Annotated in this window: 38 protein-coding genes, 1 tRNA gene, 3 rRNA genes and 2 pseudogenes (2 of these 44 only partly in view); 11 read left to right on the top strand and 33 right to left on the bottom strand. The window is 69.1% G+C overall.

Annotated elements, in window-relative coordinates; all coding sequences use genetic code 11:
• Window positions 1-184 carry the 3' portion of a rhodanese-like domain-containing protein gene (locus AC3CH1_RS21290; RefSeq protein ID WP_488464344.1) on the top strand. Its footprint begins 263 nt before the window's first position, so the window shows 184 of its 447 coding nt (coding positions 264-447); its start codon lies off the left edge, out of view; the stop codon is at window positions 182-184.
• 289 nt (window positions 185-473) lie between these two features.
• Window positions 474-1,148, top strand: a complete 675-nt coding sequence (locus tag AC3CH1_RS21285; RefSeq protein WP_488464343.1) for a DUF6197 family protein — start codon at window positions 474-476, stop codon at window positions 1,146-1,148.
• A 212-nt stretch (window positions 1,149-1,360) separates the two neighbouring features.
• Here the strand turns inward: AC3CH1_RS21285 and recX are convergent, their stop codons facing one another.
• Window positions 1,361-2,089: a recombination regulator RecX gene (gene recX, locus AC3CH1_RS21280; RefSeq protein ID WP_488464342.1), complete on the bottom strand. Its 729-nt coding sequence runs from the start codon at window positions 2,087-2,089 to the stop codon at window positions 1,361-1,363.
• Window positions 2,090-2,092: 3 nt separating this feature from the next.
• Window positions 2,093-3,232 carry a recombinase RecA gene (gene recA / locus AC3CH1_RS21275; RefSeq protein WP_488464341.1) on the bottom strand — a complete coding sequence of 380 codons (1,140 nt, stop codon included), beginning with the start codon at window positions 3,230-3,232 and terminating at the stop codon, window positions 2,093-2,095.
• Between the two features lie 395 nt (window positions 3,233-3,627).
• On the opposite strand from recA, the gene AC3CH1_RS21270 reads away from it, so the two are divergent.
• Window positions 3,628-4,512: an SDR family oxidoreductase gene (locus tag AC3CH1_RS21270; protein ID WP_488464340.1), complete on the top strand. Its 885-nt coding sequence runs from the start codon at window positions 3,628-3,630 to the stop codon at window positions 4,510-4,512.
• A gap of 22 nt (window positions 4,513-4,534) precedes the next feature.
• On the opposite strand, the gene AC3CH1_RS21265 is transcribed toward AC3CH1_RS21270, so the two are convergent.
• Together AC3CH1_RS21265 and AC3CH1_RS21260 are read right to left on the bottom strand one after the other, a co-directional pair.
• Complete coding sequence (locus tag AC3CH1_RS21265) at window positions 4,535-5,650, bottom strand: AI-2E family transporter (RefSeq protein WP_488464459.1); 1,116 nt, start codon at window positions 5,648-5,650, stop codon at window positions 4,535-4,537.
• A 247-nt stretch (window positions 5,651-5,897) separates the two neighbouring features.
• Window positions 5,898-6,092 carry a DUF3046 domain-containing protein gene (locus AC3CH1_RS21260; protein ID WP_003965827.1) on the bottom strand — a complete coding sequence of 65 codons (195 nt, stop codon included), beginning with the start codon at window positions 6,090-6,092 and terminating at the stop codon, window positions 5,898-5,900.
• A 79-nt stretch (window positions 6,093-6,171) separates the two neighbouring features.
• Between AC3CH1_RS21260 and AC3CH1_RS21255 the strand changes: the two genes are divergently transcribed.
• Window positions 6,172-7,086 carry a hypothetical protein gene (locus AC3CH1_RS21255; RefSeq protein WP_488464339.1) on the top strand — a complete coding sequence of 305 codons (915 nt, stop codon included), beginning with the start codon at window positions 6,172-6,174 and terminating at the stop codon, window positions 7,084-7,086.
• Window positions 7,087-7,146: 60 nt separating this feature from the next.
• On the opposite strand, the gene AC3CH1_RS21250 is transcribed toward AC3CH1_RS21255, so the two are convergent.
• From AC3CH1_RS21250 to AC3CH1_RS21240, 3 genes are all read right to left on the bottom strand, one after another.
• Complete coding sequence (locus AC3CH1_RS21250) at window positions 7,147-7,452, bottom strand: AzlD domain-containing protein (protein ID WP_030703520.1); 306 nt, start codon at window positions 7,450-7,452, stop codon at window positions 7,147-7,149.
• Window positions 7,449-8,303, bottom strand: coding sequence for an AzlC family ABC transporter permease (locus AC3CH1_RS21245; protein WP_488464338.1), 855 nt, complete (start codon window positions 8,301-8,303; stop codon window positions 7,449-7,451). Before AC3CH1_RS21245 ends, AC3CH1_RS21250 begins: the two co-directional genes overlap by 4 nt.
• A gap of 159 nt (window positions 8,304-8,462) precedes the next feature.
• Window positions 8,463-9,311: an AraC family transcriptional regulator gene (locus AC3CH1_RS21240; RefSeq protein WP_488464337.1), complete on the bottom strand. Its 849-nt coding sequence runs from the start codon at window positions 9,309-9,311 to the stop codon at window positions 8,463-8,465.
• A 102-nt stretch (window positions 9,312-9,413) separates the two neighbouring features.
• Here AC3CH1_RS21240 and AC3CH1_RS21235 point away from each other — a divergent pair.
• From AC3CH1_RS21235 to AC3CH1_RS21225, 3 genes and pseudogenes are all read left to right on the top strand, one after another.
• Window positions 9,414-14,100: pseudogene (locus tag AC3CH1_RS21235) on the top strand (Lhr family ATP-dependent helicase).
• 201 nt (window positions 14,101-14,301) lie between these two features.
• Window positions 14,302-15,204 (top strand): Fpg/Nei family DNA glycosylase, encoded by a 903-nt coding sequence (locus AC3CH1_RS21230; RefSeq protein ID WP_488464336.1) that lies wholly within the window; start codon window positions 14,302-14,304, stop codon window positions 15,202-15,204.
• A 173-nt stretch (window positions 15,205-15,377) separates the two neighbouring features.
• A pseudogene (locus AC3CH1_RS21225) lies at window positions 15,378-15,896 on the top strand (SDR family NAD(P)-dependent oxidoreductase); the annotation flags it as partial.
• 59 nt (window positions 15,897-15,955) lie between these two features.
• Here the strand turns inward: AC3CH1_RS21225 and AC3CH1_RS21220 are convergent.
• The 11 genes from AC3CH1_RS21220 to AC3CH1_RS21170 all read right to left on the bottom strand — a co-directional run bounded on the left by AC3CH1_RS21220 (window position 15,956) and on the right by AC3CH1_RS21170 (window position 31,285).
• Window positions 15,956-16,258: a hypothetical protein gene (locus tag AC3CH1_RS21220; RefSeq protein ID WP_488464335.1), complete on the bottom strand. Its 303-nt coding sequence runs from the start codon at window positions 16,256-16,258 to the stop codon at window positions 15,956-15,958.
• 158 nt (window positions 16,259-16,416) lie between these two features.
• Window positions 16,417-16,608: a CsbD family protein gene (locus AC3CH1_RS21215; RefSeq protein WP_403917469.1), complete on the bottom strand. Its 192-nt coding sequence runs from the start codon at window positions 16,606-16,608 to the stop codon at window positions 16,417-16,419.
• 52 nt (window positions 16,609-16,660) lie between these two features.
• Entirely contained in the window at window positions 16,661-17,131 is a 471-nt protein-coding gene (locus AC3CH1_RS21210) for a Dps family protein (RefSeq protein WP_488464334.1), read from the bottom strand.
• 255 nt (window positions 17,132-17,386) lie between these two features.
• Window positions 17,387-17,770: a helix-turn-helix domain-containing protein gene (locus AC3CH1_RS21205; RefSeq protein WP_003965837.1), complete on the bottom strand. Its 384-nt coding sequence runs from the start codon at window positions 17,768-17,770 to the stop codon at window positions 17,387-17,389.
• A 109-nt stretch (window positions 17,771-17,879) separates the two neighbouring features.
• Window positions 17,880-18,389 carry a CinA family protein gene (locus AC3CH1_RS21200; protein WP_488464333.1) on the bottom strand — a complete coding sequence of 170 codons (510 nt, stop codon included), beginning with the start codon at window positions 18,387-18,389 and terminating at the stop codon, window positions 17,880-17,882.
• A complete protein-coding gene (pgsA, locus tag AC3CH1_RS21195; RefSeq protein WP_488464332.1) occupies window positions 18,386-19,189 on the bottom strand; it encodes a CDP-diacylglycerol--glycerol-3-phosphate 3-phosphatidyltransferase in 804 nt (267 codons plus the stop codon). The genes AC3CH1_RS21200 and pgsA overlap by 4 nt, the downstream gene beginning before the upstream one ends.
• Window positions 19,186-20,667: a 30S ribosomal protein S12 methylthiotransferase RimO gene (rimO, locus tag AC3CH1_RS21190; protein ID WP_073742943.1), complete on the bottom strand. Its 1,482-nt coding sequence runs from the start codon at window positions 20,665-20,667 to the stop codon at window positions 19,186-19,188. The genes pgsA and rimO overlap by 4 nt, the downstream gene beginning before the upstream one ends.
• Before the next feature lie 164 nt (window positions 20,668-20,831).
• Entirely contained in the window at window positions 20,832-21,632 is an 801-nt protein-coding gene (locus AC3CH1_RS21185; RefSeq protein ID WP_228927698.1) for a helix-turn-helix domain-containing protein, read from the bottom strand.
• A gap of 303 nt (window positions 21,633-21,935) precedes the next feature.
• The gene (locus AC3CH1_RS21180; protein WP_488464331.1) at window positions 21,936-24,752 is read right to left on the bottom strand and encodes a DNA translocase FtsK; all 2,817 of its coding nucleotides are present in this window, start codon (window positions 24,750-24,752) and stop codon (window positions 21,936-21,938) included.
• A 140-nt stretch (window positions 24,753-24,892) separates the two neighbouring features.
• The gene (locus tag AC3CH1_RS21175) at window positions 24,893-25,576 is read right to left on the bottom strand and encodes a response regulator (protein WP_488464330.1); all 684 of its coding nucleotides are present in this window, start codon (window positions 25,574-25,576) and stop codon (window positions 24,893-24,895) included.
• Window positions 25,577-25,819: 243 nt separating this feature from the next.
• The gene (locus tag AC3CH1_RS21170; protein WP_488464329.1) at window positions 25,820-31,285 is read right to left on the bottom strand and encodes a HAMP domain-containing protein; all 5,466 of its coding nucleotides are present in this window, start codon (window positions 31,283-31,285) and stop codon (window positions 25,820-25,822) included.
• 400 nt (window positions 31,286-31,685) lie between these two features.
• Here AC3CH1_RS21170 and AC3CH1_RS21165 point away from each other — a divergent pair, with 400 nt between their 5' ends.
• Window positions 31,686-34,313 (top strand): SpoIIE family protein phosphatase, encoded by a 2,628-nt coding sequence (locus tag AC3CH1_RS21165; RefSeq protein WP_488464328.1) that lies wholly within the window; start codon window positions 31,686-31,688, stop codon window positions 34,311-34,313.
• A 52-nt stretch (window positions 34,314-34,365) separates the two neighbouring features.
• On the opposite strand, the gene AC3CH1_RS21160 is transcribed toward AC3CH1_RS21165, so the two are convergent.
• From AC3CH1_RS21160 to thyX, 7 genes are all read right to left on the bottom strand, one after another.
• A tRNA-Thr gene (locus tag AC3CH1_RS21160) sits at window positions 34,366-34,438 on the bottom strand.
• 227 nt (window positions 34,439-34,665) lie between these two features.
• Window positions 34,666-34,782, bottom strand: a 5S ribosomal RNA gene (gene rrf, locus AC3CH1_RS21155).
• A 79-nt stretch (window positions 34,783-34,861) separates the two neighbouring features.
• Window positions 34,862-37,987, bottom strand: a 23S ribosomal RNA gene (locus AC3CH1_RS21150).
• Window positions 37,988-38,296: 309 nt separating this feature from the next.
• Window positions 38,297-39,822: ribosomal RNA gene (locus tag AC3CH1_RS21145) — 16S ribosomal RNA — on the bottom strand.
• The 16S, 23S and 5S rRNA genes sit together here with 1 tRNA gene alongside, the layout of an rRNA operon.
• A 648-nt stretch (window positions 39,823-40,470) precedes the next feature.
• A complete protein-coding gene (locus AC3CH1_RS21140) occupies window positions 40,471-42,156 on the bottom strand; it encodes a ribonuclease J (RefSeq protein WP_210936229.1) in 1,686 nt (561 codons plus the stop codon).
• A 146-nt stretch (window positions 42,157-42,302) separates the two neighbouring features.
• A complete protein-coding gene (gene dapA, locus AC3CH1_RS21135; RefSeq protein ID WP_488464327.1) occupies window positions 42,303-43,202 on the bottom strand; it encodes a 4-hydroxy-tetrahydrodipicolinate synthase in 900 nt (299 codons plus the stop codon).
• Window positions 43,203-43,354: 152 nt separating this feature from the next.
• Window positions 43,355-44,092: an FAD-dependent thymidylate synthase gene (gene thyX, locus AC3CH1_RS21130; RefSeq protein WP_488464326.1), complete on the bottom strand. Its 738-nt coding sequence runs from the start codon at window positions 44,090-44,092 to the stop codon at window positions 43,355-43,357.
• Between the two features lie 194 nt (window positions 44,093-44,286).
• Between thyX and AC3CH1_RS21125 the strand changes: the two genes are divergently transcribed.
• Window positions 44,287-44,526, top strand: a complete 240-nt coding sequence (locus tag AC3CH1_RS21125) for a hypothetical protein (RefSeq protein ID WP_488464325.1) — start codon at window positions 44,287-44,289, stop codon at window positions 44,524-44,526.
• A gap of 94 nt (window positions 44,527-44,620) precedes the next feature.
• Entirely contained in the window at window positions 44,621-45,172 is a 552-nt protein-coding gene (locus tag AC3CH1_RS21120; RefSeq protein ID WP_007453247.1) for a hypothetical protein, read from the top strand.
• A gap of 78 nt (window positions 45,173-45,250) precedes the next feature.
• On the opposite strand, the gene AC3CH1_RS21115 is transcribed toward AC3CH1_RS21120, so the two are convergent.
• The 6 genes from AC3CH1_RS21115 to eccD all read right to left on the bottom strand — a co-directional run bounded on the left by AC3CH1_RS21115 (window position 45,251) and on the right by eccD (window position 52,610).
• On the bottom strand, window positions 45,251-45,793 hold the full coding sequence (locus AC3CH1_RS21115) for a hypothetical protein (protein WP_488464324.1): 543 nt from the start codon (window positions 45,791-45,793) through the stop codon (window positions 45,251-45,253).
• Between the two features lie 11 nt (window positions 45,794-45,804).
• The gene (gene dapB, locus AC3CH1_RS21110; RefSeq protein WP_488464323.1) at window positions 45,805-46,557 is read right to left on the bottom strand and encodes a 4-hydroxy-tetrahydrodipicolinate reductase; all 753 of its coding nucleotides are present in this window, start codon (window positions 46,555-46,557) and stop codon (window positions 45,805-45,807) included.
• A 17-nt stretch (window positions 46,558-46,574) separates the two neighbouring features.
• Window positions 46,575-47,954: a M16 family metallopeptidase gene (locus AC3CH1_RS21105; RefSeq protein WP_488464322.1), complete on the bottom strand. Its 1,380-nt coding sequence runs from the start codon at window positions 47,952-47,954 to the stop codon at window positions 46,575-46,577.
• Window positions 47,951-50,164: a polyribonucleotide nucleotidyltransferase gene (locus AC3CH1_RS21100; RefSeq protein WP_488464458.1), complete on the bottom strand. Its 2,214-nt coding sequence runs from the start codon at window positions 50,162-50,164 to the stop codon at window positions 47,951-47,953. Before AC3CH1_RS21100 ends, AC3CH1_RS21105 begins: the two co-directional genes overlap by 4 nt.
• Before the next feature lie 337 nt (window positions 50,165-50,501).
• Window positions 50,502-50,792: a 30S ribosomal protein S15 gene (rpsO, locus tag AC3CH1_RS21095; protein WP_003965855.1), complete on the bottom strand. Its 291-nt coding sequence runs from the start codon at window positions 50,790-50,792 to the stop codon at window positions 50,502-50,504.
• Between the two features lie 315 nt (window positions 50,793-51,107).
• Window positions 51,108-52,610 carry a type VII secretion integral membrane protein EccD gene (gene eccD / locus AC3CH1_RS21090; protein ID WP_488464457.1) on the bottom strand — a complete coding sequence of 501 codons (1,503 nt, stop codon included), beginning with the start codon at window positions 52,608-52,610 and terminating at the stop codon, window positions 51,108-51,110.
• A gap of 506 nt (window positions 52,611-53,116) precedes the next feature.
• On the opposite strand from eccD, the gene eccCa reads away from it, so the two are divergent.
• Entirely contained in the window at window positions 53,117-57,085 is a 3,969-nt protein-coding gene (gene eccCa, locus AC3CH1_RS21085) for a type VII secretion protein EccCa (RefSeq protein ID WP_488464321.1), read from the top strand.
• Window positions 57,086-57,315: 230 nt separating this feature from the next.
• Here the strand turns inward: eccCa and AC3CH1_RS21080 are convergent, their stop codons facing one another.
• Entirely contained in the window at window positions 57,316-57,612 is a 297-nt protein-coding gene (locus AC3CH1_RS21080; RefSeq protein WP_018960649.1) for a WXG100 family type VII secretion target, read from the bottom strand.
• Window positions 57,613-57,648: 36 nt separating this feature from the next.
• A protein-coding gene (locus tag AC3CH1_RS21075) for a WXG100 family type VII secretion target (RefSeq protein WP_265598987.1) crosses the window boundary here: on the bottom strand, window positions 57,649-57,671 show its final stretch. It continues 331 nt past the right edge of the window; 23 of the gene's 354 nt are visible here — the last part of the coding sequence; the start codon falls outside the window, past its right edge; the stop codon is at window positions 57,649-57,651.

Here is a 57,671-nt window from a genome sequence, read left to right as displayed (position 1 = left end):
CGCCGCCGAAGCGGTCGGCCACGACCTCCGGATCGTCGTCATCTGCAATGAGGGATACGCCTCCAGCCTCGCGGTCGCCTCCCTGCGCCAACTGGGCCTGCACCGCGCCACCGACCTGATCGGCGGCTTCCAGGCGTGGCGCGGCGCGGGCCTTCCGGTCGTCTCCGCCACCACCTCCACCTGACACCCGGGAGCTGATGCCCGGGAGCTGGCGCCCGGGCGTCAGTTGCCGGGCGTGCCCCCGGGATCTGCCCTCTGACGCCCGCCACCTAGCTCAGGTGGCGGGCGTCAGGCATCAGGGGGACAGCGGATAGGGGGCAGACGTCAGGGAACAGGCGTCAGGGGACAGGTGTCAGGCATCCGATCCGTTCGGATGTCACACACCCGAACGCCACGTTCCACTGGAGCAATCGCCGCGCGTGACCGACATTCGCCTCACACAGAGGACCGAAATGTACGGAGATGACGCATTCATGGCGACCGCTCTCCTCACCCCCGCCCAGCTCGACGGCCAGGCTTCCCGGCTGCACGACACCCAGGCGTGGCAGCAGATCGTCACGGGCTGGGAGCGCACGGTTCCCGAGCCCCCCGAGGCCCTGCTCACTCGGGCGGAGCCGACGTCCGCACGGCCCCTGGAACCCACGAAACCCGCGCAACCGGCGCCCGCAGAGCCCTTCGACTGGCGGACCCTGCTGTCCGTGCCGGTGGACCGGCTCGTCGACGACACCCTGCGGACACTGCCCGCCGCGCCCCCGCACGAGCGCCCGTTGCCCGGGAGGCTGGGTGCGGTGCTGCCCGACCGCGTCCACCTCTGGCGGCGGGTCGGGCAGAGCGACCTTCGCCCGTCGACCCATCTCGGCTACGCACGGCAGATCCTGGCCGAGTGGGGCTGGCAGAACACCCCGTACCGGCTGCGGAACACCCGTGGCGCACGCTGCGTCTGCGGCTCCCTCATCTCGGCGCACCGCCTCGGCTACGGCTCCCTCGACACCGTGGACCGGGCGGGTGCCTGGCTGATCACGGAGCTGCGCGCGCAGGGGTGGCCCGGAATGATCGGCCCCTGGAACCGCCATCCCGGCCGCACCGCGGCGGACGCCCTGGCACTCGTGGACGCCGCCATCCGCCGCGCGTCCTTGGCGGGACAGTGACCGTGGGCGGCTGACCACCGGACGCGTGCCGTCGGGGGGCGCTAACCGCTGGCTGCCGATGGCGGCCGCCGGGCGCTGCTGACCACTGGTCGCTGGCCTCTGGCCAGTGGTCGCCGGCCACTGGTCGCTGGCCGTCGGATTGCGGATGGCGGTCGCCGCTCCCCTGGCCGACTCTCATCCCCTGGCCGCGAACATCTCCGGGTCCCCCGTATTCAGAAAGGCTCGTCCAGGCCTTCCGTGTCCTCGCCCTCCTCCTCCAGCGCCTGGCGTACCACCCGCAGGGCCATGCCTTCCCCGTATCCCTTGCGTGCGAGCATCCCCGCCAGGCGACGCAGCCGCTTGTCCCGGTCCAGACCTCGCGTGGAGCGGAGTTTGCGGGCCACGAGCTCCCGGGCCGTCTCCTCCTCCTGATCCGGGTCGAGCCGACCGACCGCCTCGTCGATCACGGTGGAGTCCACGCCCTTCGTCCGCAGCTCACGGACGAGGGCACGACGCGCGAGTCCCCGACCGTGGTGCCGGGACTCCACCCATGCCCCGGCGAACGCCGCATCGTCGATCAGCCCGACGTCCTCGAAGCGCGCGAGCACTTCCTCGGCCGCCTCATCCGGGATCTCCCGCTTGCGCAGGGCGTCCGCGAGCTGTTTGCGCGTTCGCGGCGTCCCGGTGAGCAGCCGCAGGCAGATGTTGCGCGCCTGCTCGACCGGGTCACGCGGCTCCCCCTTCTCGGCCCTCGACGAGGAAGGGGAGCCGCTGCTCCTGGTGCCGGAGCGGGCACGGCGGCCCGCCCCCTCGCCGAATCCGCTCCCGGCGCCCGCTCCCCCGCGTGAACGGCGCCCGGATCGCGCCCCGGTGCCCGCCTCCGGTTCGACGGGCCCGGAGTCGGATTCGGGGTCGCCGCCGGGCTCGGCGGGGCCGCCCGGCCACTCCGTACGTCGTGTCACGGCCTAGCTCTTGGCCGCCGCGGTCTTGGCCGGCTTGGCCTTGGCGGCCGCGGTGGTCGCCGGCTTCGCCGCCGCTTCGGCCGCCGGCGCTCCAGCCGCCGTCGCAGCGGCGTCCGCGGCAGGCTCGCCCGCATCGGCGTCCGGGCGGACACCGATCCCCAGCTTCTCCAGGATCTTCCTCTCGATCTCGTTCGCGAGGTCGGGGTTGTCCTTGAGGAAGTTGCGGGCGTTCTCCTTGCCCTGGCCGAGCTGATCGCCCTCGTAGGTGTACCAGGCGCCGGCCTTGCGGACGAAGCCGTGGTCCACGCCCATGTCGATCAGACCGCCCTCGCGGCTGATCCCCTGGCCGTAGAGGATGTCGAACTCCGCCTGCTTGAACGGCGGGGCGACCTTGTTCTTGACGACCTTGACGCGGGTGCGGTTGCCGACGGCGTCGGTGCCGTCCTTGAGCGTCTCGATCCGGCGGATGTCCAGGCGCACCGAGGCATAGAACTTCAGCGCCCGGCCACCGGTGGTGGTCTCCGGGGAGCCGAACATCACACCGATCTTCTCGCGGAGCTGGTTGATGAAGATCGCGGTGGTCTTGGACTGGTTGAGCGCACTGGTGATCTTGCGGAGGGCCTGGCTCATCAGACGCGCCTGGAGACCCACGTGCGAGTCGCCCATCTCGCCCTCGATCTCCGCACGGGGCACCAGGGCCGCCACGGAGTCGATGACGATCAGGTCCAGGGCGCCGGAGCGCACCAGCATGTCGACGATCTCCAGCGCCTGCTCACCGTTGTCCGGCTGGGACAGGATCAGGTTGTCGATGTCGACGCCGAGCTTCTTCGCGTACTCCGGGTCCAGCGCGTGCTCGGCGTCGATGAACGCCACCGAACCGCCGAGCTTCTGCGCGTTCGCCACCGCGTGCAGCGTCAGCGTCGTCTTGCCGGAGGACTCCGGCCCGTACACCTCCACCACACGGCCGCGCGGCAGACCGCCGACGCCGAGAGCGACGTCCAGCGCGGTCGATCCCGTGGGGATGACCTCGATGGGCTCGTTCGGCCGCTCACCCAGGCGCATCACCGCGCCCTTGCCGAATTGCCGTTCAATCTGTGCGAGTGCGGCGTCCAGCGCCTTCTCGCGGTCGTTGCCTGCTGCCATGGGTTCCACCCGATTTGCTTGAGTCGATCGCTTCACGTCTCAGACGCTAACCCCTGCCACTGACAACGGGCCTCGACGTCCTCCCGGCCTGTGGACAACTCCGCGGCCGGACCCGGGAAAACCCGGCCGGAAATCCCATCAGAATGGATGTTCGATTTCCGTGTCAAGCGCACCACGCGGCACCCCGGTCGCCCCGGTCGCCCCTAGACCGGAGTCCTTGACCGAAGCCCGTGACCGAAGCCCTTGACCGAAGCCCTCGGCCAAAGCCTCCGACCGAGCGCAGCCGAGCCTGCACACCTGAGCATATCGCCCTATATTCGATCGGTATGGGAGCGATTGCGGACCCCCGAGTACCCGACGGAGGACAAGCCCCCGGATCCGATCTGGCCGGCCGCGTGGCACTCGTCGCCGGAGGCACCCGCGGGGCCGGGAGGGGCATCGCCGTCCAGCTCGGCGCCGCCGGGGCGATCGTGTACGTGACCGGCCGCACGAGCGGGTCCGAGCGGTCCGAGATGGGCCGGCCCGAAACGATCGAGGAGACCGCGGCCCTGGTCGACGCGGCGGGCGGGCGGGGCATCGCCGTCCAGGTCGATCATCTGGTTCCCTCCCGGGTCAGGGCTCTGGTGGCCCGCATCGCGAGCGAGCAGGGCGCCCTGCACATTCTGGTGAACGACATCTGGGGGGCCGAGATCGAGTGGGACAGACGGGTGTGGGAGTCGTCGCTCGACACCGGGCTGCACACCCTGCGGCTGGCCGTCGACACCCACGCCATCACCAGTCACTTCGCGCTGCCGCTGCTGATCGAGACACCGGGCGGCCTGGTCGTCGGGATGACCGACGGGACGGACGAGTACAACGCGTCCCACTACCGCGTCTCGTTCTTCTACGACCTGGCCAAGGCCGCGGTGAACCGGATGGCCTTCACCCTCGGCCATGAGCTCGCACCGCACCACGCGACGGCCGTGGCGCTCACCCCCGGCTGGCTGCGGTCGGAGGCCATGCTCCAGGCCCACGGGGTGACCGAGACCACCTGGCGGGACGCCGTCGCGCACGCGCCCCACTTCGCGATCTCCGAGTCCCCCGCGTACGTCGGCCGCGCTGTGGCCGCCCTCGCCGGCGACCCCGAGGTGGCCCGCTGGAACGGCAGGTCGCTCTCCAGCGGGCAGCTCGCCCAGGTGTACGGCTTCACCGATGTGGACGGGAGCCGGCCCGACGCCTGGCGGTATCTGACCGAGGTCCAGGACCCCGGCCTGCCGGCCGATGTGACGGGTTACCGCTGAGGCGGCCCGCCCCGGCCGGCTGCTACCGCCGAGGCCACACCGGACGGCGTTTCCGGGACGGCAACGGCCTCCCGGGCGCGCGGCTGCTGCCCCCTTGCACGCGTGGGTCGTCGGTGACGTCGTACCGCTTCACATAGGCGCCGAGGAACGCCTGGAGCGTGGCGATGGCGGGAATGGCGACCAGCGCTCCGACCGCGCCGAGCAGGGCCGTGCCGGCGATGACCGACCCGAAGGCGACCGCGGGGTGGATGTCGACGGTCTTGGCGGTCAGCTTCGGCTGGAGCACGTAGTTCTCGAACTGCTGGTAGACCACGACGAACCCGAGCACGTACAGCGCGTACCAGGGGTCGACCGTGAAGGCGATCAGCATGGGCAGGGCGCCCGCGAGATACGTGCCGATGGTGGGGATGAACTGCGAGACGAGTCCGACCCAGACGGCGAGTGCCGGAGCGTAGGGCACGCCGAGGATCACCAGCAGGACGTAGTGCGCCACGCCGGAGATCAACGCCATCAGACCGCGCGAGTAGATGTATCCGCCGGTCTTGTCGACCGCGATCTCCCAGGCGCGCAGCACCTCGGTCTGCCGGGCCGGCGGCAGGACGGAGCACAGGGTGCGGCGGAGCCGGGGCCCGTCGGCCGCGAAGTAGAAGGAGAACAGGAAGATCGTCAGCAGCCGGAACAGTCCGCCGAGGACCGTGGTAGAGATGTCGAGCACTCCGGTGGCGCTGTTCTGGACGTACTTCTGCAGCCAGTCGGAGTGCAGCAGGCTGTCCTGGACCTCGACCCGGGAGAGTTCGGTGCGGAAGGTCTGGTTGACCCAGTTGATCACCGAGTCGATGTACTTGGGGAACTCGTCGACCATGTCGACGATCTGGCCCGCGAGCATCGACCCCAACAGCACCACGAATCCGACGCCGAAGATCGTCACCGCGAGGAAGACGAGGAACGTGGCCAGCCCGCGGCGCATGCCGCGACCCGCCATCCGACCGACCGCGGGCTCGATGGCGAGCGCGAGGAAGAACGCGATCAGCACGTTCGTCAGCAACCCGATGAGCTGGTAGAACGCCCAACTGCCGAGCTGGAAGCAGGCGTAGAGCGCCAGGGCCAGCACCATCGCACGCGGCAGCCAGCCGGGCATACGGATCCCGTCTGCGCCGGAGGGCGGCGCAGGCGGTGCGGCCGGCGGGGCGGGCGGGGATGCGGACGGCTGGGCCGGGTCGGTCTCGTCTGTCGATGACACGGGACAAGTCTGGCCTATGCGGACGGCCACCGGTCCCCCGCCCCGAGCCGACCGTTCCCCTCCGTCCAGGTTCCGTTACCGCCCCGAACCGGTCAGCGCCCGCCCGGAACGGGTCGGCGCCCGCCCGCCGGAACGCACACGGGCTTCAGCGCCTGTCGGCCGGAACGTCCATGGCCGTACAGACCCCGCGCCAGACGTCCTTGGCGTCCCAGCCCGCGTCCAGCGCCTGGTGCACCGTGCGGCCGCCGAGTTCGGCCATCACGTGGTCACGGGCGAAGGAGTCCGCGTACGCCGCACCGAAGTGGTCGGCCATCCGCTCCCAGAAAATCGTCAACCGCATGCCACCAGTATCCCGCTCCTGAGAGTGCAGCCGGTCCGCCTGGCATGTGCCGGACGCCTTTCCCCTCTACGGTCGGTCCATGGCTGGAACCGGAGCAAGCACCCTCGCGCGAGCCGAACAGTTCATCTGGCTCACGGCCCGTGTCCTCGAACAGCGGAGGTTCGCCCATGGCTTCCTGGACGGAGATCCCGACGCCGTCGAAACGGCCCTCTCCGCCTATCAGAACGAGGACGGCGGCTACGGTCACGCGCTGGAACCCGACCTCCGGGGTCCGGTCAGCCAACCGCTGCACACCGCCCATGCGCTGAGCGTTCTTGATTCGATCGATCGCTGCGCCGGACAGCGCGTCGAACGGATCTGCCGTTTTCTGACCGATGTGTCAACCAAAGAAGGCGCACTTCCCGCGCTGCTTCCCACACAGCGCGGGTATCCGGCGGCCCCGTTCATCCCCATCGTGGACGACCCTCCGGCAGAGCTGCTCGCGACCGGCCCGGTCGTCGGGCTGCTCCACGGCAATCAGGTGTGGCACGCCTGGCTGTTCCGGGCGACGGACTTCTGCTGGAGTGCCGTAGAGGCTCTGCAGCAGTCCCATCCTTACGAGATCGAGGCCGCGGTCGCCTTTCTGGACTGCGCCCCGGACCGGGCACGCGCCGAGGTGGCGGCCGACCGGCTCGGCCGCCTGGTGCGCGAACAACGGCTCGCGGTGCTCGATCCCTCCCGGCGGGCGGAGTACCCGGTGCCGACGGGCTACGCGCCGGGCGAGCACCACTTCCCGCACGACTACGCCCGTACGCCCGGGTCCCTGGCCCGGCGCTGGTTCACGGACGAGGAGCTGGAACGCTCGCTCGACCACCTGGTCGCCGAGCAGCAGGACGACGGCGGATGGCCGGTGACCTGGCGTCAGTGGGCCCCGGGAACCGCACTGGAAGGCCGCCCCCTGGTGACGCTCAGGGCCTTGGGGACGCTCCGCTCGTACGGTCGTCCGCTCGGCTGACCGCGTCTCCGGTGCGGCGGACGGATCGCTCCGCGTTCGGTTCTCGGGCGTTCCGCTCGCTCAGGCCAGTGCCCGGACTCCGGCCGTGACCAGGACTCCCGCGCCGACGACGACCAGGAAGGGAGCGCGGAGGACCAGGGCGAGTGCCGCTGCCCCGAGACCGGCGGCACGGGCGTCGAGGACGAGTTGTTGACCGTCGCCGAAGGACTGCTGGGCGGTGAGAGCCGCCAGCAGCGCCACGGGCAGCAGGGCGGCCATCCGCTGGACCAGAGGTCGCTCCAGCACGCCCGCGGGCACCAGCAGGCCCAGGAGCTTGGCGAGGTAGCAGCCCGCCACGGTCAGTCCGATGGCGATCCAGACGTTCATGGGTGCCGCTCCTCCTTCTCCTGCTGGGCCGTCTTCTGCTGTGCCGTCTTCTGCTGCCGGGTCGCCGCGCGATCCTCCGGGCCCTCGGGGTCCGGTCCCCGTTTCGTCCGTCCCATGACAAAGAGGACGACGGGCGCCGCGAGCGCCGACAGCAGAACGGGCACGCCCGCCGGCAGCACGGGCAGCAGCGTCAGGGCCAGCAGGACGGCCAGCCCCGCCGTGACGCGTTCGATGGTGCTCTTGAGCATCGGCGCGAGCAGCGCGAGGAACACCGCGGGGCTCGCCGCGTCCAGGCCCCACGCGTCGGTGTCGCCCAGTGCCTCGGCGCCCAGGGCGCCCACCAGGGTGGTGAGGTTCCACAGCACGTACAGGGTGAGTCCGGTGACCGTGAAGCCGATGCGCGCGGCCCGCCGGGTGGGTTGGGGCAGGGTGACCGCGGTCGTCTCGTCGATGACCCAGTGGGCGGCGAAGGGCCGTACCGCGCGGGGGAGCGCGAGCAGTTGCGAGAGCCGCAGACCGTAGAACGCGTTACGGACGCCCAGGAAGAACGCCCCGGCCGCCGCGGTGTAGGGGTTGCCGCCGGCTGCCAGCGCACCGACCAGGGCGAACTGCGAGGCGCCGGTGAAGACGAGAAGACTCAGCACGCAGGTCTGGAGGAGGCTGAGGCCGGAACCCGCGGAGGTGACGCCGAAGGCGAAGCCGGAGAGCCCGACGGCGATGCCGACGCCCAGCGCGTCACGGACGACGGCCGCGTCCGGCTTGTCCGGAAGGGCCTCGGCCGGCCGGCCGGGCGGACCAAGCATGGCACCGGGCGCGCCGGTGCTTCCTGGGGGTGCTGTCTGTTCTGCCACGCCCGGAACGCTACGGGGATCGCCGGGGCCCGGTCTTGTACGTTCTTGCCCACCAGTCGGCACTTTCCGCACACGGAGAGATGCAAACTGCACACCCGCTGACATGTTTTGCGCCATCACCGATATGTTCAACGCCATCACCAGTACGTTCTTGCGCCCTCACCTGCCGGGCCGCAGCGCTCCGCGCTCACGCTGGTAGGCGCCGGGCGGCACACCCACGATCCGGGTGAAGTGGCGATTGAGGTGTGGCTGATCCGTGAAGCCGACGGCGGTCGCGGCCTCGGCGGGCGCGACACCGGCGTCGAGCATGCGGCGGGCCCTGCGCACCCTGGCGTCGGTCAGCCACGTGTGGGGCGGCATCCCGTACTCCTTCTTGAAGGCTCTCAGCAGTGCGAACGGACCGATGCCCAGCTCGCCGGCGAGCGCCTCCAGCGTGGGCGGGGCGGCCATGCGCTCCTCCAGCGCGGCGCGGGCGCGCACGGCGTTCCGCGCACCCCCGGCGCGCGCGGCCAGTCCGGGCAAGGGGCTGCCGTGCCGACTGAGGAGCCGGGTGACCAGGACCCGCAGCAGACTGTCGGCCGCCAGCGCGTTGCCCTCCTCCGCCGCCCGGTGCACCTCGGTGATCAGGCGGGAGGCATGGGGGTCGGTCACCCGGGTCTCGGCGAAACCGACCGTGCCGCGCAGGGACGTCACCTCGGCCGCGATGTCGTTGACGACCTGGGCCGACGGGTAGAGCGTGGCGTACGCCCACCCCTCGGGGGCCCCGGAGCGGGCGGTGTGCGGCACCTCCGGGTTGATCATGACGACGGTTCCGGGGACCGCGTGGACCGTGCCGCCCGGCAGCCCCACGTCCTCCACCCCGCCGGTGACGGCGCCGAAGACATAGCCCTCGTGGCTGTGCCGGGGGAAGGTGTGGCGGACGTACCGGGCGCGCAGCAGATCGAGGTCGGGCAGCGCGGCGTACTGCCAGTGCCGTGCCCACTCCTCCGTGCCGTCCGCTCCCGTCATGGCGCCATTCTCGCAGGTCCCGACCGTGGACCACCGGCTGAGCGGGCCATCGCAGGTGGTGTCACCGGCTCGTTGTCAGTGCCGGGGTGCACGATGGGGAGCATGACCGGATCCGCGCTCGACGCGTTCTCGCCCGCGACCCGCAGTTGGTTCGGCGGGGCTTTCAGCGCGCCCACCGCGGCGCAGGAGGGCGCCTGGCGGGCCATCGGCGAGGGCAGCGACGTCCTGGTCGTCGCGCCGACCGGTTCCGGTAAGACACTGGCCGCGTTCCTCGCCTCGCTGGACCGACTGGCGGCCGAGCCGCCGCCCGCCGATGCGAAGAAGCGCTGCCGGGTGCTGTACGTGTCCCCGCTCAAGGCCCTCGCGGTCGACGTCGAGCGCAATCTCCGCTCGCCGCTGACCGGCATCCGCCAGGAGTCGGTGCGCCTGGGTCTGCCGGAGCCGGAGGTGCGGGTCGGCATCCGGTCCGGAGACACCCCGCCCGCCGAGCGCCGCTCCATGGTGACGAGGCCTCCGGACATCCTGATCACCACGCCCGAGTCGCTGTTCCTGATGCTGACGTCCTCCGCCCGGGACGCGCTGGCCGGCGTCGAGACGGTGATCCTCGACGAGGTGCACGCGGTCGCCGGCACGAAGCGCGGCGCCCATCTCGCCCTGTCCCTGGAGCGTCTCGACGAGCTGCTGCCGCGTCCCGCCCGCCGTATCGGCCTGTCCGCGACGGTCCGGCCGGTCGACGAGGTGGCCCGCTTCCTGTCGCCGCAGCGCAAGGTGGAGATCGTCCAGCCCCGATCCACCAAGGAGTTCGACCTCTCGGTCGTGGTCCCGGTCCAGGATCTGGGCGAGCTGGGCGGCTCCCCCGCCACCGGCGGTGACGCCGGCCAGGCGGACAAGCCCTCGATCTGGCCGCATGTCGAGGAGCGCATCGCCGATCTCGTGCAGTCGCACCGCTCCACCATCGTCTTCGCCAACTCCCGGCGGCTGGCGGAGCGCCTGTGCAACCGGCTGAACGAGATCGCGTACGAGCGGGCCACCGGCACCGCGTTCGACCCCGACGACCCGGCCCCCGTCCTCCCGGAGGCGCACGCCCCCGCCGAGATCATGGCCCAGTCCGGTGCGGGCAGGGGCGCTCCCGCCCTGCTGGCCCGCGCCCACCACGGCTCGGTCTCCAAGGAGCAGCGGGCCCAGGTCGAGGAGGACCTCAAGGCGGGCCGGCTGCCCGCCGTGGTGGCCACCTCCAGCCTGGAGCTGGGCATCGACATGGGCGCGGTCGACCTGGTGATCCAGGTGGAGTCCCCGCCCTCCGTCGCCTCCGGCCTCCAGCGGGTGGGCCGGGCCGGACACCAGGTGGGAGCGGTCTCCACCGGGGTGGTCTTCCCGAAGTACCGCGGCGATCTGGTGCAGGCCGCAGTCGTCACCGAGCGGATGAGGACAGGGGCGATCGAGGCGCTGCGCATCCCGTCCAACCCGCTGGACGTCCTCGCCCAGCAACTGGTCGCCATGGTGGCTCTGGACAGCTGGCAGGCGGACGACCTGCTGGCCCTGGTCCGCCGGGCGGCCCCGTTCGCCTCGCTTCCCGAGTCGGCGTTCACCGCCGTGCTCGACATGCTCGCCGGACGCTATCCCTCCGACGCCTTCGCGGAGCTGCGCCCCCGGGTCGTGTGGGACCGCGTCGGGGGCACGGTCACGGGCCGCCCCGGGGCGCAGCGGCTCGCCGTCACCTCGGGCGGCACCATTCCCGACCGAGGGCTCTTCGGAGTCTTCCTCGCCGGGGCCGACCCGAAGAAGGGCGGCGGCCGGGTCGGCGAGCTGGACGAGGAGATGGTCTACGAGTCCCGTGTGGGCGACGTCTTCACCCTGGGCACCACGTCCTGGCGGATCGAGGACATCACCCGGGACCGGGTCCTGCGTCTCGCCGGCCCCGGGTGTTCCGGGCCGGCTGCCGTTCTGGAAGGGCGACCAGCTGGGCCGTCCGCTGGAGCTCGGGCGTGCGCTGGGAGCGTTCCTCCGTGAGATCGGCGGACTGTCAGAGGAGGACGCCCGGCTGCGCCTGCTGGCCGCCGGCCTCGACGCCTGGGCGGCGGACAACATCCTGGCCTATCTGGACGAGCAGCGCCGGGCCTGCGGCCACGTCCCGGACGACCGGACGATCCTGGTCGAGCGGTTCCGGGACGAGCTGGGCGACTGGCGGGTCGTCGTGCACTCCCCCTTCGGCGCCCAGGTGCACGCCCCCTGGGCGCTCGCGCTCTCGGCCCGCCTCGGCGAGCGCTACGGGATGGACGCCCAGGTGATGCACGCCGACGACGGGATCGTGCTGCGGCTGCCCGACGCGGACATGATGGGCCTGGACCTGCTCGATTTCGACGCCCCGGGGCCCCCGGACACTGGGAACGGCGGACCCGCGCCGGGAGCCGTGGCGTACGACAGCGACCAGCCACCGGTGGCGGCCGCCGACGTCGTCTTCGAGCAGGGCGAGGTCCAGAGAATCGTCACCGACCAGGTGGGCGGATCGGCCCTGTTCGCCGCCCGGTTCCGGGAGTGCGCCGCGCGCGCCCTGCTGCTGCCCCGGCGCTCCCCCGGCAAGCGCACCCCGCTCTGGCAGCAGCGCCAGCGGGCTTCCCAGCTGCTCCAGGTCGCCTCGGAGTTCGGCTCGTTCCCGATCGTTCTGGAGGCTGTCCGCGAATGCCTCCAGGACGTGTTCGACGTCCCCGGGCTCACGGAACTGATGGGCGACCTGGAGGCACGCCGGGTCCGGCTGGTCGAGGTGACCACCCAGGAGCCCTCGCCGTTCGCCCGCTCGCTCCTCTTCGGTTACGTGGCGCAGTTCCTGTACGAGGGCGACTCGCCCCTCGCCGAACGGCGCGCGGCCGCCCTCTCCCTGGACTCCCATCTCCTCGCCGAACTGCTGGGCCAGGCGGAGCTGCGCGAACTGCTCGACCCGGAGGTCCTCACCGAGCTGGAGCGGGAGCTGCAGTGGCTCACCGAGGACCGGCGGATCAAGGATGTCGAGGGGGTCGCCGACCTGCTGCGCGTGCTAGGTCCGCTCACCGACGCCGAGCTCGCCGAGCGGGGCGCCGAGCCGTCCTGGGCACCGGAGCTGGCGTCGGCCCGCCGGGCGATCCAGGTCCGGATCGCCGGGGCCGATCACTGGGCGGCGATCGAGGACGCCGGCCGGCTCCGCGACGCCCTGGGCACCGCGCTCCCGGTCGGCGTTCCCGAGGCGTTCACCGAGCCGGTGAAGGACCCGCTCGGCGACCTCCTCGCCCGCTTCGCCCGTACGCACGGCCCGTTCACCGCCGCCAGGGCCGCCGAGCGCTTCGGGCTGGGCACCGCCGTCACCGACGGGGCGCTGCAACGGCTGTCGGCCTCCGGCAGGACCGTCCAGGGGGAGTTCCACCCAGCGGGCATCGGCCAGGAATGGTGCGACGCCACGGTGCTGCGCCGGCTCCGCCGCCGTTCGCTGGCGGCGCTCCGCCAGGAGCTGGAGCCGGTGCCGCCCGGGGCCCTCGCCTCCTTCCTCCCCCAGTGGCAGCACTTCGGCTCCAACGGTCTCCGGGGCATCGACGGGCTGGCCCGCGCCGTCGAGCAGCTTCAGGGCGCTCCCGTCCCCGCATCGGCGCTGGAGAAGCTGATCCTGCCGAGCCGGGTCATGGGCTACGCCCCGGCGATGCTCGACGAGCTGACGACCACGGGCGAGGTCGTCTGGGCCGGGGCGGGAGCCCTGCCCGGCAAGGACGGCTGGGTCTCCCTCTACCTCGCCGACAACGCGCCCCTGCTCCTGCCTCCGCCGCACCCGCTGGAGCTGTCGGCGCTCCACGAGTCCGTGCTCACCACGCTCTCCGGCGGATACGGCCTCTTCTTCCGGCAGATCGCCGACCAGGTCCGGGCCACGACCCACCCGGACTGCACGGACCAGCAGCTGGCCGATGCGCTGTGGGACCTGGCCTGGTCCGGGCGGCTCACCAACGACACCCTGGCCCCGCTGCGTTCGCTCCTGGGCTCGGGGCGGACGGCGGGCTCCACCGCCCACCGCTCCCGGCGCAGCGTCCCGCGCGGGCGCTACGGCTCGCTCACCGCCGCCGCCCGCCCCGCGTCCCGGACCGGCCCGCCGACCGTATCGGGCCGCTGGGCCCTGCTGCCCCCGGCCGAGCCGGAACCGACCCACCGCGCCCACGCCCTCGCCCGGTCCCTCCTCGACCGGCACGGGGTGGTGACCCGGGGTGCGGTGCAGGCCGAAGGGGTGGAGGGCGGCTTCTCCGCGACGTACCGCGTCCTGGCCGCCTTCGAGGACAACGGGCAGGCGCGGCGCGGCTATGTGGTCGAGGGGCTCGGGGCCGCCCAGTTCGCGATGGACGGCGCGGTGGACCGTCTGCGCGCGGCCTCCACGGCCCGCGACCGTCGGGACCCGGACTCCGCACCCCAGGCTCTGGTGCTGGCCGCGGCCGACCCGGCCAACGCGTACGGCGCCGCCCTGCCGTGGCCCGAGTCCCCCGACGGCGCCGGACACAAGCCGGGCCGCAAGGCGGGGGCGCTGGTGGTCCTCGTCAACGGCGAGCTGACGCTGTACATGGAGCGGGGCGGGAAGACCCTCCTGGCCTGGCCGTCCGACCCCGAGGCCCCGGCCCTGCGGGCGGCGGCCGAGGCCCTGGCCGCCTCGGCCCGCGCCGGCGCCCTGGGCACGGTGACGGTGGAGCGGACGAACGGCGTCTCCTCCCTCACCTCGCCGTTGGGCCGGACGCTGGAGTCCGCCGGGTTCCTCGCCACTCCGAGAGGCCTGCGCCTGCGCGCCTGATCCGAGCCACCGACGGTCCGAAGCGCCACCCCCACACGTCCCGGGCCCGGCATGGCGGCGGACAGCACCTCGGCGGGACGGCACCTCGACGGACGGCACCGGCCCCGTCGGCGACGCCACCGACCCGCGGCCGGACGCCACCCGACCCGACGGTGGGCCGGACCATGGCACGAACGCCCCGGCGCGGCCCATCATGGAGGCATGCCCGAAGGAGACACCGTCCTCCAGACCGCCACCCGGCTCCACGAGGCGCTGGCCGGGAAGGTGCTGACCCGGTCGGACCTGCGCGTCCCCCGTTTCGCCACCGCCGACCTCTCCGGCCGGACCGTCCTGGACGTCACCGCCCGCGGCAAGCACCTGCTGACCCGCGTCGAGGGCGGCCTGACCCTGCACAGCCACCTCCGGATGGACGGCGCCTGGCGGGTGTACACCCCGGACGAACGCTGGCGGGGCGGTCCGGGGCACCAGATCCGCGCGATCCTCGCCAACGCGGAGTACACCGCGGTCGGCTACCGGCTCCCGGTCCTGGAGCTGCTGCGCACCAGCGAGGAGGACCGGGCCGTGGGCCATCTGGGCCCTGACCTGCTGGGCCCCGACTGGGATCCCGGCCTGGCCCTGGACCGGCTGCTCGCCGCGCCGCAGCGCCCCCTCGGCGAGGCACTCCTGGACCAGCGCAATCTGGCGGGCATCGGCAACGTCTACAAGTGCGAGCTGTGCTTTCTGGCCCGCGTCACGCCTTGGCTCCCCGTGGGCGCCCTCCCCGACGGCGTGCTCCTCCGACTCGTCACGCTCGCCGAGCGACTGCTGCACGCCAACCGCGATCGCCCCACCCGCACCACGACGATCACCTCCGAACTGCGCACGCCACCGGCCCTCCCGAGCCCGCCCGCCACAGCGCCCCCACCGAGCCCCCCGGCCACCCCACCGACCCCGGCCCCCGCCCGCCCACGCGCCCGGCCCCCCGTTCGCGTACAGGAGCGGCTGTACGTCTACGGGCGGGCCCGTCGCCCCTGTCTGCGCTGCGGAACCCCGATCCGCCTCACCGACCAGGACGACCGCCCCACCTACTGGTGTCCCGGTTGCCAATCGGGACCGACCCCCTAATTGACGGCCCGTCAGATGCGGTCCTACGGTCCCGTCATGCCTCTCTCCGCGTACGGCCTGACGGGCCGCGCCGCGTTCATCACCGGCGCGGCGAGCGGCATCAGGTGGGCGAGCGCCCTGCTGCTCGCGGAGGCCGGGGCGACGGTGCACTGTGCGGATCGTGACGAGACGGGCTGCGCCGGACGTACGACCTGGTCACCGAAGCGGGCGGCAGCGCCCGGACCCTCCCTCTCGACGTCACCGACCGCGACCAGGTCCGTGCGGCCGTCGGCGCGACCGGGCAGCTCGACGTCGTGGTCGCCTCGGCCGGGATCATGCACACCAGCAGCGTGCTGGAGACGGCGGACGAGGATCTGGACCGCGTACCGGCCGTCAATCTCCGAAGGGTGCTGTACGCCTGCCAGGAAGTGGCCCGCTCCATGACGGCCCGCTCCACCCCCGGCTCGCTGATCACGATGGCGTCCGGCGCGGTGGACTCCGCGAACGCGGGCCTGCTCTGCTACAGCGTCGCGAAGGCCGCCGTGGTGCAGCTCACCAAGACGCTCGCCACGGAGCTGGGGCCTCACGCCATACGAATGAACGCCGTCGCACCCGGCTGGATCCGTACGCCCATGACCGACCGGCACGACGCCTCGGGTCAGCACCGGGCGGAGGCGACGAGGACCCGGATCTCCCCGCTGGGCCGGGTCGGCGAACCGCAGGACGTCGCCCATACCGTGCTGCACCCGGCCTCGGACGCCTCGACCTTCATTTACCGGTCAGATTCTCCGGCCGAACGGCGGCGTCGCCATGCCTTGGTAGACCACCGCCGCGTCAATGAACCCAACGAGCCCCACGGCCCGAGCAGACCCGACCCCCCTGACCGCCCCGACGGGCTCACCGGGCCCCCCGCCCCCACCATCGCGACATGGACCGGCAACAGACTCAACCCCCAGCCCCCCGCCGCCACCGCCCCCTCCACCAGCCCCGCCTGTTCCGGACGCAGCACCAGCCGGAGCACCGCCCACCACCACAGTCCGCCGAGAACCAGCGCCGGCACCCATCGCCGTATCATCGCTACCTCCCGCGGCCGACGTCCTTTCCGGCAGTTTCCCCTGGCAGCGGCCGTGGTGCATCCAGAACGCCCGGCCGAGAGGTCACCCACAGGGAAGTGCCCCCGCCGAAACGGCGGGGGCACTCGGACCTCGGGGCAGTGGCTCCGAAAGCTCAGGACTACTTGTCGTCGTCCCGGCGGAGGGAGTCCTTGACGCCCTTGGCGCGGTCGCCGACTCCGCCCGCCGCGTCCTTGGCTCCGCCCTTGGCCTGATCGGCCTTGCCCTCGGCTTCCTTGCGGCGGTCGCCGGTCAGCTTGCCGACAGCCTCCTTGCCCTTGCCCTTCATCTTGTCCATGGCTCCGTCACTCATGATGTCGCTCCTTCTGCTCGGGACGTATCGCGGTCGTCGATCGGGCGTCGGTTCAGGCGCTCTCAGCCTGGAACATCCAGGCATGCTTCTCGAGCTCCGCCGTCAGCCCGATCAGCAGGTCCTGGGTGATCGGATCCGGTGCGTCGGTCTCCTCGATGCGCTCCCGCATCCGGCCGATGACCACGCCCAGCGCGTCCACCAGGATCCGCACGGCGTCGGTGTCCTTGATCCAGCCCTCGGGCACGGACGCGATGGCGGTCTCCTTGGCGACCGTGCCGGAGCGCCCGTCCGGGTTGACCCCGACCGCCGAGGCGCGCTCGGCGACCGTGTCGGAGTGCTGCCGGGCCGTGACGACGACGTCGTCGAGCTGAAGGTGCACGGAACGGAAGCGTGGACCGACCACGTTCCAATGGACCTGCTTGGCCACCAGGGAGAGGTCGACGAGGTCGACCAGAGCGCCCTGCAGCGCCGTTCCCACGACCTTGAGGTCGCCCTCGGACAACGTGCTCTTGACCACAGACATGTGCGCTACTCCCATCCGTCAGCCGCTTCGCTGACCGTCTCGGTGCATCACCCACGATGGCACATATAAAGCAAAACGGTCATGCGAGCCTTGTTCTCCGTCTGCCCACCCACCGAGGACTCACACCCATATGAGGCGCGCGATCCGCAGGCCGCACGGAGGACCCGGCGGTCATGTGGACGGCGAACGCGAAAGTCCCGGCCGACCCCGGTAGGGGCCGACCGGGACTCCGGTCGAGCAACTGCGCCGCGTGGATCAGGCGGCGACGACGTCCACCGCTTCCGCGGGCGCCTTGATGGTCACCCGGCCCGACGGCACACCTGCGACCGACGAGACGGAGACGGAGTTGAGCATGGGACGAACCGGTACTGGGACCGGATCACTGGCAGCTGCCGACTCGGCCAGCTCAGCGAGCGAGAGCTCGTCGCTCACTTCACGCATGAGCTCGGACATCCGTACGTCAAGCGCGTCGCAAATCGCGGAGAGCAGCTCGGAGGATGCCTCCTTCTGCCCCCGCTCCACCTCGGAGAGATAACCGAGCGAGACCCGGGCGGACGAGGAGACTTCGCGCAGAGTACGGCCTTGGCGCTGGCGCTGCCGACGCAGCACGTCACCCAGCAGGCGACGGAGCAGAATCATCGGTGGCTCCCTCCTCGGACCGCGTAGCCGCATCCTTCACGCCCTACCGTACCGCCTTGTGCTGCGGCCGTGCGGGGAGCGATGACGTGTTCACTCAGGGCTGCAAACATCATTTCCCCCCGATCTGTTCCGTATCCTGTGCCCGCGCATTCTCACCGAGTTCGCTTGCGAGCAGTCGGAGGGCGCCTCGCACACTCTCACTACGGATATCCGCCCTCTCACCATTCAACCGCAGAGCCGTCACTTTCTCGATGCCCAAGGGCCCGGCCACGGCGACGTACACCGTGCCGACCGGCTGCCCGTCCTGTGGTTCCGGTCCCGCGACCCCCGTGGTGGAGACGCCCCAGTCCGCGTCGAGGACCCGGCGCACGCCGACCGCCATCTGCAGCGCGACCTCGGGGTCCACCGCTCCGCGTTCCGCCAGCAGGCCCCCGTCGACGCCCAGGACGTCCCGCTTCAGAGGGGTGGCGTAAGCCGTCACCGATCCGCGGAAGGACCGGGAGGCGCCGGGTACGGAGGTCAGGTCGGCGGCGAGCAGGCCGCCCGTCAGCGATTCGGCGACGGCGAGCGTCTCGCCCCGCGCTCCGAGGAGCCGGAGCACCCGGGCAGCGGCTGTCACCGCTCGGCCTCCGCGGCGTCGCGCGCCTCGGCAGTAGCGCGTACGTCCTTCGCGCCGGCCACGGCCTCGGCGGCCGGACCGGCGCCGGCGGCGGTTGCAGCGGTGCCGACAGTGCCCTGAAGGGCCTCCGCGGCCCGCTCGGCGGCGGCGGCGGCGCGCTCGGCGGCGAGGCCCTGGCGACGCAGGACGACGGCCTGACGTACGTAATCGAGTCCGGTGACGACCGTCAGCACGACGGCGACCATCATCACCCAGAAGCGCAAGGTGGCCAGGGGCCCGGTGAGCACCAGGACGTACATCCCGGCCGCCGTCCCCTGCGCGAGCGTCTTGAGTTTGCCGCCTCTGCTGGCCGGGATCACCGCATGCCGGATGACCCAGAACCGCATCAGCGTGATGCCCAGCTCACGGGCGAGGATCACCCCGGTGATCCACCACGGCAGATCGCCCAGGACGGACAGCGAGACCAGCGCCGCGCCCATGATCGCCTTGTCGGCGATCGGGTCGGCGATCTTCCCGAAGTCCGTGACCAGGTTGTAGGCCCGCGCCAGATGACCGTCGAACAGGTCGGTGATCATCGCGACGGCGAAGGCCGCCCAGGCGAACGCGCGCCAGACCGGGTCGTATCCGCCGTCGTGGAACAGCAGCAGGACGAACCCGGGCACGAGCAGCAGCCGCACCATGGTCAGGATGTTGGCGATGTTCCACAGGCTGGCCTGGTTGACGGCCGCAGTGCCCAGCTTGCCGCCGCGGACCGGCTTCGCGCCGGAGCCGCCTGCCGCGGATGCCGGGACTCCGGTCATCTGGCTACCTCCGCAAGCTCATGGTGTTCGGCCACCAGGTCGACGCCCTCGGTGCCCACTGCCTTTGCCTCGACCATACGGCCCGGCACGAGACCCTCGCGTGTGGTGAAGACCACCTGGCCATCCGTTTCGGGGGCCTGGTGCGCCGCGCGCCCGATCGCGACCTCGCCGTCCTCCTCCGACTCCACGGACTCCACCAGCACCTGGAGGGTCTCGCCGACTCGCTCCTCCGCCCGCTGCGAGGTCAGCTCCTCGGCCAGCTGCGAGATGTGGGCGAGGCGCTCCGCGATCGTGTCGGCGTCGAGCTTGTTCTCGTAGCCGACCGCCTCGGTGCCCTCCTCGTCCGAGTACCCGAAGACGCCGATCGCGTCGAGGCGGGCGCCGGTGAGGAAGCGTTCCAGCTCGGCGAGGTCCGCCTCGGTCTCGCCGGGGAAACCGACGATGAAGTTGGAGCGGGCGCCGGCCTGGGGGGCCTTGCTCCGGATGGTGTCCAGGAGCTCCAGGAAGCGGTCGGTGTCGCCGAAGCGGCGCATCGCGCGCAGCACGCCGGGGGCGGAGTGCTGGAAGGAGAGGTCGAAGTACGGGGCGACCTTCGGGGTCGAGGTGAGGACGTCGATGAGGCCCGGGCGCATCTCGGCGGGCTGGAGGTAGCTGACCCGGATCCGCTCGATGCCGTCCACGTCGGCCAGCTCGGGCAGCAGGGTCTCCAGGAGGCGGATGTCGCCGAGGTCCTTGCCGTAGGAGGTGTTGTTCTCGGAGACGAGCATGACCTCCTTGACGCCCTGTTCGGCCAGCCAGCGGGTCTCCTGGAGCACGTCCGAGGGACGCCGCGAGATGAACGAGCCGCGGAAGGAGGGGATGGCGCAGAAGGAGCAGCGGCGGTCGCAGCCGGAGGCGAGCTTCACCGAGGCCACGGGGCTGGTGCCGAGCCTGCGGCGCAGCGGCGCCCGCGGTCCGGAGACCGGCGCGACCCCCTCGGGGAGGTCCTCGGGGGCGGGGGCGGGCGTCTCCTGGGCGTGGCCGGGCAGCGCCACGGCGGCGTCCTGCCGCTCGGCGGGGCTGATCGGCAGCAGCTTGCGGCGGTCTCGCGGGGTGTGCGAGGCGTGGACGCCGCCGTTGAGGATGGTCTGGAGCCGGTCGGAGATGTCGGCGTAGTCGTCGAATCCGAGGACGCCGTCCGCCTCCGGCAGGGCCTCGGCAAGGTCCTTGCCGTAGCGCTCGGCCATGCAGCCGACGGCGACGACGGCCTGGGTGCGGCCGTGATCCTTCAGATCGTTGGCTTCGAGCAGGGCGTCGACGGAGTCCTTCTTGGCGGCTTCGACGAACCCACAGGTGTTGACGACTGCGACATCCGCGTCGGAGGCATCCTCGACGAGGTCCCAGCCGTCCGCTGCCAAGCGGCCTGCAAGCTCCTCCGAGTCCACCTCGTTACGGGCGCATCCAAGAGTGACAAGGGCGACGGTACGGCGTTCGGGCATGGACTCAAGACTACTTCGTCGCGGCGGCCCCCCTGCCGTGCAGGGTTGCCTGCCCTCTTGGCTGTTACTCCCCGTAGCAGGCGGACCGGGTCGGGGAACGCCGACGGGCGCCCGGCGCGATGCCGGACGCCCGTCGGGACGTGTGCGGTGCGGAGGGCGGCGGATCAGCCGGCCTCGGGGTCGCCCTTGGTGTAGGAGAGCCGTTCGACCTGGCCCGGACCGAAGCGGTCCTCGACCTGCTTGCCGTTGACGAAGAGCTCGATCGCCCCGGCGTCGCCGAGGACGAGGTCGATGCGCTCCTTGTCCTGGAAGGTCTTGGACTCGCCCTGGAGCAGCAGGCCGTCGAAGAGCTGCCGTCCGTTGTGGTCCTTGGCCGAGATCCAGCTCTTGCCCCGGTCCGCGCTGAGCTTGACCGTCACCTTGTCCCGGGGGGCGGCGGCGATGGCGCTCTCGGAGGGCACGGGCTTGGGGTCGGAGGGCTTGGTGGCGGTGGGCTTGGCCGCGGTCTTGTCGGGCTTGGAGCCCTCCGCGATCTGCGCGGTGTTCGAGGGTTCGTCCTCGCCGCTGAAGAGCGTGAAGCCGACGAAACCGATGACGGCGACGATGGCCGCGACCATGGCGGCGGTCCAATTGGGCCGCCGGGGTTCGGAGCGGATGCGTTCCGCTTCGAACAGCGGAGCCGCGGGGGTCGGTGCCGGACGGCCGCCGTGATCGGCGTCGTACTCCTCGACCAGCGGTTCCGGATCGAGGCCGACGGCACGCGCGAGCGTGCGGATGTGGCCGCGGGCGTAGACGTCGCCGCCGCAGCGGGAGAAGTCGTCCTGCTCGATCGCGTGCACGATGGGGATGCGCACCCGGGTGGAGCTGCTGACTTCCTCGACCGTCAGAGCCGCGGCGATTCGAGCCTGCTGAAGGGCACGACCGATCGAAGGCCGGTCGTCTTCGGGGGAGTTGCCGATGGACACGGGGGCGCCTTTCGAGCGTGAGCCACCTGCTGGATGTTCAGTCTAGGGGGGGTACGAAAGGGAGGGGCAACCGGGAGGGACGACTTTGTACGCCATCGGGTTCGCCGGACGGCCCCGCCGCCGGCTCCGGGGCGGAGCGGGGACGGAGCACAGCCCCGATCGAGGACTGGTCAACCTGTAGTGGGCCGAACGGGGTGGGGGTACGGATGAGGTGACGACGGAGCGAGCTGCGGGGAGGAGCACGGTTCCGCCCCTCCCTACAACTGGACGTACGACCGTACGAAACGGTTGCCCACAAAACCTTTACGGAGCGGATTCCCCGCGGATGACGGCCAACACCCCGTCGAGTTCGTCGGGTTTCACCATGACGTCGCGCGCCTTGGAGCCCTCGCTGGGTCCGACGATGTTGCGGGACTCCATCAGGTCCATCAGCCGGCCCGCCTTGGCGAAGCCGACCCGGAGCTTGCGCTGGAGCATCGAGGTCGATCCGAACTGGGTGGAGACGACCAGTTCGGCGGCCTGGCAGAGCAGGTCCAGGTCGTCGCCGATGTCCTCGTCGATCTCCTTCTTCTGTTTCGTTCCCACCACGACGTCTTCCCGGAAGACCGGGGCCATCTGGTCCTTGCAGTGCTGGACGACGGCGGCGACCTCGTCCTCGGTGACGAACGCGCCCTGCATACGGGTGGGTTTGTTGGCGCCCATCGGGAGGAAGAGCCCGTCGCCCTTGCCGATGAGCTTCTCGGCGCCGGGCTGGTCGAGGATGACGCGGCTGTCGGCGAGGGAGGAGGTGGCGAAGGCGAGCCGCGAGGGCACGTTGGCCTTGATCAGGCCGGTCACCACGTCGACCGATGGCCGCTGGGTGGCGAGCACCAGGTGGATGCCGGCCGCGCGGGCCAGCTGAGTGATGCGGACGATCGAGTCCTCGACGTCGCGCGGGGCCACCATCATCAGGTCGGCCAGCTCGTCGACGATCACCAGCAGGTACGGGTACGGGGACAGCTCCCGCTCACTGCCCTCGGGCGCCTTGCACTTGCCGTTGCGCACCGCGTGGTTGAAGTCGTCGATGTGCCGGTAACCGAAGTTGGCGAGGTCGTCGTAGCGCAGGTCCATCTCCCGCACGACCCACTGGAGCGCCTCGGCGGCCTTCTTGGGGTTGGTGATGATCGGGGTGATGAGGTGGGGAATGCCCTCGTACGCGGTGAGCTCGACGCGCTTGGGGTCGACGAGGACCATCCGCACGTCGTCCGGGGTGGCCCGCACCATGATCGAGGTGATCAGGCAGTTGATGCAGGAGGACTTGCCGGAGCCGGTGGCGCCGGCGACCAGGACGTGCGGCATCTTGGCGAGGTTGGCCATCTCGTAGCCGCCCTCGACGTTCTTGCCGAGCGCCACGAGCATCGGGTGGTCGTCCTCGGCCGCGTCCGCGAGGCGCAGCACGTCGCCGAGGTTGACCATCTCGCGGTCGGAGTTGGGGATCTCGATGCCGACGGCGGACTTGCCCGGGATCGGCGAGATGATCCGCACGTCCGGGCTGGCCACGGCGTACGCGATGTTCTTGGCCAGTGCCGTGATCTTCTCGACCTTCACGGCGGGGCCGAGCTCGATCTCGTACCGGGTGACGGTCGGGCCCCGGGTGAACCCGGTGACCGCGGCGTCGACCTTGAACTCGGTGAAGACGTTGGTCAGCGAGGCGACGACCACATCGTTGGCGGCGCTGCGGGTCTTGCCCGGCCCGCCGCGCTCCAGCAGGTCGAGCGAGGGCAGCGAGTACGTGATGTCGCCGGACAGCTGGAGCTGCTCGGCGCGGGCGGGCAGGTCCTCGGAACGCTCCGGTGCGGGCTTCGTCAGGTCGGGAACGGCGCCGGACCGGGCGGAGGTGTCACCGCCGGTCGCGTCGTGCGCGTCACCGGACCGGTCCTGCCTGCGCCCTGCCCCGGCCTTCCCCGCGCCGTCCCGCTCGGCCCCCCGGGCCCCGGGGACGGGCGTTCCGGTGCGCTCCCGGTCCACGGAGACGCCCTGGGTCAGGTCGGCGACGACCGGCGAGGGCGGCATCCCGTTGAGCACGGCCCCGTCGAGCGCGGCGGCAGCGGCAGCGGCGACGTCCACCGCGTCCAGCGGCCGGTTCATCGCGGGCTGCGCGGAGGGCCTGCGGGGCCTCCTGCGCTTGGTGAACGCGTCCGCCTCCGCCTCGTCGTGGACGGGGTCCGCGTCCGGGCGCCGCGTGCCGCGCCGCCGGGTCGGCTCGGGCAGCGCCTCGCGCCACTGTTCGTCGTAGCGCTCGTCGTCGTCCTCGTACCCGTCGCCGGCCTCGGGCGGCGGTTCCACGATGCCGAGGCGGACGCCGAGCTGACGCAGCCGCCGCGGGATGGCGTTGACCGGGGTGGCGGTGACGACGAGGAGCCCGAACACGGTCAGCAGCACGAGCAGCGGTACGGCGAGCACCTCGCCCATCATGAAGATCAGCGGCTTGGAGGTGGCCCAGCCGATCAGCCCGCCCGCGTCCTGCATCGCCTCGGTGCCCTCGGCCCGGCCCGGCGACCCCACGGCGATGTGCACCTGGCCGAGGACTCCGATGACCAGGGCGGAGAGCCCGATGACGATACGGCCGTTGGCGTCGGGCCGCTCCGGGTACAGGATCAGCCGTACCGCGATCGCGCCCAGCAGTATCGGCGCGAGCAGGTCGAGCCGGCCGAAGGCCCCGGTCACCAGCATCTCGACCAGGTCGCCGACCGGCCCCTGGAGGTTGGACCAGGTGCCCGCGGCGACGATCAGCGCCAGGCCGAGCAGCAGCAGGGCGAGCCCGTCCTTGCGGTGGGCGGGGTCAAGCCCCTTGGCTCCACGCCCTACCGAGCGGAACAGGGCGCCGACGCCGTGCGCCGCCCCGAGCCAGACCGCCCGCACCAGCCGGTAGACGCCTCCGGTGGGTGACGGTGCGGGTCTGGGCGCGGGCTTCCTGGCCGCCGCCTTCTTCGCGGGAGCCCTCTTCGCGGGCGCGGCCGACTTCCTGGGCGCGGTCTTCTTGACGGGCGCGGCTTTCTTCGCCGGGCCCGGGGCACGGCCGACGCGCTTCGCGGCGCCCGCCGCGCCCTGGGAACCCTTGCCGGACGTACGTGAGGCCATGGTGCCGAGGTTACCGCTGTCGTCGCCCGTGAATACGTTCGCCTACTGGTTCACCCGACCGTGTCGCCCTCGGGGGGCCGGGAACTGACGCCGCTTCACGGCAGCGGCGGTCACGCGCCGAGCCGGAGGGGCGGAGATCGTCAGCTCTGTGCGGGCAGCACGCCCGTACCCCCGCCGGTGCCCGGCTCCAGCGCGTCGAGCGCGCGGCGCAGGCCGGTCAGCTTGCGTTCGAGGTGGGCGGCGGTGGCTACCGCGGCGGCGTCCGCGGATTCGTCGTCGAGCTGCTTGGAGAGCGCTTCGGCCTGCTCCTCGACCGCCGCGAGCCGCGCGGAGAGTTCGGCCAGCAGACCGGCCGGCTCCTTCTCGTGCTCGCCGCCCGCGTGGCCGTTGCCCTCCAACTGGAGCCGCAGCAGTGCGGCCTGCTCGCGGAGCTTGCAGTTCTTCATGTACAGCTCGACGAAGACCGAGACTTTGGCCCGCAGGACCCATGGGTCGAACGGCTTCGAGATGTAGTCCACCGCACCGGCCGCGTAGCCGCGGAAGGTGTGGTGCGGTCCGTGGTTGATCGCGGTGAGGAAGATGATCGGGATGTCCCGGGTCCGCTCCCGCCGCTTGATGTGCGCGGCTGTCTCGAAACCGTCCATGCCCGGCATCTGGACGTCCAGCAGAATGACCGCGAAGTCGTCCGTGAGCAGCGCTTTGAGCGCCTCCTCCCCTGACGATGCCCGGACCAGTGTCTGATCGAGCGCAGAGAGGATGGCCTCCAGCGCCAGCAGATTCTCCGGCCGGTCATCGACCAGGAGGATCTTGGCCTTCTGCACCATGGCCCGTCCTCCTCGCCCCGGAAATGCACCGGGTGCCGCCCCAGGGGACGACTCCCTTACGCCGTCCGTCCTTGTGCCGGTCATGGTAGCCGCACCCCGCCCGTCACCACACCCTGTCACCGCGATGTCACCGTGCACATACCGCAAACGCGGTTGGAGACCAGAAGGTTCCCCAGTACGGCGGGTTCACACCCGTTCGAGCACAGCCGGTCAACAACTGATGCTCATTTCTTCCCATCTCTATCACTCTCCGTGCATCCACTGCTCCATCACCGCAAGCAAGTGATCGGGATCGACCGGCTTCGTCACATAGTCGGAAGCCCCGCAATCGATGGCCTTCTCCCGGTCGCCCTTCATGGCCTTCGCGGTGAGCGCGACGATCGGCAACCCGGCGAACTGCGGCATCCGACGGATCGCGGTCGTCGTCGCGTAACCGTCCATCTCGGGCATCATGATGTCCATCAGCACGACCGTCACATCGTCGTGCTGCTCCAGGACTTCGATGCCCTCACGGCCGTTCTCCGCGTACAGCACCGCCAGTCCGTGCTGCTCCAGCACGCTGGTGAGCGCGAAGACGTTGCGGATGTCGTCGTCGACGATGAGGACCTTCTCACCGCGGAAGCGGAACGTCCGCCGGGGCTCCCTCTCCTCGGCCGCCGACTGGCCCTGCACTTGGCTCTCGCCCTGGCTCCCCTGCGCCTGCACCCACTCCTCCTGCTGCGGGGAGCTCTCGGGCGTGGTGCGGCCGGTCGGCAGCGCGGGCCTGCGGGCCGCGTCCTCCAGGGCCTTGCGCCGCCGCCGGAACATCCCGGCGGAGTTGGCCGGGTCGCCGAACGGAGCCGGCTGCCCCTGCGGGGACTGCACGTGCCCCATGTCGCCCGCGCCGCCCAGCACCTCGGCGGAACCGGAACCCACCGCCGGGTAGCCCTGGGGCGGCAGTTCGGCGCGGTGCAGCGGCAGGTACAGGGTGAAGGTGGAACCGCGTCCCGGCTCGCTCGCCGCGTGGATCTCGCCGCCGAGCAGCCGCGCGATCTCCCGGCTGATGGAGAGACCGAGGCCGGTGCCGCCGTACTTGCGGCTCGTCGTGCCGTCCGCCTGCTTGAACGCCTCGAAGATCACCAGCATCTTGCTGGACGCGATCCCGATGCCGGTGTCCGTGACCGAGAAGGCGATCAGATCGGCGTCCGCGTCCCGCAGCGAACCGGCCTCCAGCAGGTGCTCCCGGATCGCGTTGGGCACATCGGCACCGGCCGGCCGGATCACCAGCTCCACCGCACCGCCGTCGGTGAACTTCACCGCGTTGGAGAGCAGGTTGCGCAGCACCTGCAGCAGGCGCTGCTCGTCGGTGTGCAGCGTCGCGGGGAGCTCCGGCGACACCCGTACGGAGAAGTCGAGCCCCTTCTCCGCGGTGAGCGGGCGGAAGGTCGCCTCCACGTAGTCGACCAGCTGGACCAGCGCGATCCTGGTCGGGCTGACGTCCATCTTGCCCGCCTCGACCTTCGACAGGTCGAGGATGTCGTTGATCAGCTGGAGCAGGTCGGAGCCGGCCCCGTGGATCGTCTCGGCGAACTCCACCTGCTTCGGCGAGAGGTTGCCCTCTGCGTTGTCCGCCAGCAACTTGGCGAGGATCAGCAGCGAGTTCAGCGGCGTGCGCAGCTCGTGCGACATGTTCGCCAGGAACTCGGACTTGTAGCGCATCGAGACCGCGAGCTGCTCGGCCCGCTCCTCCAGCACCTGCCGCGCCTCCTCGATCTCGGTGTTCTTCACCTCGATGTCGCGGTTCTGCTGGGCCAGCAGCTCGGCCTTCTCCTCCAGTTCGGCGTTGGACTCCTGGAGGGCCTTCTGCCGGTTCTCCAACTCCTGCGAGCGGTCACGCAGTTGCTCGGTCAGCTCCTGCGACTGCTCCAGGAGCTTCTCGGTCTTGGTGTTGACGCTGATCGTGTTGACGCTCGTCGCGATCATCTCGGCGAGCTGGTTGAGGAAGTCCCGCTGGATATGCGTGAACGGCTGGAAAGAGGCCAGTTCGATCACGCCGAGGACCTTGCCCTCGAAGAGCACCGGCAGCACGATCACATGCGCCGGAGGAGCCTCGCCCAGCCCCGAGGAGATCTTCAGGTAGCCGGGCGGCACGTTGTCCACCTGGATCGTCCGCTTCTCCTCGGCCGCCGTCCCGATGAGCGTCTCACCGGGACGGAACGAGGTCGGCATCGAACCCGCGGAGTAGCCGTAACTCCCCCGCATCCGCAGTTCGTACGCGCTGGCCGCACCGTCGTCCGGACCCACCTCGTCCGAGTCGCCCGCGGTCATGGCCAGGAAGAACGCGCCGTGCTGCGCCGAGACCACCGGCGTCAGCTCGCTCATGATTAGCGAGGCCACGTCGTCCAGGTCGCGGCGGCCCTGCATCAGGCCGGAGATCCGGGCCAGGTTGCCCTTCAGCCAGTCCTGCTCCTTGTTGGCGAGGGTGGTGTCGCGCAGGTTCGCGATCATCGTGTTGATGTTGTCCTGGAGGACCTGGATCTCGCCGGCCGCGTCCACGTCGATCTTCAGGTTCAGATCACCGCGGGTCACCGCGGTGGCGACGGCCGCGATGGCGCGGACCTGACGGGTCAGGTTCCCGGCCATCTCGTTCACCGACTCGGTGAGGTCGCGCCAGGTGCCGTCGACGTCCCGCACCCGCGCCTGACCGCCCAGCTGCCCCTCCGTGCCCACCTCGCGGGCGACCCGGGTCACCTGCTCCGCGAACGAGGACAGCTGGTCGACCATCGTGTTGATGGTGTTCTTCAGCTCCTGGATCTCACCGCGCGCGTCGATGTCGATCTTCTTGGTCAGGTCGCCCTTGGCGATGGCGGTGGTGACCGTGGCGATCTGCCGCACCTGGCCGGTCAGATTGGAGGCCATCGAGTTCACGGACTCGGTGAGGTCCTTCCACGTACCGGCGACGCCCGGCACCCGCGCCTGGCCCCCCAGCTCGCCCTCCGTACCCACCTCGCGGGCCACACGCGTGACCTCGTCGGCGAACGAGGACAGCGTCGTCACCATCGTGTTGACCGTGTCGGCCAGCTCCGCGACCTCGCCGCGCGCCTCCACGGTGACCTTCTTCGTCAGATCACCGTTGGCGACCGCGGAGGAGACCCGGGAGATGTTGCGCACCTGGCTGGTCAGGTTGTTGGCCATCAGGTTGACGTTCTCGCTGAGGTCCTTCCAGATGCCGGTCGCCCCGCGCACCCGCGCCTGACCCCCGAGAATGCCCTCGGTACCCACCTCGCGGGCCACGCGCGAGACCTCGTCCGCGAAGTTCAGCAGCTGGTCGACCATCGTGTTGACGGTCGTGACCAGTTCCAGGATCTCGCCCTTGGCGTCGACGGTGATCTTCTTGGAGAGATCGCCCTTGGCGACCGCGGTGGTGACCTCGGCGATGTTGCGGACCTGGAGCGTCAGGTTGTTCGCCATGCCGTTGACGGACTGCGTGAGGTCCTTCCACGTACCGGAGACACCCTGGACCTCGGCCTGACCGCCGAGGATGCCCTCCGTACCCACCTCGCGGGCGACCCGCGTCACCTGCTCGGCGAAGTTGGACAGCTGGTCCACCATCGTGTTGAGGGTGTTCTTCAGCTCCAGGATCTCGCCCCGGGCGTCCACGTCGATCTTCTGCGACAGGTCACCGCGCGCCACCGCCGTGGCGACCTGCGCGATGTTACGGACCTGAGCGGTGAGGTTTCCGGCCATACCGTTCACCGAATCGGTGAGATCGCGCCACACCCCGGCCACGCCGGGCACCTGCGCCTGACCGCCCAGACGCCCGTCCGTACCCACCTCGCGTGCCACCCTGGTGACCTGGTCGGCGAAGGCGGAGAGCTGGTCGACCATCGTGTTGATGGTGTTCTTCAGCTCAAGGATCTCGCCCCGGGCGTCCACGTCGATCTTCTGCGACAGGTCGCCCCGCGCCACCGCCGTCGTCACCTGCGCGATCTGCCTCACCTGGGAGGTGAGATTGCCGGCCATGAAGTTGACGGAGTCCGTGAGTTCCTTCCACGTACCCGACACACCGTCCACGCGCGCCTGACCGCCGAGGCGGCCCTCGGTGCCCACGTCCCGGGCCATCCGCGTCACCTGGTCGGCGAAGCTGGACAGCTGCGCCACCATCGTGTTGACGGTGTTCTTCAGCTCCAGCATCTCCCCGGCCACGTCCACGGTGACCTTCTGCGACAGGTCACCGTTCGCGACAGCCGTGGTGACCTGCGCGATGTCCCGGACCTGACCGGTCAGGTTACGGAACGCGGTGTTCACCGAGTCGGTGAGGTCCTTCCACGTCCCCGCGGCTCCCGGCACCTCGGCCTGGCCGCCGAGCCGGCCCTCGACGCCGACCTCCCGGGCCACCCGGGTCACCTCGGAACCGAACGACTGGAGCTGGTCCACCATCGTGTTGACGGTGTTCTTCAGCTCCAGCATCTCCCCGGCCACGTCGACCGTGACCTTCTGCGACATGTCGCCGCTGGCCACCGCCGTCGTCACCTGCGCGATGTCGCGCACCTGCGTCGTCAGATTCCGGAAGACCGTGTTCACCGAGTCGGTGAGGTCCTTCCACGTCCCGGCCGCGCCCGGCACCTGCGCCTGACCGCCGAGCAGTCCCTCGCCACCGACCTCGCTCGCCACCCGCGTCACTTCGTCCGCGAAGGTGCGCAGCGTCTCGGTCATCTGGTTGATCGTCTCGGCGAGCTGCGCGACCTCGCCGCGTGCGCTCACCGTGACCTTCTGCGTCAGGTCACCGCTGGCGACCGCCGTCGTCACCTCCGCGATACCGCGCACCTGAGAGGTGAGGTTGCCCGCCATCGTGTTGACGGAGTCGGTGAGGTCCTTCCACACGCCCGCCACACCCGGCACGGTCGCCTGACCGCCCAGCTCGCCCTCCGTACCCACCTCACGGGCGACGCGTGTCACCTCGGAGGAGAACGAGGACAGCTGGTCGACCATCGTGTTGACGGTGTTCTTCAACTGGAGCATCTCGCCAGCCACATGGACGGTGACCTTCCGCGACAGATCGCCCTTGGCTACCGCCGTCGTCACCAACGCGATGTCCCGCACCTGGGCCGTCAGCCGGTACGCCATGGTGTTGACGGAGTCCGTGAGGTCCTTCCAGGACCCGGACATCCCGCGCACCTGCGCCTGGCCCCCGAGCTTGCCCTCGGTGCCCACCTCGACGGCGACCCGGGTCACCTGCTCGGTGAAGACCGACAGCTGGTCGACGAGGTTGTTGACCGTACGGGCGACCTTCAGGAACTCGCCGCGCAACGGCCGGACCGTCTCGTCCGTCGTGTGCGACCGCAGCTCCATCCGCTGCTCCAGATCACCGTCGGCGACCGCCGACAGCACCCGGCCCACTTCGGAGACCGGTCGCGCGAGATCGTCGACGAGCTCGTTGGAGGCGTCGATCGCGGCGGCCCAGGAACCCTCGCAGGCCCCCGTCTCCAACCGCTCCGTGAGCTTCCCCTCCCGGCCGACCACGCGCCGCACACGGGCCAACTCACCGGTGAGATGGAGGTTCCGGTCGGCGACCTCGTTGAAGACCGCCGAGATCTCCGTCATCACACCGTCGCCGGAGACGGTGAGCCGCCGGCGGAAGTTGCCGTCGCGCATCGCCGCGAGTCCCGCCAGCAGTCTGTTCAGAGCTGCCGCGTCGACCTCGACGGTGCCATTGCGCTGTTTTTTCACGGACTGTCCGCCTTTTGTACGCGCCTTCGAACCCTGCGCCGCCACGCCAGACTCCACCGTGTCCCTCCCGCAGGGGTTGACCGTTTCACTCGGGCCTATAAGGAAGCTTGCCCAGTTCCACTTTGGCTCACCGCCACAGCACACCGTCAACGGGCGACCGGGCGGACGTCAAATCGTTGCAACGTACCAGGCCGGGACCGGTCGGCGGGCAACGTGTCCCGGTTGCCCCCCATCCCTTGCACCCGGAGTCCATACTTGTGCGCCCGCGCACCACTACAAGACCGTCCTGTCCCGATCTCGGCCCTCGTGTAACCGGCACCCTCGCCGAACGTCTAGCCTGGCAAGCGAATCGAAGCGGCGATAAACGGGCACAGGACTCGGGAAAGTGACGAGACACCATATGGGGAGTGCTGTGATCACCGCGCGCGCGGCCGCCACCTTCGAACCGGTCGGGCGCTCTGTCGCGACCGCCCGCGCCTTCGTCCGGGACACGCTCCAGGGGTGGGGCTACAACGATGTCGTCGACGACGCCGTCGTCCTCACCAGTGAGCTCGTGACCAACGCCGTCGTGCACGCGGGGACGGCGGCCGACGTGCTGTGCCTGCGCAGCGCGGACGGCGTCCGCGTCGAGGTCGCCGACCACTATCCGGAACGCGAGGTCCCGCTCCAGAGCAACGGCCTCGACTTCGGCAGCCCCGACCGCGAGAACGGCCGCGGTCTGCTGCTCTGCGCCGCGCTGGCCTCCCGCTGGGGTGTCGAGTACTCCCCCACCCGTAAGCACGTCTGGTTCCAGCTGGACCTGCCCGACCGGCCCGTGGGCATCCGCTCCGCCGGCCCGGTCCTGCCCACCTCGCTGCTCCCCCTCACCGACCAGCGCGTGCGGGTCGCCGTCGTCCAGATCGACAGCACCGGCGCGATCAGCGCGTGGAACGACGACGCCGCGTACGTCTTCGGGCACACCGCGGAACAGGTCACCGGCAAGCAGTTCACCGACTTCGTGGCCTGGCCGCACACCCCGGGGACCAACACCGGCATCGCCGACGCCCTCCAGCTCTCCCGCTGGGAGGGCAGTTACGGAATCCGCGGCGCCGACGGCCGGACCATCGCCGTCTACTCCTCGCACCTGCGGGTCCGCGACACCGACGGCGAACCCTCCACGGTCTGTCTCCTCGTCCGCGACGACGAGCGCGCCGTGCTCCAGTCCCCCGTCCGCGCCCCGGTCTCCGACGCCTCCTCCGACAATCGCACAGCGGACCCGTTCGAGGTGTTCATCGGCTCCCCGGCCCCCGACGACCTCGACGGCCTCCTCCAGCGGACGGTCGAGCGGGCACGCGACATGCTCGACGCCGACGCGGCCTTCCTCCTGCTCGCGACGGACGACGAGACGGAGCTGGAGGTCCGCGCCACGACGGGCCTCCCCTCGGCCCGCCAGCGTTTCGCCCGGGTCCCCGTGGAAGCCGGGACGGGACGCTACGGCTCCGCCCGGATGCCGGCCGTCCACGAGGACCTCACGGCCGTCCCCGGCGCCGTGCCCCTGCTCACCGACACCGGCATGCGCTCGGTCGTCACGGTCCCGCTGAAGGTCGAGGGCCGCCTCACCGGCTCCCTCGGCGTCGCGGCGGAAGCGGCGGGCCGCTACACCAACGAGGAGGCCCTGCGCCTCCAGTTCGCGGCGGACCGCATCGCGCTGGCCGTGGAGTCCGCCCGCCTTGGCGAGCTGGAACGGCTGCGCCGCGGCTCCCTGTCCTTCCTCGTCGAGGCCTCCGACCTGCTGGCCGGCACGCTCGACCGGGACCAGACCCTCGCGCTCATGGCCCAGATGACGGTCCCGACGCTGGCCACCTGGTGCGCCGTCTACACGATCGCGGACCAGTCCTCCGAGCCGTACCTCTCCTACGTGCTCCACGAGGACGAGGACCTCATCGACGGGCTCAAGGCCCTGCTCTCCAAGATCGCCCCGCCGGATCCGGTACCGACCCCGGGCGCCCGGGTCTGGGCCGCGCCCTCGGAGGCCGGTCACCGTGCCGCGCTGACCACCTCGACCCGCAGCCTGCAGTACGACGCGCCGCTGAGCATGAGCACGGCCACCCGCACCATCCTCGCCACGGCCCAGGCCGTCGGCGGCGAGACGGTGGTCCTTCCGCTGGTCGCCCGCAACCGCGTGATCGGCATGCTGACGCTCGGGAAGCCCTCGGACGACCATTTCCGCCAGGAGATCCTGGAACTGGCCGAGGACCTCTCGCGCCGGGCCGCCCTGGCCCTGGACAACGCCCGGCTGTACTCGGAGCGCATGGCGATCAGCCAGTCCCTCCAGCGCAGCCTGCTGCCCCCGGGCCTCCCCGACGTGCCGAACGTCGAGATCGAGGTCATCTACCGCGCCGCGGGCGAGGGCAACGAGGTCGGCGGCGACTTCTACGACGTCTTCCCGATCAGCGACGGGGCATACGGCTTCGCCATCGGCGACGTCTGCGGTACCGGCCCCGAGGCCGCCGCCGTCACAGGCCTCGCCCGCCACGCGCTGCGCCTGCTGGCCCGTGAGGGCTTCGGCGGTCCGGCGGTCCTGGAGCGCCTCAACGCGGCGATCCTCGACGAGGGCGCCCGCAGCCGCTTCCTGACCCTCCTGTACGGCGAGCTGTGGCCCCAGGAGGACGGCAGCGCCCTCCTGAAGGTCGTCTGCGCCGGCCACCCGCTGCCGCTGCGCCTGTGCCAGGACGGCTCCGTCGAGTCCGCCGCGGAACCGCAGCCCCTGCTCGGCGTCATCGAGGACCTCGACCTGTACGAGCAGGAGGTCGTCCTCAACCCGGGCGATGTCCTGCTGTGCGTCACGGACGGCGTCACCGAGCGCCGCGAGGGAAGCCGCATGCTGGGCGACGACGGCCTCGCGGACGTCCTGTCGACCTGTACGGGCCTGACGGCCGGAGCGGTCGCCTCACGCATTCTGCGGGCCGTGGAACGCTTCGCGGCGGAGCCGGCCTCGGACGACATGGCGATCCTCGCCATGCGCGTCCCGGAACCGCCCCGCGTCTGACCGTCAACGTGAAAGGCCCCCGCCAGTGGCGGGGGCCTTTCGTGTTTCTCTGAGCCCCAATGCGGAATCGAACCGCAGACCTTCTCCTTACCATGGAGACGCTCTACCGACTGAGCTATTGGGGCCTCGTTGCGCTGTGGCAACGAGGTAAACCATACACGGGATCCAGGGATGCTCACAATCCCGGCCGGCCGGGGTCGCGGCTCTCGGGCGCCCCTCGTTCGCGCGGGTCATGCGGGTCACGCGTCACGCGTCATGCGGGTCACGCGCGGACCGGCTGCATGGTCGTCGATCGGTCCTGGAACGCAGGAAAGCCCCGCACCAAAAGGTGCGGGGCTTTCCCGGAAAAATTGTTCGGCGGCGTCCTACTCTCCCACAGGGTCCCCCCTGCAGTACCATCGGCGCTGAAAGGCTTAGCTTCCGGGTTCGGAATGTAACCGGGCGTTTCCCTAACGCAATGACCACCGAAACACTATGAAATTAACCAACACCGGATGAAAACACGGCCGTTCGTTATTTCAGAACTAACACAGTGGACGCGAGCAACTGAGGACAAGCCCTCGGCCTATTAGTACCAGTCAGCTCCACCCGTTGCCGGGCTTCCACATCTGGCCTATCAACCCAGTCGTCTACTGGGAGCCTTAACCCTTCAAGAGGGTGGGAATACTCATCTCGAAGCAGGCTTCCCGCTTAGATGCTTTCAGCGGTTATCCTTTCCGAACGTAGCCAACCAGCCATGCCCTTGGCAGGACAACTGGCACACCAGAGGTTCGTCCGTCCCGGTCCTCTCGTACTAGGGACAGCCCTTCTCAATATTCCTGCGCGCGCAGCGGATAGGGACCGAACTGTCTCACGACGTTCTAAACCCAGCTCGCGTACCGCTTTAATGGGCGAACAGCCCAACCCTTGGGACCGACTCCAGCCCCAGGATGCGACGAGCCGACATCGAGGTGCCAAACCATCCCGTCGATATGGACTCTTGGGGAAGATCAGCCTGTTATCCCCGGGGTACCTTTTATCCGTTGAGCGACAGCGCTTCCACAAGCCACTGCCGGATCACTAGTCCCGACTTTCGTCCCTGCTCGACCCGTCGGTCTCACAGTCAAGCTCCCTTGTGCACTTACACTCAACACCTGATTGCCAACCAGGCTGAGGGAACCTTTGGGCGCCTCCGTTACTCTTTAGGAGGCAACCGCCCCAGTTAAACTACCCATCAGACACTGTCCCTGATCCGGATCACGGACCCAGGTTAGACATCCAGCACGACCAGAGTGGTATTTCAACGACGACTCCACAACCACTGGCGTGGCCGCTTCAAAGTCTCCCACCTATCCTACACAAGCCGAACCGAACACCAATATCAAACTATAGTAAAGGTCCCGGGGTCTTTCCGTCCTGCTGCGCGAAACGAGCATCTTTACTCGTAGTGCAATTTCACCGGGCCTATGGTTGAGACAGTCGAGAAGTCGTTACGCCATTCGTGCAGGTCGGAACTTACCCGACAAGGAATTTCGCTACCTTAGGATGGTTATAGTTACCACCGCCGTTTACTGGCGCTTAAGTTCTCAGCTTCGCCACCCCGAAAGGCAGCTAACCGGTCCCCTTAACGTTCCAGCACCGGGCAGGCGTCAGTCCGTATACATCGCCTTACGGCTTCGCACGGACCTGTGTTTTTAGTAAACAGTCGCTTCTCGCTGGTCTCTGCGGCCACCCCCAGCTCAAGCAGCAAGTGCTATCACCAGTGATGGCCCCCCTTCTCCCGAAGTTACGGGGGCATTTTGCCGAGTTCCTTAACCATAGTTCACCCGAACGCCTCGGTATTCTCTACCTGACCACCTGAGTCGGTTTAGGGTACGGGCCGCCATGAAACTCGCTAGAGGCTTTTCTCGACAGCATAGGATCATCCACTTCACCACAATCGGCTCGGCATCAGGTCTCACCCTTATATGTGTGACGGATTTACCTACCACACGGGCTACACCCTTACCCCGGGACAACCACCGCCCGGGCTGGACTACCTTCCTGCGTCACCCCATCGCTTACCTACTACAAGTCTGGTTCATCGGCTCCACCACTACCCTCAACTCCGAAGAGATCGGGCCGGCTTCACGGACTTAGCATCGCCTGATTCAGTACTGGGCGTTTCAAAGCGGGTACCGGAATATCAACCGGTTGTCCATCGACTACGCCTGTCGGCCTCGCCTTAGGTCCCGACTTACCCTGGGCAGATCAGCTTGACCCAGGAACCCTTAGTCAATCGGCGCACACGTTTCTCACGTGTGTATCGCTACTCATGCCTGCATTCTCACTCGTGAACCGTCCACAACTCGCTTCCGCGGCTGCTTCACCCGGCACACGACGCTCCCCTACCCATCCATACGGGCGTTGGCCCTATGTGTATGAATGACACGACTTCGGCGGTACGCTTGAGCCCCGCTACATTGTCGGCGCGGAATCACTTGACCAGTGAGCTATTACGCACTCTTTCAAGGGTGGCTGCTTCTAAGCCAACCTCCTGGTTGTCTCTGCGACTCCACATCCTTTCCCACTTAGCGTACGCTTAGGGGCCTTAGTCGATGCTCTGGGCTGTTTCCCTCTCGACCATGGAGCTTATCCCCCACAGTCTCACTGCCGCGCTCTCACTTACCGGCATTCGGAGTTTGGCTAAGGTCAGTAACCCGGTAGGGCCCATCGCCTATCCAGTGCTCTACCTCCGGCAAGAAACACACGACGCTGCACCTAAATGCATTTCGGGGAGAACCAGCTATCACGGAGTTTGATTGGCCTTTCACCCCTAACCACAGGTCATCCCCCAGGTTTTCAACCCTGGTGGGTTCGGTCCTCCACGAAGTCTTACCTCCGCTTCAACCTGCCCATGGCTAGATCACTCCGCTTCGGGTCTAGAGCGTGCAACTCAATCGCCCTATTCGGACTCGCTTTCGCTACGGCTTCCCCACACGGGTTAACCTCGCTACACACCGCTAACTCGCAGGCTCATTCTTCAAAAGGCACGCAGTCACGACTGCATGTGCAAGCACATACAGCGACGCTCCCACGGCTTGTAGGCACACGGTTTCAGGTACTATTTCACTCCGCTCCCGCGGTACTTTTCACCATTCCCTCACGGTACTATCCGCTATCGGTCACCAGGGAATATTTAGGCTTAGCGGGTGGTCCCGCCAGATTCACACGGGATTTCTCGGGCCCCGTGCTACTTGGGTGTCTCTCAAACGAGCCGTTGATGTTTCAGCTACGGGGGTCTTACCCTCTACGCCGGACCTTTCGCATGTCCTTCGCCTACATCAACGGTTTCTGACTCGTCTCACAGCCGGCAGACTATGAAAGAGAGATCCCACAACCCCGCATGCGCAACCCCTGCCGGGTATCACACGCATACGGTTTGGCCTCATCCAGTTTCGCTCGCCACTACTCCCGGAATCACGGTTGTTTTCTCTTCCTGAGGGTACTGAGATGTTTCACTTCCCCTCGTTCCCTCCACACTGCCTATGTGTTCAGCAGCGGGTGACAGCCCATGACGACTGCCGGGTTTCCCCATTCGGAAACCCCCGGATCAAAGCTTGGTTGACAGCTCCCCGGGGACTATCGTGGCCTCCCACGTCCTTCATCGGTTCCTGGTGCCAAGGCATCCACCGTGCGCCCTTAAAAACTTGGCCACAGATGCTCGCGTCCACTGTGCAGTTCTCAAACAACGACCAGCCACCCATCACCCCACCCATACAGGCGAGTTCACTGGGGCCGGCAACCGAAGGACAGACTCAAACGAGCCCGTACCCTCAGACACCCAACAACGTGCCCGACACAACCGATCCACCACCACGTTCCACGCCCCGAAGAGCAGTACTAGCCGTGATCAACCTGCCGTGCCGAATAGTCAACGTTCCACCCATGAGCAACCAGCACCGAACATTCGCCGGTGTACTGGCCTCTGACCAGACCGAAGCCTGGTAAGAAGTGCTCCTTAGAAAGGAGGTGATCCAGCCGCACCTTCCGGTACGGCTACCTTGTTACGACTTCGTCCCAATCGCCAGTCCCACCTTCGACAGCTCCCTCCCACAAGGGGTTGGGCCACCGGCTTCGGGTGTTACCGACTTTCGTGACGTGACGGGCGGTGTGTACAAGGCCCGGGAACGTATTCACCGCAGCAATGCTGATCTGCGATTACTAGCAACTCCGACTTCATGGGGTCGAGTTGCAGACCCCAATCCGAACTGAGACCGGCTTTTTGAGATTCGCTCCGCCTCGCGGCATCGCAGCTCATTGTACCGGCCATTGTAGCACGTGTGCAGCCCAAGACATAAGGGGCATGATGACTTGACGTCGTCCCCACCTTCCTCCGAGTTGACCCCGGCAGTCTCCTGTGAGTCCCCATCACCCCGAAGGGCATGCTGGCAACACAGAACAAGGGTTGCGCTCGTTGCGGGACTTAACCCAACATCTCACGACACGAGCTGACGACAGCCATGCACCACCTGTATACCGACCACAAGGGGGGCACCATCTCTGATGCTTTCCGGTATATGTCAAGCCTTGGTAAGGTTCTTCGCGTTGCGTCGAATTAAGCCACATGCTCCGCTGCTTGTGCGGGCCCCCGTCAATTCCTTTGAGTTTTAGCCTTGCGGCCGTACTCCCCAGGCGGGGAACTTAATGCGTTAGCTGCGGCACCGACGACGTGGAATGTCGCCAACACCTAGTTCCCAACGTTTACGGCGTGGACTACCAGGGTATCTAATCCTGTTCGCTCCCCACGCTTTCGCTCCTCAGCGTCAGTAATGGCCCAGAGATCCGCCTTCGCCACCGGTGTTCCTCCTGATATCTGCGCATTTCACCGCTACACCAGGAATTCCGATCTCCCCTACCACACTCTAGCTAGCCCGTATCGAATGCAGACCCGGGGTTAAGCCCCGGGCTTTCACATCCGACGTGACAAGCCGCCTACGAGCTCTTTACGCCCAATAATTCCGGACAACGCTTGCGCCCTACGTATTACCGCGGCTGCTGGCACGTAGTTAGCCGGCGCTTCTTCTGCAGGTACCGTCACTTTCGCTTCTTCCCTGCTGAAAGAGGTTTACAACCCGAAGGCCGTCATCCCTCACGCGGCGTCGCTGCATCAGGCTTTCGCCCATTGTGCAATATTCCCCACTGCTGCCTCCCGTAGGAGTCTGGGCCGTGTCTCAGTCCCAGTGTGGCCGGTCGCCCTCTCAGGCCGGCTACCCGTCGTCGCCTTGGTAGGCCATTACCCCACCAACAAGCTGATAGGCCGCGGGCTCATCCTTCACCGCCGGAGCTTTTAACCCCGTCCCATGCGGGACAGAGTGTTATCCGGTATTAGACCCCGTTTCCAGGGCTTGTCCCAGAGTGAAGGGCAGATTGCCCACGTGTTACTCACCCGTTCGCCACTAATCCACCCCGAAAGGCTTCATCGTTCGACTTGCATGTGTTAAGCACGCCGCCAGCGTTCGTCCTGAGCCAGGATCAAACTCTCCGTGAATGTTTACCCGTAATCGGGTGCACACATCACGAGAGCGGAACAACCGGTCGGAATAAGACCCGCTGTTCACAACGTCCTCGCTGTGTCATTGCCTACCGGCCACCGAAGTGGACCCGTAGGACTTTCAAAGGAACCACCAACCTGCCGAAGCAGGCCGGGGTATCAACATATCTGGCGTTGACTTTTGGCACGCTGTTGAGTTCTCAAGGAACGGACGCTTCCTTCGGTCCCGTTTCACCGGGGCCCTCCGGGCGCTTCCCTTCGTTTACTTCTTTGTCTTGCTGTCTTGCGTTTCCGACTCTATCAGACTCTTTCGTGTCCGATTCCCGGTCGAAGCGGGTCTCGCATCTCGCTTTCCAGTTCCTCCGCTTTCGCGTTCTCCCTTTCCGGCGAGTCCGACTTTACCAGACTCTTTTTCGTTCCGTTTCAGGTCCGAATTCGATTTCTGGTGGCCTGCGGGGTGGCCTTGCCTTTCGGCGGATCCGACTTTATCAGAGATTCTGAGTCGGAATTCCCGCCTCGTCAGGGGCTCTCCAGGCGCACGAGTGCGCGCGGTGCTTCCCGTTCAGGCGGAGACGTAAACGTACTGGAGCGGGGCTCCCCGATGCAAATCGGGGGCCCCGCTCCAGGTCAGGCGGTCGTGAGGGATCAGACCTCGACGACGACCGGAAGGATCATCGGACGCCGGCGGTAGGTGTCGGACACCCACTTGCCGACGACCCGGCGGACCATCTGCTGGAGCTGGTGGGGCTCCATCACGCCGTCCTGCGCCGACTTGTCCAGGGCTTCCTGGATCTTCGGCGTGACGGCCACGAAGGCGCCGTCGTCGATGCCGGAGCCCCGGGCCTGGATGTGGGGGCCGCCCACGATCTTGCCGGAGGAGCTGTCGACCACGATGAACACCGAGATGATGCCCTCGTCGCCGAGGATGCGGCGGTCCTTGAGGGAGGTCTCGGTGACGTCTCCGACGGAGAGGCCGTCGACGTAGACGTAACCGGCCTGGACCTTGCCGACGATCTTCGCCTTGCCGTCGATGAGGTCGACGACCACGCCGTCCTCGGCGATGACGATGTGGTCCTTCGGCACGCCGGTGAGGGCGCCCAGTTCGGCGTTGGCGCGCAGGTGGCGCCATTCGCCGTGGACCGGCATCAGGTTCTTCGGCTTGCAGATGTTGTAGAAGTACAGCAGCTCGCCGGCCGAGGCGTGGCCCGAGACGTGGACCTTGGCGTTGCCCTTGTGGACGACGTTGGCACCCCAGCGGGTCAGGCCGTTGATCACGCGGTAGACCGCGTTCTCGTTCCCCGGGATCAGGGACGACGCCAGGATCACCGTGTCGCCCGGGACGATCCGGATCTGGTGGTCGCGGTTGGCCATCCGGGAGAGGGCGGCCATCGGCTCACCCTGCGAGCCCGTGCAGACCAGCACGACCTCGTCGTCCGGGAGGTCGTCGAGGGTCTTGACGTCGACGACCAGTCCGGCGGGAACCTTCAGATAGCCCAGGTCCCGGGCGATGCCCATGTTGCGGACCATCGAGCGGCCGACGAAGGCGACCCTGCGGCCGTACTCGTGTGCGGCGTCCAGGATCTGCTGGATGCGGTGCACGTGGCTGGCGAAGCTCGCCACGATGATGCGCTTCTGGGCGTTCGCGAAGACCGTGCGCAGGACGTTGGAGATGTCCCGCTCCGGCGGCACGAAGCCGGGAACCTCGGCGTTCGTGGAGTCGGAGAGGAGGAGGTCGATGCCTTCCTCGCTCAGCCGGGCGAACGCGTGCAGGTCGGTGAGACGGCCGTCCAGCGGTAGCTGGTCCATCTTGAAGTCACCGGTGGCCACGGCCATGCCCGCGGGGGTGCGGATGGCGACGGCGAGAGCGTCCGGGATGGAGTGGTTGACCGCGATGAACTCGCAGTCGAAGACGCCGATGCGCTCGCGCTGGCCCTCGGTGACCTCGAGGGTGTACGGGCGGATCCGGTGCTCCTGGAGCTTCGCCTCGATGAGCGCGAGGGTCAGCTTCGAGCCGATGAGGGGGATGTCCGGCTTCAGGCGCAGCAGGTACGGGACACCACCGATGTGGTCCTCGTGACCGTGCGTGAGGACGATGCCCTCGATGTCGTCCAGGCGGTCCCGGATCGTGGTGAAGTCCGGAAGGATCAGGTCGATGCCCGGCTGCTCCTCCTCGGGGAAGAGGACGCCGCAGTCGACGATGAGCAGACGGCCGCCGTACTCGAAGACCGTCATGTTGCGGCCGATCTCGCCCAGGCCGCCGAGCGGGGTGACCCGCAGGGCGCCCTTCGGGAGCTTCGGCGGGGTACCGAGTTCAGGATGCGGATGACTCAAAAGACTCTCCTTACCACGCACGCCACGTACCGCTGAGGCACGTGGCGCGCATGTCATTCGTGCACTTGCTGTTGTCTTGGGGTGGTGCTCGATGCGAGTCGCCTCGCGTGTTCAGTTGTGAAGTCTGTGTTCAGAGCAGTCGGTGCTCAGAGCTGTACCCCGCCGGCGGCAAGATCGATCTTGAGCTGGGCCGTCTCCTGTGCGCTGAGCTCCACCAGCGGCAGGCGCAGCGGTCCGGCAGGGAGTCCCTGGAGGGTCAGGGCGGCCTTCGTGGTGATGACGCCCTGGGTACGGAACATCCCGGTGAAGACCGGGAGCAGCTTCTGGTGGATCTCGGTGGCCTTCTGGACGTCGCCGCTCACGTACGCGTCGATCAGGGCCCGCAGCTCGGGGGTGACCATGTGGCCGACCACGGAGACGAAGCCCACCGCGCCGACCGAGAGGAGCGGCAGGTTGAGCATGTCGTCGCCGGAGTACCAGGCGAGTCCCGATTCGGCGATGGCCCAGCTGGCGCGGCCCAGGTCGCCCTTGGCGTCCTTGTTCGCGACGATCCGCGGGTGGTCGGCCAGCCGGACGAGGGTCTCCGTGTCGATCGGCACCCCGCTGCGGCCGGGGATGTCGTACAGCATCACGGGCAGGCCGGTGGAGTCGGCGATGGCCGTGAAGTGCCGGAGCAGGCCCTCCTGCGGCGGCTTGTTGTAGTACGGCGTCACGGCGAGCAGCCCGTGGGCGCCGGTGCGCTCGGCCGTGCGGGCGAGCTCGACGCTGTGCCGGGTGTCGTTGGTGCCGATGCCGGCGACGACATGCGCTCGGTCGCCGACCGCGTCGAGCACCGCCCGTACGAGCTGGTCCTTCTCCGCGTCACTGGTGGTCGGGGACTCACCGGTGGTGCCGTTGACGATCAGACCGTCATTGCCTGCGTCCACCAGGTGGGCGGCAAGCCGCTGGGCGCCGTCGAGGTCGAGAGCGCCGTCCGCCGTGAAGGGCGTGACCATAGCGGTGAGGACCCGCCCGAAGGGGGTCTGCGGAGTGGAGATCGGAGCCATGGGTAACACGCTACTCGCTGCTCAGCACGGGGGGTCCCCTCGGGGGGACGGGGAAGAGGAGCCCGGCACTGCCTGCTCGGGGGTTCAAGCAGTGCCGGGTCCGTTTGTTCAGCCTAGATGAACTTCTCGAAACGCCGCAATACGGACACCGCCTACGGGGCTACCCGTCCATTTTTGTTGAAGGCCGCATGAGTGAGCGGCATGAGCTGCTCCCAGTGGGCTTCCATCTGCTCGCCGACCATCTCGATCTCGCGCTGCGGGAAGGACGGAACCTGCGCCAGCTCGTGCTGGGTGCGCAGGCCGAGGAAGTGCATCAGGGAGCGCGCGTTGCAGGTGGCGTACATCGTGGAGAAGAGGCCGACGGGCAGGACCGCTCGGGCGACCTCGCGGGCCACGCCCGCGGCCAGCATCTCCTGGTACGCCGCGTAGGAGGCCCGGTAGGACTCCTCCATGGCGCGGGTCGTCAGGTCGTACTGCTCCTCGGTGCCCTCGACGAACTCGTACTTGCCGGGGCGGCCCTGCTGGACCAGCTTGCGGGAGGTTCCGGGGACGTAGAAGACCGGCTCCAGCTCCCTGTAGCGGCCCGATTCCTCGTTGTAGGACCAGCCGACGCGGTGCCGCATGAACTCGCGGAAGACGAAGATCGGGGCGCTGATGAAGAACGTCATCGAGTTGTGCTCGAACGGGCTGCCGTGCCGGTCCCGCATGAGGTAGTTGATGAGCCCCTTGGAGCGCTCGGGGTCCTTGGTGACCTCTTCGAGCGACTGCTCGCCGGCGGTGGAGACCCGGGCGGCGAACAGCACGTCCGCGTCGCGCGCGTCGCTCTTCACCAGTTCGACGGTGACGTCGCTGCGGAAGTGGGGCTTTGCGGGTTCGGGAGTGTCGGTCACCGACAGGGGTCCTTCCAATGGCGTCGCTCTGGCGGCGACCACTTTACGGGCCGCCGGCATGCGTGCATGCGCCGACCTCGGGCAGCCGTTCGTGGAGTTCCCCCAACAAGTACGGCGATTCGGGCACCGATCCGGTCTCTCGTACGTCTGACTCATTAGCAGCACCCGTCACTGAGATCAAGGAGAGTTTCCTCATGTTCCGCCGGCGTGAAGCCGTCCCGTTCTCGTTCGTCGCCGAGTCCGACCGATTCCGCAGTAATGTCACTCCCCCTCCCTCGGCCCGCGCCACCGTTCCCGAACTTCTGGGGCGGTCCCTCGTCGGGCTGACCGTGGTCGCCGGTCTCGTGGGCTCGCTGCTGCTGGGGATCCCCGCTCTCGACCCCGAACAGCCTCCGAAGCACGGCAAGCAGTCCGAGGCGTCCCAGGGTCGCTGACTCGTACGGACCCCCTGGGGTGGTCGGGCCGGTGGCACTCTCGGTAGCCTCACCGGGCACAGCAATCGAGCGTGCTTGTGAGTGAGGATGAGTCGTGCCCCTGCCCTTTCTGACGGCCGACCGCGCATTCGACGCGAGCGCGGAGGACGTCGCGCTGCCGTTCGACGACCACGACAGCTGGCGGCGGCCCTACCGCCCCGGCCCGTGGCGGGTCGCGGCGGCGGCCACCCTGTTGTTGCTGGCCTCGTTCGTTCTGCTCGCGGCCATGATCATCGGTGTGGCCGGAGCGCCTTCCGGCGCCACCGTGTGCCTGGCTCTGGCCGGTGCGCTGATCGCCGCCGCCCTGCGACTGCTGCGGGTCGGCGCGTGGGTCAGCCGTCATGGAGTGCGGCGCGTCGCGTTCTTCCGGACCACCACGGTGGCCTGGAGCGGCACGTCCGCGGTTCGTACGGTCCAGCAGCCCGTGAAGTGGATGGGTCTTCCCCGTACGGTCCAGGGCCAGGCGCTCGTCGTGGTCCGGCAGAGCGGTGAGACGCTGCCGCCGCTGACGACCGACCACAACGCGGACTTCCTAGGGCGTGAGGAGGCGTTCGAGCGGGCCACGGACGCGGTGGAGGCCTGGGCGGACGAGTACCGCCAGGTGTGAGCCATCGCTTGTACGCAGATGAGGCCGGGGCCCCTTGTGGAGTCCCGGCCTCATCTGCGTACGCGGGGAAAGATGTCCTCAAGCGCCGGACGGACCGGTTGGTGCGTCCGGGCTCGGTGGTGCGGGGGTGTCGGACGCGCCGGAGGGTGCGGGCTCGTCGGGCGTGGCAGAAGCGCTCGTCGGGCTGGACCGGTGCAGTGCGATGGCCCTCTGCATCGCCTTACGGGCTCTCGGCGTGTCCCTCGCGTCCTGGTAGGCGACCGCCAGCCTGAACCAGGTGCGCCAGTCGTCCGGGGCGTCCTCCGTCTCCTCGCGGCGCTTGGTGAAGACCGCGTCGGCGGCGTCCCGGTCGATGCGGCCGGACGGCGTGCGGGCCAGGTCGTCGACCGGCAGGCCGCCCTCCGCGTCCAGCTCGGCTGCCAGGGCGTTGGCGCGGCGGACGAACTGGGTGTTCTTCCAGAGGAACCAGACGCCGATCACCGGCAGGATCAGCACGGCGACGCCGAACGTGATCGTGACCAGCGTGCCGTGCCGGATGAGCATCAGGCCGCGGCTGCCGACCAGGACGAAGTAGAAGACCAGGACGGCGGCCGTGACGATGTAGGTGATCTTTGCGCGCATGAGGGGCTCAGTCAGTTCAGGTCGAGGAAGTGTTCCAGGCCGAACGTGAGGCCGGGAGTGGTCACCACGCGGCGGACGCCGAGCAGGATGCCCGGCATGAAGCTGCTGTGGTGGAGGGAGTCGTGGCGGATGGTGAGGGTCTCGCCCTCGCCGCCGAGGAGCACTTCCTGGTGGGCCAGCAGGCCGCGGAGCCGGATCGCGTGGACCGGGACGCCGTCGATGTCCGCGCCGCGCGCGCCGTCCAGGGCGGTGGCGGTGGCGTCCGGCTGGGGTGCGCTGCCCGCCTTGGCGCGGGCCGCCGCGATGAGCTGGGCGGTGCGGGTGGCGGTGCCGGAGGGGGCGTCGACCTTGTTGGGGTGGTGCAGTTCGACGACCTCGACGGACTCGAAGTAGCGGGCGGCCTGCTCCGCGAACTTCATGGTCAGGACGGCGCCGATGGAGAAGTTCGGGGCGATCAGGACGCCCGTCCCCGGGGAGTCGTCCAGCCAGGTGGTCAGCTGCGCGAGCCGTTCGTCGGTCCAGCCCGTGGTGCCGACGACGGCGTGGATGCCGTGCCGGACGCAGAAGTCGAGGTTGCCCATCACCGACGCGGGGGTGGTGAGCTCGACGACTGCCTGGGCGCCGGTGTCGGCGAGGATCTGCAGCTGGTCGCCCCGGCCCAGGGCCGCCACCAGCTCCAGGTCGTCGGCGGCCTCGATCGCCCGGACGGCCTCGGAGCCGATGCGGCCCTTCGCACCGAGAACGGCTACGCGCAGCTTGCTCATCTTGATTCCTTAAGGGATTAGGAGACCGCTTCGTGGAGGCGGTCCGCCTGCTTGTCCTTGAGCGGGCCGATGACCGAGAGCGAGGGGCGTCGGGTGAGGAGTTCGCCCGCCACCTCCCGTACGTCGTCGGGGGTGACCTCCGCGATGCGCGCGAGCATGTCGTCGACGGACATCTGCTCGCCCCAGCACAGCTCGCTCTTGCCGATACGGTTCATCAGCGCGCCCGTGTCCTCCAGGCCGAGGACGGTGGAACCGGAGAGCTGCCCGATGGCGCGGGCGACCTCGTCGTCGTCGAGGCCGTGCGTGGCGACCCGGTCCAGCTCGTCGCGGCAGATCTTCAGGACGTCGTGGACCTGGTTCGGGCGGCAGCCCGCGTACACGCCGAAGAGGCCGCAGTCGGCGAAGCCCGAGGTGTACGAGTACACGCTGTAGGCCAGGCCGCGCTTCTCCCGGACCTCCTGGAAGAGGCGGGAGCTCATGCCGCCGCCGAGGGCGGTGTTGAGGACGCCGAGCGCCCAGCGGCGTTCGTCGGTGCGGGCGAGGCCGGGCATGCCGAGGACCACGTGGGCCTGCTCGGTCTTGCGGTTCAGCAGCTCGACCTTGCCGGCGGTGCGCAGGGTGCGGGAGCCCTCGCGGGGCGCCATGGGGACGGCGTCGTGGCGGGAGAGGGCCCCGGCGCGTTCGAAGGCCTTGCGGACCTGTCGTACGACCGTGGCGTGGTCGACGTTGCCGGCGGCGGCGACGACGAGATGGGTGGGGTCGTAGTGCTTCTTGTAGAAGCGGGCGATCTGGCCGCGGTTCAGCGCGTTGATCGTGTCGACGGTGCCGAGGACGGGGCGGCCGAGGGGGGTGTCGCCGAGCATGGTGTGCGCGAACAGGTCGTGCACGCAGTCGCCCGGGTCGTCCTCGGTCATCGCGATCTCTTCGAGGATGACGCCGCGCTCGGCGTCGACGTCCTCGGGGGCGATCAGCGAGCCGGTCAGCATGTCGCAGACGACGTCGATGGCCAGCGGCAGGTCGGTGTCCAGGACCCGCGCGTAGTAGCAGGTGTACTCCTTCGCCGTGAAGGCGTTCATCTCGCCGCCGACCGCGTCGATGGCGGAGGAGATGTCGAGGGCGGTGCGCTTGGCGGTGCCCTTGAAGAGGAGGTGTTCGAGGTAGTGGGTCGCACCGTTCAGGGTGGGCGTCTCGTCGCGGGAACCGACGTTGGCCCAGATGCCGAAGGTGGCGGACCGGACGGAGGGCAGGGTCTCGGTGACGATCCGCAGACCGCCGGGGAGGACGGTCCGGCGGACGGTGCCGATGCCGTCCTTGCCCTGGAGAAGCGTTTGGGTACGGGCGACGGCCCGTCCCTCCGAAGAGGGGCGGGCCGTCGTCGCGGAACTACGGGACGTCACTTGTCGGTGTCGTCCTTCGTCTCGTCCTCTTCACCCTCGACGACGGGGATGAGGGAGAGCTTGCCGCGGGAGTCGATCTCGGCGATCTCGACCTGGACCTTCGCGCCGACGGCGAGCACGTCCTCGACGTTCTCCACGCGCTTGCCACCGGCGAGCTTGCGGATCTGCGAGATGTGCAGCAGACCGTCCTTGCCCGGCATCAGCGAGACGAACGCACCGAAGGTGGTGGTCTTGACGACCGTACCCAGGTAGCGCTCGCCGACCTCCGGCATGGTCGGGTTGGCGATCGCGTTGATCGTGGCGCGGGCGGCCTCGGCCTGCGAACCCTGCTGGGCACCGATGTAGATGGTGCCGTCGTCCTCGATCGTGATGTCGGCGCCGGTGTCCTCCTGGATCTGGTTGATCATCTTGCCCTTCGGGCCGATGACCTCACCGATCTTGTCCACCGGGATCTTGACGGTGATGATCCGCGGGGCGTTCGGGGACATCTCGTCCGGGACGTCGATGGCCTCGTTCATGACGTCCAGGATGTGCAGACGCGCGTCACGGGCCTGCTTCAGCGCGGCGGCCAGGACCGAGGCGGGGATGCCGTCGAGCTTGGTGTCGAGCTGGAGCGCGGTCACGAACTGCTTCGTGCCGGCGACCTTGAAGTCCATGTCGCCGAAGGCGTCCTCCGCACCGAGGATGTCGGTGAGGGCGACGTAGTGGGTCTTGCCGTCGATCTCCTCGGAGATCAGGCCCATGGCGATACCGGCGACGGCGGCCTTGAGGGGCACACCGGCGTTCAGCAGCGACATGGTGGAGGCGCAGACCGAGCCCATGGACGTCGAGCCGTTGGAGCCCAGCGCCTCGGAGACCTGGCGGATCGCGTAGGGGAACTCCTCGCGCGAGGGGAGGACCGGCACGATGGCGCGCTCGGCGAGCGCTCCGTGGCCGATCTCGCGGCGCTTGGGCGAGCCCACGCGGCCGGTCTCGCCGACGGAGTACGGCGGGAAGTTGTAGTTGTGCATGTAGCGCTTGCGGGTCACCGGGGAGAGGGTGTCCAGCTGCTGCTCCATCCGGAGCATGTTGAGGGTGGTGACGCCCAGGATCTGGGTCTCGCCACGCTCGAACAGCGCCGAGCCGTGCACGCGCGGGATGGCCTCGACCTCGGCGGCGAGCGTACGGATGTCCGTGACGCCACGGCCGTCGATGCGGACCTTGTCCTTGATGACGCGCTCGCGGACCAGCTTCTTGGTCAGCGAGCGGTACGCGGCGGAGATCTCCTTCTCGCGGCCCTCGAAGGCCGGGAGAAGCTTCTCCGCAGCGATCTCCTTGACGCGGTCCAGCTCGGCCTCGCGGTCCTGCTTGCCGGCGATGGTGAGCGCCTGCGTCAGCTCGGAGGTGACGGCCTTGGCGAGCGCCTCGAAGACGTCGTCCTGGTAGTCCAGGAAAACCGGGAACTCGCCGACCGGCTTTGCGGCCTTGGAGGCCAGGTCCGACTGGGCCTTGCAGAGCGCCTTGATGAAGGGCTTCGCGGCGTCCAGACCGGCGGCGACGATCTCCTCGGTGGGAGCCTCGGCGCCGTCCTTGACGAGCTGGATGGTCTTCTCGGTGGCCTCGGCCTCGACCATCATGATCGCGACGTCGCCGTCCTCCAGGACGCGACCGGCGACGACCATGTCGAAGACGGCGTCCTCGAGCTCGGTGTGCGTCGGGAACGCGACCCACTGGCCCTTGATCAGGGCGACGCGGGTGGCGCCGATCGGGCCGGAGAAGGGCAGCCCCGCCAGGATGGTGGAGCAGGAGGCGGCGTTGATCGCGACCACGTCGTACAGGTGGTCGGGGTTGAGCGCCATGATCGTCTCGACGATCTGGATCTCGTTGCGCAGGCCCTTCTTGAAGGAGGGGCGCAGCGGCCGGTCGATCAGGCGGCAGGTGAGGATCGCGTCCTCGGAGGGCCGGCCCTCACGGCGGAAGAAGGAGCCGGGGATCTTGCCGGCCGCGTACTGCCGCTCCTCGACGTCCACCGTGAGGGGGAAGAAGTCGAGGTTGTCCTTGGGCCGCTTGGAAGCGGTGGTGGCCGACAGCACCATGGTGTCGTCGTCCAGATACGCGACGGCGGAGCCTGCGGCCTGCTTGGCCAGGCGGCCCGTCTCGAAGCGGATGGTGCGGGTGCCGAAGGTTCCGTTGTCGATAACGGCCTCGGCGTAGTGGGTCTCGTTCTCCACTAGTGATTTCTCCATACTCGTCGTCTTTCGTCCTCACGCCCGTGTGGCGGGGGACGGTGCGGGAGAGGCGCACCGTGGATGCGGGCCGGTCTTCGATCGAAGCTCCCGGGCATGTTCCCGGGGGCCACTACCGAGGACCGGCGGCGGCGTCGTCGCGCCTCTCCCTCGTTCTTGCGTTTCTGCGTTTCTGCGTTTTTCGCTCGCGCGTTCCCGCTGATGCGTTCCCGGGCGAGCGGGTGTCACTCCACCCAGGTTACTGAGCTTGACACCGGTCGTGCACGTACGGCAAAGGGAGCGGTCCCCTCAACGCGGGAACCGCTCCCTTTCCACAGCGTCCTTACTTGGCGCCGCCGGCCGCGCCACGGCGGATGCCGAGGCGGTCGACGAGCGCACGGAAGCGCTGGATGTCCTTCTTGGCCAGGTACTGCAGGAGGCGGCGACGCTGGCCGACCAGGATCAGCAGACCACGACGGGAGTGGTGGTCGTGCTTGTGCGTCTTGAGGTGCTCCGTCAGGTCCGAGATCCGGCGGGAGAGCATGGCGACCTGGACCTCGGGGGATCCGGTGTCACCCTCCTTCTGGGCGAACTCGGACATGATCTGCTTCTTCGTAGCGGCGTCGAGCGGCACGCGTACTCCTCTTGATGTTCGAAGCGCCCACGAGTGCCCCTGGTCTTGATCTCAGGGGAGCTTCCGTGACTCGGAGGCGAAGGTCCGATGAGCGCAGCCCCCAGGATGATCCGAGGACGCGTACACAAACGGCCACTGGACAGAGTACCAGCCATTCGGGTCACGCCTCACCGCTGGTCAGCCGCTGTCCGCCGCTGATCGGCCACCGCCCGCCCGCCCGCCCTCCGCTGATCGGCCGGTGGCCCTCGATGATCAAGCGGTGCCATCCAGCGGCGTTCGGTGCCTTCCGGTGCTCAGTTGATGATCAACTGGTGATCAGCTGGTGAGGGCCCGGATCGAGTGGTAGACGTCGAAGACCGCGAGGCAGAGCGGGAGCAGGGTCAGCAGGACGACCGTCTCGGCGATCTCCAGGAAGCGTCCCCAGAACGGGGTCACCCCCTTGCGCGGCACGATGAGGCCGATGGCGGTGATCAGGACGGCGACGCCGGCGACCGCGGCGGCGAGCCACACCGTACGGATGGCCAGTGCGGCGCCCTCGCCGCGCAGCGCGTCGTGCATCATGGCGACCGGCGGGTTCAGGGAGAGCCCCAGGCCCAGCAGGACGAGGGAGCCGAGGCCGGCGGCGAGCGCGCAGCCGACCTGGGCCGTGTAGCGGAACAGATGGGCGCGCATCAGCATGGCGACGCCGGTGGCCAGGGCGAGCAGCTGCCCCCAGACGTTGTTCGAGAATCCCAGCACCGCGGCGGCGGCCACGGCGACCAGGGCGCAGCCGCCGACCAGGCCGAGGAGCAGTTCATGGCCGCGCCGCGCCTGGGCGGCGAGGCGTACGGCGTCCACCGGGCCCGTGGACGCGGGCTCGGAGGTCCCGTAGTCGCCGACCGTGGTGCGGGGCGGCTCGAACCCGATGGGCAGCCGGGCGAAGCGGGTGGAGAGTCCCGGCAGGAAGGCGAGGGCCCCCACGGCGAGCGGGGAGCACACGGCGGCGGCCTCGATCGGCCTCATGTCGCTCAGGATCGCGATGAAGGTGACCAGGAGGCCGACGGCGCTCGCGAAGACGAACGCGACGAACGGCCCGTCCCCGCCGGGCGCGACGATCATCAGAATGACCGCCACCACCAGGACCGCCGCACAGGCGAGCAGGAATTGCAGTCGTCCGACGCCCTGCCCGGCGCTCAGGGGCAGCAGACCGGAGCCGGCCACCGCCGCGTTCACCAGGGCCCCGGTGCCGAGCGCGATGGACGAGGCGCGGTCGTCGTACACCCGCGCACGCACACAGGCGAAGGCGAGCAGGAGCAGGGCGACGACGGCGGCCAGAATTCCGGGCAGGCCGTTCATGTCGTGGCGCGGGTCGGCCGTCCACAGCACGAAGCCGAGCAGCGTCAGCAGGACGGAGCCGCCGAAGAGGCCGGCTCCGCGCATGAGGGCGTCGCCCCAGAGCGTGCGGTCCTTGGACACGGCGGTGGCGACGGCGTCCGACACGTCGTCGAAGACGGCGGGGGGCAGTGATTCGGAGAAGGGCCGCATCGACAGCAGCTCGCCGTCGAGAATGCGGTGGCCGGCGAGCGTACGGGCGCTGTCCAGGACCGTGCCGTCGCGGCGCACCAGGTGGTAGCCGACGGGTGCGCCCGGAGCAGGGCTCTGTCCGGACAGCCGGAGGATCTCGGGATACAGATCGGCTACGGGGATGTCCTCGGGCAGGGCCACGTCGACACGGCTGTCGGGCGCGACGACCGTGACCCGGCAGAATCCGGTGCCGCTGCCGGACGGGGTCCCGTGACTCTGCCGACCGGGTCCGGTGGCTGCCGCTTGGGCCGTCATGGTCACCTGTTGCTCCCCCTACTACTGGCTTGACGCTTGACTAGCTTGTTCCGCGCTTCTACTGCTGTTCGTCCTGCTGCTGTTCTGTTCTACGGCCGCAGTTCTACGACTGCGGTTCTACCGCAGCTGTTCTACCGCCGTCGTTCTCCGCAGTTGTTCTACTTCAGTTGTTCTACTTCAGTTGTTCCACTTCAGTTGTTCTACTGCAGCTGTTTTGCACCGCTGTCGCCGCGGCTCCCGCCGACCGGCTTTCCCTGCGCCGCTGACGCCCCGCTTCCGCCGGGTCGCGTCCGCTTCTGCCGGAATCACACCGCCGGGACCACGGATCGCACCGCTCGTCCCGAATGACCTTCTTCTCGGATCAGTTAGCGGATGCGTACACGCGTCGCGACACCCTACCGCCATGGGACCGCCGCTTCGCCAGTAGGATCCCTCCCGCGGATGGAGCCCGTCGCCACGGGGGCGCCGATAGGAACACTTCCGTCCGGCAAGGGAATTGGTGAGCTGTGAGCCAGATCGTCGTCAAGCGCCCGCCGCGGGCCCTGCCCACCGAAGTGCCGGTCGAGCAGGTGCAGTTGCAACCTCCGCCGGAACTCCCCCGGGGCCAGCAGGAGGGGGCGCTGATGCAGCTCCTGCCGATGCTGGGCATGGGTGGTTCCGTCGTCTTCTTCTTCATGACGCCGAACCCGATCATGCGCATCATGGGCATGATCATGATCGCCTCGACGTTGGCCATGGCCATCGCGATGCTCGTGCGGTACCGACGCGGCACTCAGGGCGAGCTGGCGGACATGCGCCGCGACTACCTGAAGTACCTGACGCAGACCCGGCGCGCGGTACTGAAGACGGCCCGCAAGCAGCGGGACGCGCAGTTCTACCTCCACCCCTCTCCCGAGCAGTTGTGGGCGCTCGTCGCCGAGGGCAGTCGGGTGTGGGAGCGGCGTGCCGGTGACGCGGACTTCGCGCAGGTGCGCATCGGGCTGGGCAGTCAGGAGCTGGCCACGCCGCTCATCGCGCCCGAGACGGCGCCCGTGGACGAACTGGAGCCGCTGGCCGCCGGGGCGATGCAGCAGTTCCTGGCGACGCACTCCACGCTGGACGGTCTGCCCATGGCCGTCTCGCTGCGGGCGTTCTACCACCTCACGATCAGCGGCCACGCGGATTCCGCGCGCTCCGCCGCGCGGGCCGTGGTCGGCGGGCTGGCCTCGCTGCACTCCCCCCAGGACCTGGTGATCGCGGTCGCGACCGGCGCGGAGGCCGCGCCGCAGTGGGAGTGGGCGAAGTGGCTTCCGCACGCCCAGGCCTCCGGGCCCGTGGACGGAGCCGGGAGCCGGCGCCTCATCACCACCAACGCCCTGGCCCTGGAGGAGCTGCTGGCCGGACGCCTGGAGGGCAGGCCCCGCTTCCAGCCGGGCGGTCAGCCGCTCATGGAGCAGCCACACGTCGTGGTGGTCCTGGACGGCGAGTCGGTGCCCCCCATGTCGGTGCTCGCCTCGGCGGAGGGCCTCCAGGGCGTGACCGTCATCGAAGTGGTGCCGGGTGAGGTGACCGGGTCCCGCGGGGGCCTCTCGATCGTGGTGCAGCCGAAGTCGTTGCAGCTGGAGTCGGGCCAGGGGCTCGTCTACGACGGGGTGCCGGACCTGCTGAGCTACGAAGCCGCCGAGGCGCTCGCCCGCCAGCTGGCCCCGCTGCACATGGCCACCGGCGGGGACGACGACGAACCCCTGCTGGCCAACCTGGAGTTCACCGATCTGCTGAACCTGGGGGACGCCGCCTCGATCGAGGTCAGCCGGACCTGGCGGCCGCGCTCGCAGGCGGAGCGGTTGCGGGTGCCGATCGGGGTGGGCGAGGACGGCGCCCCCGTGATGCTGGACCTCAAGGAGGCGGCCCAGGAGGGCATGGGTCCGCACGGTCTGTGCGTCGGCGCCACCGGTTCCGGCAAGTCCGAGCTGCTGCGTACGCTGGTGCTCGGTCTCGCCGTGACCCACACCTCGGAGACGCTCAACTTCGTTCTCGCCGACTTCAAGGGCGGCGCGACCTTCGCCGGTATGGCGCAGATGCCCCACGTCGCGGCCGTGATCACCAACCTCGCGGACGACCTGACGCTGGTCGACCGTATGGGTGACTCCATCAGCGGTGAGCTCAACCGCCGGCAGGAGATGCTGCGCGATGCGGGCAACTACGCCAACATCCACGACTACGAGAAGGCGCGCGCGGCCGGTGCGCCGCTGCAGCCGATCCCCTCGCTCGTCCTGGTCATCGACGAGTTCAGCGAACTCCTCACCGCCAAACCCGACTTCATCGAGATGTTCGTCCAGATCGGCCGTATCGGCCGTTCGCTGGGTGTGCATCTGCTGCTGGCCTCGCAGCGTCTGGAGGAGGGGCGGCTGCGCGGTCTGGAGACGTATCTGTCGTACCGGGTGGGTCTGCGGACGTTCTCGGCGGCCGAGTCGCGGGCCGCGATCGGTGTGCCCGACGCGTACCACCTGCCCAACGTGCCCGGTTCCGGGCTGCTCAAGTTCGGTACGGAGGAGATGGTGCGGTTCAAGGCCGCGTACGTCTCCGGGGTGTACCGCTCGGGCGCGCACCGGGCCGCCGCGCCGGGTGCGCCGCTTCCGGTGGACCGCAGGCCGGTTCCGTTCACGGCCGCTCCGGTCCCGGTGCGGTACGTCCAGCCGGCGGCGCAGCCCGGAGGCGTACCGGATCAACGTGCGGCGCAGGACGACGCGCTGGCGGACACGGTGCTCGATGTGATCGTGCGCCGTCTGGAGGGCCGCGGGGCCTCAGCCCACCAGGTGTGGCTGCCGCCGCTGGACAATCCGCCGTCGCTGGACGAGCTGCTGCCGGGGCTCTCCCCGGCGCAGGGCCGGGGGCTGACGCAGCCCGGCTTCGAGGGATCCGGCCGGCTGGTCGTGCCCCTGGGCGTCATCGACAAGCCGTTCGAGCAGCGGCGCGACACCCTCTACCGGGACTTCTCCGGCGCCGCCGGCCACATGCAGATCACCGGAGGGCCGCAGTCGGGGAAGTCGACGCTGCTGCGGACGCTCATCGCCGGCTTCGCGCTCACCCACACACCGGAAGAGGTCCAGTTCTACGGCCTCGACTTCGGTGGTGGCGGTATGTCCTCGATCGCGGGTCTGCCGCACGTCGGCGGCGTCGCGTCCCGCCTCGACCCGGAGCGGGTACGTCGTACGGTCGCCGAGGTGTACGGCATCATGGCGCGGCGCGAGGAGTACTTCCGCAGTGCCGGGATCGACTCCATCGCCACGTTCCGCAGGCTGCGGGCGCGCGGTGACATCTCGGTGACGGACCAGCCGTGGGGTGACGTCTTCCTGGTCATCGACGGGTGGGGCAACTTCCGGACGGACTACGAGGGGCTGGAGGCGGCTGCCACGGACATCGCGGCCCGCGGGCTGGGTTACGGCATCCACCTGATCGTCACGGCGTCGCGTTCCATGGAGGTGCGGGCCAGTCTGAAGGACCACCTCATGAACCGTCTGGAGCTGCGGCTCGGCGACGTGATGGACTCCGAACTGGACCGCAAGGTGGCGGCCAACGTGCCCGCCGGGGTGCCGGGCCGCGGTCTGACCCCGGAGAAGCTGCACTTCATGGCGGCGGTGCCGCGGATCGACAGCATCAACTCCGACAGCGACCTCTCGGAGGCCACCGCGGCGATGAACCAGGAGGTCGCCCGGCACTGGACGGCCGCGCCCGCCCCGGGGGTGCGTCTGCTGCCGCGCGCGCTGCCGGCGAGCGAGCTTCCGGCCGGCTACGCGGTACCGGAGCGGGGCGTCGCTTTCGGTATCGACGAGAACAACCTGGAGCCGGTGTTCCTGAACTTCGAGCAGGACCCGTTCTTCCTGGCGTTCGGCGAGAGCGAGTCCGGGAAGTCCAACCTGCTGCGGCTGCTGATCAAGCAGCTGACCGAGCGGTACGACGGCGATTCCTGCAAGCTCTTCGTCATCGACAACCGGCGCTCGCTGCTCGATGTGACCCCGCGGTCGCACCTGGCGGAGTACATCCCGATGTCCAACAACATGGAACATCACATGGCGGCGCTGCACGACCTGATGAAGCGCCGCACACCGTCCGCCGACGTCACGGCGCAGGAGTTGCGCGACCAGAGCTGGTGGCAGGGCCCCACGGTCTACGTCGTCATCGACGACTTCGACCTGGTCTCCACGTCGAGCGGCAACCCGCTGTCAGCGATCACGGAGCTGCTGCCGTTCGCCCGCGACGTGGGCGTCCGCTTCATCATCGCCCGCAACACGGCGGGGGCCAGCCGGGCTCTGTACGAGCCCTTCCTCCAGCGCATGATCGAGCTGGGCGCACAGGGCGTGATGCTGTCGGGCGACCCGAACGAGGGCGACATCCTCGGCAACGTACGACCGCGCCCGATGCCTGCGGGCCGGGGCATCTTCGTCACCCGGCGCCGGGGGAACCCGTTGGTGCAGACGGGGCTGATGGAGGGCTAGCGGGGGGCTGCTGCGGCAAGGGGCGGGGGCGGGAGGCACGGATGGTTCGTGCCTCCCGCCCCCGCCCCCCTCCCCCGATCCGACGCTCTTGAGCAGGCCCGGCTCGGCTTCGGGATACAGCTCAGGGTGGACACCTCCCGCGCGTGTCCACCCTGATGTGCTGTGCTGTGTTGTGTTGTGCAGTGTTTGTGTGGTGCTTTTGGTGCTCTTGGCGCTGTGGTCGAACTTCGTCAGAAGTTCGCTGCCGCCCGCTTGTCACCGCTGCGGTAGATGGGCGACGCCTCGCTGACCTTCCTGGCGATGTCGTCGAGGTTGCCGCGGATGGCGTCGGCGTCCGTCCTCCACCTGTCCTGGGCGGCGGTGTAGGCGCGCTTCGCCTCTCCCTCCCACACTTCCGAGACCTTCGCGATCATGGACTGGATCTCCTTGAGGTCCATGTCGAGCTGCTTGGCCTGCTTCCGGATCTCACCGGCCGCGAGATCCAGGCTCGCGTAAGTGACGACCGTCGTACCGTCGTTGTTTCCCATGCGGTCCTCCGCTGCTTTCGAGTTACGGGATAAGGGTCAGAAGCTGTTCAGGCTGGACG

This window comes from Streptomyces sp. MGP-P1 (assembly GCF_057766565.1).
This window is presented reverse-complemented; position numbering and strand designations above follow the sequence as displayed.

Coding starts and splice junctions, on each gene's coding strand:
- AC3CH1_RS21210 (WP_488464334.1), bottom strand. CDS start 17,131: ATGTCTGTGGTCAAGAGCACGTTGTCCGAGGGCGACCTCAAGGTCGTG.
- dapA (WP_488464327.1), bottom strand. CDS start 43,202: ATGGCTCCGATCTCCACTCCGCAGACCCCCTTCGGGCGGGTCCTCACC.
- AC3CH1_RS21230 (WP_488464336.1), top strand. CDS start 14,302: ATGCCCGAAGGAGACACCGTCCTCCAGACCGCCACCCGGCTCCACGAG.
- AC3CH1_RS21205 (WP_003965837.1), bottom strand. CDS start 17,770: ATGATTCTGCTCCGTCGCCTGCTGGGTGACGTGCTGCGTCGGCAGCGC.
- recA (WP_488464341.1), bottom strand. CDS start 3,232: ATGGCAGCAGGCAACGACCGCGAGAAGGCGCTGGACGCCGCACTCGCA.
- AC3CH1_RS21215 (WP_403917469.1), bottom strand. CDS start 16,608: ATGAGTGACGGAGCCATGGACAAGATGAAGGGCAAGGGCAAGGAGGCT.
- rimO (WP_073742943.1), bottom strand. CDS start 20,667: ATGCCCGAACGCCGTACCGTCGCCCTTGTCACTCTTGGATGCGCCCGT.
- AC3CH1_RS21125 (WP_488464325.1), top strand. CDS start 44,287: ATGTTCCGCCGGCGTGAAGCCGTCCCGTTCTCGTTCGTCGCCGAGTCC.
- AC3CH1_RS21080 (WP_018960649.1), bottom strand. CDS start 57,612: ATGGGAAACAACGACGGTACGACGGTCGTCACTTACGCGAGCCTGGAT.
- AC3CH1_RS21285 (WP_488464343.1), top strand. CDS start 474: ATGGCGACCGCTCTCCTCACCCCCGCCCAGCTCGACGGCCAGGCTTCC.
- AC3CH1_RS21175 (WP_488464330.1), bottom strand. CDS start 25,576: ATGGTGCAGAAGGCCAAGATCCTCCTGGTCGATGACCGGCCGGAGAAT.
- AC3CH1_RS21255 (WP_488464339.1), top strand. CDS start 6,172: ATGGCTGGAACCGGAGCAAGCACCCTCGCGCGAGCCGAACAGTTCATC.
- eccD (WP_488464457.1), bottom strand. CDS start 52,610: ATGACGGCCCAAGCGGCAGCCACCGGACCCGGTCGGCAGAGTCACGGG.
- pgsA (WP_488464332.1), bottom strand. CDS start 19,189: ATGACCGGAGTCCCGGCATCCGCGGCAGGCGGCTCCGGCGCGAAGCCG.
- dapB (WP_488464323.1), bottom strand. CDS start 46,557: ATGAGCAAGCTGCGCGTAGCCGTTCTCGGTGCGAAGGGCCGCATCGGC.
- AC3CH1_RS21220 (WP_488464335.1), bottom strand. CDS start 16,258: ATGATACGGCGATGGGTGCCGGCGCTGGTTCTCGGCGGACTGTGGTGG.
- AC3CH1_RS21115 (WP_488464324.1), bottom strand. CDS start 45,793: ATGCGCGCAAAGATCACCTACATCGTCACGGCCGCCGTCCTGGTCTTC.
- AC3CH1_RS21265 (WP_488464459.1), bottom strand. CDS start 5,650: ATGCCCGGCTGGCTGCCGCGTGCGATGGTGCTGGCCCTGGCGCTCTAC.
- AC3CH1_RS21260 (WP_003965827.1), bottom strand. CDS start 6,092: ATGCGGTTGACGATTTTCTGGGAGCGGATGGCCGACCACTTCGGTGCG.
- AC3CH1_RS21240 (WP_488464337.1), bottom strand. CDS start 9,311: ATGACGGGAGCGGACGGCACGGAGGAGTGGGCACGGCACTGGCAGTAC.
- AC3CH1_RS21165 (WP_488464328.1), top strand. CDS start 31,686: ATGGGGAGTGCTGTGATCACCGCGCGCGCGGCCGCCACCTTCGAACCG.
- AC3CH1_RS21180 (WP_488464331.1), bottom strand. CDS start 24,752: ATGGCCTCACGTACGTCCGGCAAGGGTTCCCAGGGCGCGGCGGGCGCC.
- AC3CH1_RS21250 (WP_030703520.1), bottom strand. CDS start 7,452: ATGAACGTCTGGATCGCCATCGGACTGACCGTGGCGGGCTGCTACCTC.